Annotated in this window: 42 protein-coding genes, 2 pseudogenes and 1 other annotated feature; of the genes and pseudogenes, 39 read left to right on the top strand and 5 right to left on the bottom strand. The window is 32.2% G+C overall.

What is annotated here, in order from left to right:
• A pseudogene (locus tag E4T68_RS02395) lies at positions 1 to 776 on the bottom strand (ISNCY family transposase); the annotation flags it as partial.
• Positions 777 to 983: 207 nt separating this feature from the next.
• Between E4T68_RS02395 and E4T68_RS02390 the strand changes: the two are divergent.
• The 18 genes from E4T68_RS02390 (at position 984) to pepV (ending at position 20,451) form a co-directional block, all read left to right on the top strand.
• The gene (locus E4T68_RS02390; protein WP_167753776.1) at positions 984 to 1,379 is read left to right on the top strand and encodes a MarR family winged helix-turn-helix transcriptional regulator; all 396 of its coding nucleotides are present in this window, start codon (positions 984 to 986) and stop codon (positions 1,377 to 1,379) included.
• 20 nt (positions 1,380 to 1,399) lie between these two features.
• A complete protein-coding gene (locus E4T68_RS02385) occupies positions 1,400 to 2,968 on the top strand; it encodes an ABC transporter substrate-binding protein (protein WP_135123754.1) in 1,569 nt (522 codons plus the stop codon).
• Positions 2,969 to 3,030: 62 nt separating this feature from the next.
• Entirely contained in the window at positions 3,031 to 3,987 is a 957-nt protein-coding gene (locus E4T68_RS02380) for an ABC transporter permease (protein WP_135123752.1), read from the top strand.
• A 2-nt stretch (positions 3,988 to 3,989) separates the two neighbouring features.
• The gene (locus tag E4T68_RS02375) at positions 3,990 to 4,826 is read left to right on the top strand and encodes an ABC transporter permease (RefSeq protein WP_135123750.1); all 837 of its coding nucleotides are present in this window, start codon (positions 3,990 to 3,992) and stop codon (positions 4,824 to 4,826) included.
• Positions 4,816 to 5,688 (top strand): ABC transporter ATP-binding protein, encoded by an 873-nt coding sequence (locus E4T68_RS02370; RefSeq protein ID WP_135123748.1) that lies wholly within the window; start codon positions 4,816 to 4,818, stop codon positions 5,686 to 5,688. Before E4T68_RS02375 ends, E4T68_RS02370 begins: the two co-directional genes overlap by 11 nt.
• Positions 5,660 to 6,544, top strand: a complete 885-nt coding sequence (locus E4T68_RS02365; protein ID WP_135123746.1) for an ATP-binding cassette domain-containing protein — start codon at positions 5,660 to 5,662, stop codon at positions 6,542 to 6,544. Before E4T68_RS02370 ends, E4T68_RS02365 begins: the two co-directional genes overlap by 29 nt.
• Positions 6,545 to 6,612: 68 nt before the next feature.
• Positions 6,613 to 7,470, top strand: a complete 858-nt coding sequence (locus tag E4T68_RS02360) for an NAD(P)-dependent oxidoreductase (protein ID WP_135123744.1) — start codon at positions 6,613 to 6,615, stop codon at positions 7,468 to 7,470.
• A 90-nt stretch (positions 7,471 to 7,560) separates the two neighbouring features.
• The gene (locus E4T68_RS02355) at positions 7,561 to 7,794 is read left to right on the top strand and encodes a YkuJ family protein (protein ID WP_135123742.1); all 234 of its coding nucleotides are present in this window, start codon (positions 7,561 to 7,563) and stop codon (positions 7,792 to 7,794) included.
• A gap of 160 nt (positions 7,795 to 7,954) precedes the next feature.
• A complete protein-coding gene (dinB, locus tag E4T68_RS02350; RefSeq protein WP_135123740.1) occupies positions 7,955 to 9,070 on the top strand; it encodes a DNA polymerase IV in 1,116 nt (371 codons plus the stop codon).
• Between the two features lie 266 nt (positions 9,071 to 9,336).
• Positions 9,337 to 10,329 carry a tryptophan--tRNA ligase gene (gene trpS / locus E4T68_RS02345; protein WP_135123738.1) on the top strand — a complete coding sequence of 331 codons (993 nt, stop codon included), beginning with the start codon at positions 9,337 to 9,339 and terminating at the stop codon, positions 10,327 to 10,329.
• Positions 10,330 to 10,622: 293 nt separating this feature from the next.
• Positions 10,623 to 10,831: a binding site (T-box leader), on the top strand.
• 205 nt (positions 10,832 to 11,036) lie between these two features.
• A complete protein-coding gene (locus tag E4T68_RS02340) occupies positions 11,037 to 11,627 on the top strand; it encodes a GNAT family N-acetyltransferase (protein ID WP_135123736.1) in 591 nt (196 codons plus the stop codon).
• A 53-nt stretch (positions 11,628 to 11,680) separates the two neighbouring features.
• Positions 11,681 to 14,329 (top strand): valine--tRNA ligase, encoded by a 2,649-nt coding sequence (locus E4T68_RS02335; protein ID WP_135123734.1) that lies wholly within the window; start codon positions 11,681 to 11,683, stop codon positions 14,327 to 14,329.
• A 1,045-nt stretch (positions 14,330 to 15,374) separates the two neighbouring features.
• Complete coding sequence (locus E4T68_RS02330) at positions 15,375 to 15,809, top strand: NUDIX domain-containing protein (protein WP_135123732.1); 435 nt, start codon at positions 15,375 to 15,377, stop codon at positions 15,807 to 15,809.
• Between the two features lie 79 nt (positions 15,810 to 15,888).
• Positions 15,889 to 16,953: a Xaa-Pro peptidase family protein gene (locus E4T68_RS02325; protein WP_135123730.1), complete on the top strand. Its 1,065-nt coding sequence runs from the start codon at positions 15,889 to 15,891 to the stop codon at positions 16,951 to 16,953.
• Positions 16,954 to 16,974: 21 nt separating this feature from the next.
• A complete protein-coding gene (locus E4T68_RS02320; RefSeq protein ID WP_135123728.1) occupies positions 16,975 to 17,346 on the top strand; it encodes an Asp23/Gls24 family envelope stress response protein in 372 nt (123 codons plus the stop codon).
• Positions 17,339 to 17,779, top strand: a complete 441-nt coding sequence (nusB, locus tag E4T68_RS02315) for a transcription antitermination factor NusB (protein WP_135123726.1) — start codon at positions 17,339 to 17,341, stop codon at positions 17,777 to 17,779. The genes E4T68_RS02320 and nusB overlap by 8 nt, the downstream gene beginning before the upstream one ends.
• Before the next feature lie 52 nt (positions 17,780 to 17,831).
• Positions 17,832 to 18,986 carry an MFS transporter gene (locus E4T68_RS02310; RefSeq protein ID WP_135123725.1) on the top strand — a complete coding sequence of 385 codons (1,155 nt, stop codon included), beginning with the start codon at positions 17,832 to 17,834 and terminating at the stop codon, positions 18,984 to 18,986.
• A gap of 61 nt (positions 18,987 to 19,047) precedes the next feature.
• A complete protein-coding gene (pepV, locus tag E4T68_RS02305; protein WP_135123723.1) occupies positions 19,048 to 20,451 on the top strand; it encodes a dipeptidase PepV in 1,404 nt (467 codons plus the stop codon).
• 587 nt (positions 20,452 to 21,038) lie between these two features.
• On the opposite strand, the gene E4T68_RS02300 is transcribed toward pepV, so the two are convergent.
• Entirely contained in the window at positions 21,039 to 22,328 is a 1,290-nt protein-coding gene (locus E4T68_RS02300) for an N-acetylmuramoyl-L-alanine amidase (RefSeq protein WP_135123721.1), read from the bottom strand.
• Positions 22,329 to 22,514: 186 nt separating this feature from the next.
• Between E4T68_RS02300 and E4T68_RS02295 the strand changes: the two genes are divergently transcribed.
• The 19 genes from E4T68_RS02295 (at position 22,515) to E4T68_RS02205 (ending at position 45,968) form a co-directional block, all read left to right on the top strand.
• Entirely contained in the window at positions 22,515 to 23,510 is a 996-nt protein-coding gene (locus E4T68_RS02295; RefSeq protein WP_135123719.1) for a RodZ domain-containing protein, read from the top strand.
• 11 nt (positions 23,511 to 23,521) lie between these two features.
• Entirely contained in the window at positions 23,522 to 24,049 is a 528-nt protein-coding gene (gene pgsA / locus E4T68_RS02290) for a CDP-diacylglycerol--glycerol-3-phosphate 3-phosphatidyltransferase (protein ID WP_135123717.1), read from the top strand.
• A gap of 37 nt (positions 24,050 to 24,086) precedes the next feature.
• A complete protein-coding gene (locus tag E4T68_RS02285; RefSeq protein WP_135123715.1) occupies positions 24,087 to 25,334 on the top strand; it encodes a competence/damage-inducible protein A in 1,248 nt (415 codons plus the stop codon).
• Entirely contained in the window at positions 25,324 to 26,436 is a 1,113-nt protein-coding gene (recA, locus tag E4T68_RS02280) for a recombinase RecA (RefSeq protein ID WP_135123713.1), read from the top strand. Before E4T68_RS02285 ends, recA begins: the two co-directional genes overlap by 11 nt.
• A 706-nt stretch (positions 26,437 to 27,142) precedes the next feature.
• Complete coding sequence (gene ruvB / locus E4T68_RS02275; protein ID WP_135123711.1) at positions 27,143 to 28,159, top strand: Holliday junction branch migration DNA helicase RuvB; 1,017 nt, start codon at positions 27,143 to 27,145, stop codon at positions 28,157 to 28,159.
• Between the two features lie 2 nt (positions 28,160 to 28,161).
• Positions 28,162 to 29,190, top strand: coding sequence for a tRNA preQ1(34) S-adenosylmethionine ribosyltransferase-isomerase QueA (gene queA / locus E4T68_RS02270; RefSeq protein ID WP_135123709.1), 1,029 nt, complete (start codon positions 28,162 to 28,164; stop codon positions 29,188 to 29,190).
• 75 nt (positions 29,191 to 29,265) lie between these two features.
• Positions 29,266 to 30,699 (top strand): NADP-dependent phosphogluconate dehydrogenase, encoded by a 1,434-nt coding sequence (gene gndA, locus E4T68_RS02265; protein ID WP_135123708.1) that lies wholly within the window; start codon positions 29,266 to 29,268, stop codon positions 30,697 to 30,699.
• A gap of 488 nt (positions 30,700 to 31,187) precedes the next feature.
• Positions 31,188 to 32,555: a H2O-forming NADH oxidase gene (nox, locus tag E4T68_RS02260; protein ID WP_135123706.1), complete on the top strand. Its 1,368-nt coding sequence runs from the start codon at positions 31,188 to 31,190 to the stop codon at positions 32,553 to 32,555.
• A gap of 384 nt (positions 32,556 to 32,939) precedes the next feature.
• Positions 32,940 to 34,286, top strand: a complete 1,347-nt coding sequence (locus tag E4T68_RS02255; protein ID WP_245175680.1) for a hemolysin family protein — start codon at positions 32,940 to 32,942, stop codon at positions 34,284 to 34,286.
• A gap of 501 nt (positions 34,287 to 34,787) precedes the next feature.
• Positions 34,788 to 35,633: a DNA-processing protein DprA gene (locus E4T68_RS02250; RefSeq protein WP_135123702.1), complete on the top strand. Its 846-nt coding sequence runs from the start codon at positions 34,788 to 34,790 to the stop codon at positions 35,631 to 35,633.
• Positions 35,634 to 35,698: 65 nt separating this feature from the next.
• The gene (locus E4T68_RS02245) at positions 35,699 to 36,043 is read left to right on the top strand and encodes a YlbF family regulator (protein ID WP_135123700.1); all 345 of its coding nucleotides are present in this window, start codon (positions 35,699 to 35,701) and stop codon (positions 36,041 to 36,043) included.
• A 38-nt stretch (positions 36,044 to 36,081) separates the two neighbouring features.
• A complete protein-coding gene (locus tag E4T68_RS02240; protein ID WP_135123699.1) occupies positions 36,082 to 37,305 on the top strand; it encodes a DNA repair exonuclease in 1,224 nt (407 codons plus the stop codon).
• Entirely contained in the window at positions 37,306 to 40,056 is a 2,751-nt protein-coding gene (locus E4T68_RS02235) for an AAA family ATPase (RefSeq protein ID WP_135123697.1), read from the top strand.
• A 56-nt stretch (positions 40,057 to 40,112) separates the two neighbouring features.
• Entirely contained in the window at positions 40,113 to 41,057 is a 945-nt protein-coding gene (locus E4T68_RS02230) for a 3'-5' exoribonuclease YhaM family protein (protein WP_135123695.1), read from the top strand.
• Between the two features lie 435 nt (positions 41,058 to 41,492).
• Positions 41,493 to 42,857: a UDP-N-acetylmuramoyl-tripeptide--D-alanyl-D-alanine ligase gene (gene murF / locus E4T68_RS02225; RefSeq protein WP_228099219.1), complete on the top strand. Its 1,365-nt coding sequence runs from the start codon at positions 41,493 to 41,495 to the stop codon at positions 42,855 to 42,857.
• 64 nt (positions 42,858 to 42,921) lie between these two features.
• The gene (gene purR, locus E4T68_RS02220; RefSeq protein WP_135123691.1) at positions 42,922 to 43,746 is read left to right on the top strand and encodes a pur operon repressor; all 825 of its coding nucleotides are present in this window, start codon (positions 42,922 to 42,924) and stop codon (positions 43,744 to 43,746) included.
• An 11-nt stretch (positions 43,747 to 43,757) separates the two neighbouring features.
• Positions 43,758 to 44,510 (top strand): RNA methyltransferase, encoded by a 753-nt coding sequence (locus E4T68_RS02215; protein WP_135123689.1) that lies wholly within the window; start codon positions 43,758 to 43,760, stop codon positions 44,508 to 44,510.
• Positions 44,511 to 44,522: 12 nt separating this feature from the next.
• A complete protein-coding gene (locus E4T68_RS02210) occupies positions 44,523 to 44,834 on the top strand; it encodes a hypothetical protein (RefSeq protein ID WP_135123687.1) in 312 nt (103 codons plus the stop codon).
• 576 nt (positions 44,835 to 45,410) lie between these two features.
• Entirely contained in the window at positions 45,411 to 45,968 is a 558-nt protein-coding gene (locus E4T68_RS02205; protein ID WP_135123685.1) for a VanZ family protein, read from the top strand.
• Positions 45,969 to 46,010: 42 nt separating this feature from the next.
• On the opposite strand, the gene clpP is transcribed toward E4T68_RS02205, so the two are convergent.
• From clpP to E4T68_RS02190, 3 genes are all read right to left on the bottom strand, one after another.
• On the bottom strand, positions 46,011 to 46,607 hold the full coding sequence (clpP, locus tag E4T68_RS02200) for an ATP-dependent Clp endopeptidase proteolytic subunit ClpP (RefSeq protein WP_135123683.1): 597 nt from the start codon (positions 46,605 to 46,607) through the stop codon (positions 46,011 to 46,013).
• Positions 46,608 to 46,788: 181 nt separating this feature from the next.
• The gene (locus E4T68_RS02195) at positions 46,789 to 48,414 is read right to left on the bottom strand and encodes an ABC-F family ATP-binding cassette domain-containing protein (RefSeq protein ID WP_135123681.1); all 1,626 of its coding nucleotides are present in this window, start codon (positions 48,412 to 48,414) and stop codon (positions 46,789 to 46,791) included.
• A 58-nt stretch (positions 48,415 to 48,472) separates the two neighbouring features.
• On the bottom strand, positions 48,473 to 48,949 hold the full coding sequence (locus E4T68_RS02190; RefSeq protein ID WP_135123679.1) for a nucleoside 2-deoxyribosyltransferase: 477 nt from the start codon (positions 48,947 to 48,949) through the stop codon (positions 48,473 to 48,475).
• A gap of 191 nt (positions 48,950 to 49,140) precedes the next feature.
• Here E4T68_RS02190 and E4T68_RS09940 point away from each other — a divergent pair, with 191 nt between their 5' ends.
• Both E4T68_RS09940 and E4T68_RS02180 read left to right on the top strand, forming a co-directional pair.
• Positions 49,141 to 50,259, top strand: coding sequence for a 3D domain-containing protein (locus tag E4T68_RS09940; RefSeq protein WP_305037782.1), 1,119 nt, complete (start codon positions 49,141 to 49,143; stop codon positions 50,257 to 50,259).
• Between the two features lie 204 nt (positions 50,260 to 50,463).
• Positions 50,464 to 50,668 (top strand): annotated as a pseudogene (locus E4T68_RS02180) (hypothetical protein); the annotation flags it as partial.

Genomic DNA, 50,668 nt, shown 5'->3' with positions numbered 1-50,668 from the left:
GTATCGTCTTGAAGCTGTTGAGTCCCTTTCCTTTGATAATCAAATACCGTTCGTCTATCCGTTAAAAAAGCAGCAGGAATACCATAATTGGTTAATATCTGATGTAACACCTGATAATAGCCTTTCAGCGTTTCTTGTGGGGCAAAATAGGCACCAACAATATTACCAGAAGCATCATCAATGGCAACATGAAGATGAGAGACAGTTTGACCAAACCATCTGAATTGACTAGCGTCCATTTGTATCAGTTCGCCGCAATATTTTTTTCTCGGACGACTAGGGTGGATAGTGTCACTATCTGCTAGAAACTCACAAGAACGGGGTAAGTTTATAGACAATTCATGTCTCACCTGTTGTGCTACTTTTTTCTGTTGTTTTAGTCGTTTTACTGTTTTACGATGTGTTTTGGGAGAAATCATCCCATGGTTATAGAGAATGGTACGAACAGTTGTATCTGTTAAATTGATGCCATGTTCTTGTTTTAAAATTTCAGTAAAATGAACAACATTAGGTTTTAAATTGGTAAATGATTGGTATAATTCTACAATAAAAGTTTTAGTAGATTCAGGTAGACTATGCTTTGGAGAGCGTTTTTTATTTTTATGAGAAAAAGCTGACTTACCCAATTGAACATAATTGTGAAGTAGTCGGTTAATTTGTCTTAATGATAATGTTAATTCAACACAGGCACGTTGTTTTGTTTTTTTGCCATGATGAACGGCTTTGATGACGTTATATTTTTTTATTTCATTCACTGTTAATTCTATCCTTTTCATATCTCTAGTTTATCATTTTGGGACATTTTGTCATTCGATTACTTTAAGACATTATCACATTCGATTGATATATTATAAAAATCATAAATTTTTAATCTTGACAAAATGAGAGGATAGTAGTATTATAAATGCATGTTCATGCATGTATTTTTAGAAATATAAATGTATGTACATGCATGAAAATTAATGGGAGAGTGTGGTGGTTTTGTGAATCAAGTTGATTGTATTAATAAATGGTTATCTATCAGCTTACAACAAAAAGAAATTGAACATAATTTAGAAAAGAAACTAAAAGAGGTTTCTGAGTTAACGTTAAATGAATTTTACGTTTTGTATTTTCTAAGTCAAGAGCCACAACGCTCAATGAGAATTTTTGACTTACAAGAAAAAGTTCATTTAACACAAAGTGCTATGTCAAGACTCATTTCCAGAATGGAAAAAAAAGAGCATAGCGGAATTATCAGAGGAAATTGTCCAAAAGATAAAAGAGGAGTCTGCATTAAATTAACCCCAGAAGGGGAACAAGAATTGGCCAAACATATTCATCACGTAAAAAGTGTTTTAGCAGAATGCCAAGAATTTTTAAAACAAAATACTATATAAGTATGGAAAAGGAGACATGTATGAAAAAGAGAAATTGGTTTATTGGGGTATTATCTGTAGTGGTATTGGCATTGGCAGCTTGCTCAACACCTTCTTCTAATACTACGCAAGAAACATCATCAAAAGCACAAAGTAATTCAGTATTTACTTATGCCATTTCTGGAGAACCATCATCTACTAATCCTATTACAACAAGTGATAGATGGGGATTAACAATTACAAATATGATTTTTTCTCCGTTAATTCGTATTGAAGGCGATGGAAGTCAAAAATTTGAATTAGCTAAAAGTATTGAAACATCACAAGATGGATTAGTGTTAACTGTTCATTTACGTCAAGATGTTAAATGGTCAGATGGACAAGCATTTACAGCAGATGATGTGGTGTTTACATACGAGCAAAAAGCTAAAAAAGAAAATGGTAACGCAAAAAGTATGTGGATTGGCGATGAAGCTATTCAAGTAGTAAAAGTTGATGATTACACAGTCGAATTTCGCTTACCAACTGTCAGTGCAGCAGCTTTAGAAAATGTTGCAACAGAAATTTATATTATGCCAAAACATATTTATAAAGATGTAAAAGATTTTTCTGTATCTGATTTAGGCATTACTCCAGTTGGAACAGGTCCTTATAAATTAAAAGAGCATGTTCGTGGAGAATATTTCCAATTTGAAGCTAATGAACATTATTATGGTGGAAAAGCTGCTATTAATACAGTAGTGTTGCGTATTATTAACAGTACAGACACTGCAAAATTAGCCTTACAAAAAGGTGAAATTGATGCAGCTGTTGTTTTACCAAGTGATATTTCTGAATTAGGAAGTCAAGTAACTCCTTATGCATATAGTGAAAACCGTATTGGATACATGGGGTTAAATACAAAAACAACTGAGTTAAGTGACAAACGAGTTCGTCAAGCTATTTTATATGCATTGAATAAAGACGATATGAATAAAGCAGCATATTTAAGTACAGAATACTACACTAATCCATATTCTATTTTGCCACCAAATAATCCTTTTGTGACAAATGATGTTGAAAAATATGAAACAAATGTTGAAAAATCTAAAGCATTATTAGCTGAAGCTGGTGTAACTAACTTAACTTTACGTTTAGGTTATTCTGCAAGTGATGCTGCACAAACATTGCAGGCAACATTAATTCAACAACAATTACAGCAAGTTGGGATTACAGTTGAATTAGCTGGCGGAGATGGAACAGCTTTATTTACTGAATTACGTAAAAAAGGATCTACACAGTATCATCTATTTTTAGGTGGATATATTATGGGAAATGATCCAGACTTATATTCTGTTTTATTTGCACCAGGTCAACGTTCAAATTATTTCCAATTTGATAGCCAAGAAGTTGCTAAACTTTTCCAAGATGGTGCAACGGAATTAGATCCAGCAAAACGTAAAGAAATTTATAATACATTACAACAAACTATTGTGGATAATGCAATCATTTATCCGATTGTGGATAATCGTAGAGTGCTAGTTGTCAATAATCGTATTGGTAATGTTGAAAAAGCAGGTTTAATCCCTATATATACTCTTGAAGATATGTCTAAATTAATTATTAAGTAGGACTGTAAAAGCTGTGTGCTTGCACACAGCTTTTATGTCAATACGCTAGAAAAGGAGGAACTATGCTTAAATATATTATTAAACGCATTTTACAAGTTATTCCAATGTTGTTACTCATTTCGTTTATTGTATTTTCTTTAATTTACATTGCTCCCTTTGATGTGGTGGATTCTATGACTACACCAAATATGACACAAGAGCAAATCGACTTATTACGTGAGAAAAGTGGATTAAATCAACCATTTTTAGTGCAATATTTTGCGTGGCTGCAAAATATTGTGGCAGGAAATTTTGGAAAATCATTAGTGACTCAACAAAGTGTTTTACCTGAATTATTAACAAGAATTCCTAATACAATGATTCTTGTTATTCCGGCTTATTTAACGGCTATTTTATTAGCGATTATTTTAGGATTAGTTGCTTCTGCTTATAAAGGGACATGGATTGATAAATTAATAGATGGTATCGCTTCTTTTGGTATTGCCATTCCGACCTTTTGGTTTGCCATGATTTTGATTTATATTTTAGGGTACCAATTAAATATATTTGAAATTGTAGGCATGTACACCGTTGGACAGGAGAGAACCTTTGGAAATTTTCTATCTCATTTTGTTATGCCATATTTAACATTGACGGTTAATTTTTTTCCAAGGTTATTACGTTATGTCAGAGCTTCAGCTATGCAACAACTTACTCAAGATTATGTGAGTGTGCAAAAAGCTTATCAAGCGTCCAAATTTACAATATTTGCAAAACATATTAGTCGTCATGTAATGATTCCAGTTGTGACACAATTAGGACTAGCATTGCCTATGATGGTAACTGGTGCCATTATTACAGAAACGGTTTTTTCTTGGCCGGGTGTAGGACCTTATTTAATGACAGCAACAAGAGGATTAGATTATCCTGTTATTATGGCGGTCATGCTTTTATCCTCTACATTGGTTATTTTAGGAAATTTATTAGCAGATATTCTATATTTTATTGTTGATCCACGGATTAGAAGAGAAGGGAGATAACTATGGTCTTTTTAAAAAAATTTAAGCGAGTGATTTTTTCATCGCCATTATATACATTTTCTTTTCTATTTATTGTTTTAGTTGTTGGTTTAGCATTAATTGCTCCAATATTACCTATTGATCCGACAAAGACGAATGTATCTCAACTATCTAAAGGACCTAGTTTACAGTATTTATTTGGTACAGATGAAGTAGGAAGAGATTATTTTATTCGTGTCTTGTATGGTGGGAGAATTTCTTTATTAGTTGGTGTGTTATCTATGATAACAGCGACAACGATAGGAGTTGTTATTGGCGTTGTTTCTGGATATTTTGGAGGATTGATTGATGCTATATTAATGCGTGTATTAGATGTGTTATCTTCAATTCCTTGGCTTGTGCTTGTTATTGTTTTAAGTGTCTTTTTCAAACCGGGATTAAGCACTATTATTATTGTGATAGGTGGTTTTTCTTGGATGAATGCTGCACGTTTAATGCGAGCAGAAACGATGGCTATTAAGGAGCGTGAATATGTGTATTACGCTAAATTTATAGGGGAAAAACCGTTGTTTATTATTAAAAAACATATTTTTCCATTTATTGTTCCTACAATGTTAGTTGCCGCAACAACAAGTATGTCTGGTGCTATTATGACAGAATCAGCACTTAGTTTTTTAGGAATGGGAATACAACAACCTATGGCATCCTGGGGCAGTTTATTGCAAAATGCTCAAAGTAGTTTACAAAGAGCACCATACATGGCAATTATTCCTGGTTTATTTATTGCATTGACTATTTATGCATTCAATAATTTAGGAGATGCGTTAAAGGAAACATTGGAGGAAGCGTATGACAAATGAGATGAGTATTGTGCTAAAAAATTTAACGATTAAATCAAAAAAAACTAATCGTATACTGGTTAATGATGTGTCTTTAGCCATTCCTAAAGGATCTGTTGTTGGTATTGTTGGTGAGTCTGGGAGTGGAAAAAGTTTAACAATGAAGAGTATCATGGGCATTTTACCAAATAATTTAAGTATGTCTAAATCAGAGTTTACATGTCATGGTCGACCAGTCAATAGTAAGGAAAGTCTTCCTATTTCTATGATTTTTCAAGATCCTATGACATCGCTTAACCCATTACGAACGATAGGTTACCATTTAATAGAGATTAGTCAACGTTATCATGGAATGTCTAAAAAAGAAGCATATCAATCTGCTATACAGATGTTAGAAAAAGTAGGTATTACACAAGCAAAATTGAGAATGGAACAATTTCCATTTGAGTTGTCTGGTGGTATGCGGCAAAGAGTAATGATTGCAATGGCTTTATTATCACAACCAGAAGTACTGATTGCCGATGAGCCAACAACTGCTCTTGATGTGACTATTCAATTACAAATTTTATCTTTAATTGCACAGTTAAAACAGGAGATGGAACTAAGCGTTGTATTAGTTAGCCATGATTTTGGCGTTATTGCTAGTATGTGTGATTATGTTATTGTGATGTACCAAGGACAAGTTGTTGAAGAAGGAACAGTTTTAGATATTTTTGAACATGCTAGTCATCCATACACTCAAAAATTATTATCTTTAGCAAAATTTGATATGAGCCAGTCACAAGTGCCTATTTCATCCCAGAAAGGTGAACTTGTTCATTTAAGTGATACACACAAGCTCAGAATGGAGGGAAATGATGAAACCATTACTCACGTTAACTGATGTTAGCAAAGTCTATCATAAAAAAGATTATAAAGGTGTTAAGCATACAACACGTGCATTAAATCATATTAATCTTTCCATTTTTTCAGGGGAAACTTTAGGTTTAGTAGGTGAGTCAGGGAGTGGGAAATCGACACTTGGAAAAATTATTTTAGGATTTGAACAAATGAGCGAGGGCAAGATGCATATTTATCCTATGCATAATGATAAAAAAGAAGAAATTCCATTAAAACGTCAAATTATTTTTCAAGATCCTTATTCAGCATTAAATCCTAAAATGAGTGCTTTAGAATTAGTTATGGAACCTTTACGCCATATAGATGACAAAATGTTAGCCCAAAATAAAGCCATTGATATGTTGGCAAGAGTAGGCATTATGGGTGATGATGTCTATAAATTACCTCAACATTTTAGTGGTGGACAGCGGCAAAGAATAGGGATTGCCCGTGCAGTCGTTTCATTGCCACATTTTATTGTATGTGATGAACCAACGTCGGCTTTAGATGTGTCTATTCAAGCACAAATTATTGACTTGTTAAATCAATTAAAGAAAGAATTATCATTATCCTACTTATTTATTTCTCACAATTTGGCAGTAGTTAAACATTTATGTGATCGCATTGCGGTAATGTATCAAGGGCATTTAATTGAATTGGCACCAACACATCAATTATTTTCTAATCCTCAACATGAGTATACGAAAAAATTGCTACAAGCATCTTTAGAAATCAATCCGACTCAAGCAAGACTACAATTACAAAATCGTTTATTTACTCAAGATATCTCTATTCAATTAAGTGAAACTTTCGAATGGATTGAAGTGGAACCTAATCACTTTGTTAGAAAAGAATTATAAATATTTTGTTTAAATAGTGTTTAAGATGTATACTAATGTTTATTATAGACGTTTAAGGAGTGGAAAGTATGCAAAAAATAGGTTTTATTGGTGTTGGAGTTATGGGGAGCTCTATTGTCAAACATTTATTACAAGCAGGATATGAGGTATCAGTTTATACACGAACAAAAAATAAAGCACAAGATGTACTACAACTAGGAGCTAAGTGGGAAAATTCTCCAGCTTTATTAACTGCAACGAGTGATATTGTCATGACTATGGTAGGGTATCCTAGTGATGTTGAAGACGTTTATTTTGGTGAATATGGTATTTTTTCAGCATCTATTCAGGGTAAAATAATGATTGATTTGACAACAAGTACACCCTCTTTAGCTAAGCGTATAGCAAAGCATGCTCTGGAGCATAAGTCTTATGCTTGTGATGCACCTGTTTCTGGTGGGGATATTGGAGCAAAAAATGGAACACTAACGACAATGGTTGGGTGCCATAAAGAGATTTTTGATGCTATTTCTCCACTATTGTCAATTTTTTCAAGTAAAGTAAAATGGCAAGGCGGAGCTGGAGCAGGGCAACATACTAAAATGGCAAATCAAATTATGATTGCTGGAACAATGACAGGAATGACTGAATTATTAGTCTATGCTAAAGCTGCTGGACTAGATGTGGCTTCTGTTATAGAAACGGTTAGTGCAGGCAGTGGAGCAAATTGGTCGTTATCTAATTATGCTCCTAGAGTATTGGTAGATGATTATTCTCCAGGTTTTTATGCTAAGCATTTTTTAAAAGATTTGCGTATTGCTTTAGATGAAGCAGAAAAAATGGGACTGAATTTACCGGGAACACAAACGGCTGCAGCCTTATATAAAGAGCTTGTTGAAGCAGGTTTTGGAGATTGTGGTACACAAAGTTTAATAAAAATAATATAAAATGGTATCTATTCATTTTATTTTCTGTTAAAATATGATTAATTCGTAATCAATTGATTATGGTTTAATGGACAAGGAGTGAATGAAAAAATGAAACCATCACAATTAGTAGCGATTATTCGCCGTTTAGAAGCGATGAAAGAAGAAACAAATGAAGTAGAAGTACGCCGTTTTGAAAAAGATGGTGTTGAAAAATGTATTGTTCGCTATGATTTCCAAAGTGGAAATTTTGAATTGGAGGAGAGTGGGTCTAACCAATCTTACCAATTTGATGATATTGATTTAGTTGCAATTGAAATTTTTGAATTATTGCAAGATGCATAGTCACACACGCTTATTAGGTATCTAATAAGCGTATTGCTTTATGTGGTATAACGATATAAGTAGCTGATATTTTTATAGTTTAATAAAAAATTTTGCAAAAAAGTTGACAAAAAGTAAACAAATGATATGATAAAGGTATTAAGAGTAAAGGTTAGATGATATGGAGTTTGGCATTTTAACATTTGATTATTTACAATATCATACATCTCGTAAAATTATCCATATTGATATGGATGCTTTTTTTGCTGCAATAGAAATTAGAGATAACCCGAATTTGAAAGGAAAGCCTGTGATTATGGCACACCATCCTTTAAAAACTAAAGGGCGTGGTGTTGTGTCAACATGTAGTTATGAGGCACGAGTATTCGGTATTCATTCAGCTATGAGTGCGAAAAAAGCCTATGAATTATGTCCAAAAGGGATTTTTATTGTTCCACGTTTAGCTTATTATCGTGATATTTCAAACCAAATTCGTCATATTTTTAAGCGTTACACAGATATTATTGAGTTTATGTCATTAGATGAGGCTTATTTAGACGTGACACATAATAAAATGGGTTATAAGAGTGCAATATACGTTGCTAAATGTATTCAACGAGATATTTGGAAAGAGCTACAGTTAAGTTGTTCAGCTGGGGTATCGTATAATAAATTTTTAGCAAAAATTGCAAGTGATTTCCAAAAACCATCTGGATTAACAACTATTACACCAGATGAGGCAATAGACTTTTTAGAACATTTACCTATTGAAAAATTTTACGGTGTAGGAAAGAAATCAGTAAGTAAATTGCATGCGTATGGTATTTATAAAGGAAAAGATATTTTAAAAGTAGATTCAAGAGAATTGGTAAACCGTTTTGGAAAATTAGGATTTTTGTTATTGCAACGAGTAAGAGGAATTGACAATAGTTTAGTGAAAGCTGAAAGAAAAAGGAAATCCCTTGGACGTGAAAATACATTTTTTCCAGAATTAGCAACAAGTCAAGAAGTGCAAATTGCCATTAGATATTTAACACAAACTTTAGGAAAATCTTTACAAAAATTTGGACTTAAAGGTAATACTGTGACTCTAAAAGTTAGGTATACAGATTTTGAAACAGTAACACGTCAGCATAAAGTTCCTGAAATGATTTGTAGTGATCAAGATTTATTTGGTGTGGCAATGGGACTTTGGGAAGATTATGGTCATTTGGATAAAAATATTCGCTTAATGGGTGTGTCTATTTCTAATCTGCAAAGCCAACAAATAGAGGAAGTCAAATTGGACTTGATATAACAAGAATATATGATATACTTTTCAGTAATAAACGTTTGGTATAAATAAAATATTAGTATCTTAAATATGAGTTGTATGAGTAGTTAAGAGTGCTTGATAATGAAAATTTATATAGATTATATATTATACTTGTTTGACATAAAAATAAAATACATAAAAAAATTTATACTATATTGAAAAGACTATAAGAGTTTCAACAAGTTGAGACGTTGTTTGATTTTAGCTATGTATAAATAAAGTTTAGAAAAAAGAATGGAGCAAAAACGATGAAAAAAAGAATTTTTTCAGGTGTACAACCTAGTGGCATTCCAACTATTGGAAATTATATTGGTGCAATGAAAAATTTTGCAGAATTACAAGATGAGTATGATTGTATTTATTGTATTGTAAACCAGCATGCAATAACAGTTCAACAGGATGCTCAACAGCTAAAAGCATTGACACGCTCATTGGCAGCTTTATATATTGCTTTAGGGATTGATCCTCAAAAAGCAACTTTATTTGTTCAGTCTGAAGTTCCAGCACATGCTCAAGCGGCTTGGATTGCATTATGTAATATTAATATTGGAGAATTAGAGCGCATGACCCAATATAAAGATAAAGCGGCAAAACAAGAAAGTGTGTCCGCAGGGTTGTTGTGTTATCCACCGTTAATGGCATGTGATATTGCATTGTATAATACACATATTGTCCCTGTTGGAGAGGACCAAAAACAACATATTGAATTGACACGTGATTTTATTCTTCGTTTTAATAAACGTTATGGAAAAGGAACGGATATTTTAGTCTTGCCTGAACCTTATATTGCAAAAAGTGGAGCAAGAATTATGAGTTTACAAGAACCTACTAAAAAAATGTCTAAATCAGATAGTAATCCGAAAGCCTTTGTGTCTTTATTAGATGAGCCTAATGTTATTCGTAAAAAAATAAAAAGTGCTGTAACTGATTCTGAAGGATTAGTGTATTATGATAAAGAAAATAAACCGGGTGTGTCTAATTTACTTGTCATTTTTTCTGCTTTTTCAGGGAAAAGTATTGCCGAATTAGAGGAACTTTATAAACACTCAGGATATGGGACGTTTAAATCTGATTTAGCAGAAGCTATTGTTTCAGTATTGGAACCTATTCAAGTACGGTATCATGAATTATTGCATTCACCTGAATTAGATTGTATTTTAAATGAAGGTGCAAAACGTGCTAATGAGATAGCTAATGCTACATTGGTAAAAATGAATGAGGCTATTGGATTGGTAAGATAGTTATAAAGAGAACTTGACATATTTCACAATTTTATGACATTTATAATATATTTATTAAATCTTTCAAGTAAGGTATATTGGATAATTTGTTATGGTATAGAAAATTTTATGCTTTTGTTTGAAAAAATGTTTAAGCAAGTATAGATAAATATATTGAGTAACTATTGTAACTGGAAACCTTATGAGGATAACGATAAAAAATAGTTGTCATGCTAATAGATTTTTTTATGAAGTATAAGACTATAATGAAGACTACATTTCAATTTGAAAAATCATATCAAGCATGGTATAATGCGTTTACGGTGATTAAGAGGAGTAGTGCTTTTGAGTGTTATAGAGAGGATGAGTATGGTGAAATCATCTACATCAAAGGCATGAAGGTAGCTTATGAGATAATAGACTGAACTAAAAGTAAGTTTATTCGGAGAGTATCTTCGTTAACAACAAAGAGTATCTTAGTAGAGATAAATTTAGGTGGTAACACGGCAAAGTCGTCCTATTAGCAATAGCTGATAGGATGACTTTTTAATTAAAGATTTAATATGGAACAGTCGCTGTCTAGTGTTAGAGATTCAATATAGGATAGTTGTATGTTCATCATTACATTTAATATGAGGTATTTGCATGTTTAGTGCCTAGATTTTCCAATAATTTTTACATTGATAACTATTAAAAATTAAAAAAAGATACTTGGAAAGGAGTAAACAATGAAAATATTAGATGAATTTAAAGATAATATGTTGCCTACTGTTGAAACAAAACGTTTAATTTTAAGACAAAGAACAGTAGACGATGCTACAGACATCTTTGCTTATGCTCATTTAGAATGTGTTGCCAATCCGGCGGGATTTATTCCTGCAAAGACTGTTCAAGATAGTATTGATTTTATAAATTTTTTACATAAAAAAACAAAAGAATCAACGATTCCAAGTGGATACGGCATTACATTAAAAGAGAATAATATTGTCATTGGGTCAGTCGATTTTAATCGTCGTTATGGTAACCAAGAACATATTTTAGAGTTAGGATATGCACTCCATCCGGATTACTGGGGACAAGGTATTGTTGTTGAGGCTGCTAGAGCATTAATTGATGTGACATTTATGCTTTTAAAGGATATTCATAAAATCGGAGTATCTCATTATGCATTAAATCATCAAAGTAAGCGAGTTATCGAAAAACTTGGCTTTATTTATGAGGGGATTTGCCGAGATGTTTATGTTTTGAATGGGTGTTATTATGATGGGTATCAGTATGGTTTGTTAAGAAAAGAGTGGGAAGAGAATTCTCGTGTTTAATAAATGTGGAATAAAATATAGAATGAAAATACAAAGAATGTGAGGAAATGCTTATGACAACATTGTCAACGAAATATAATTCAAAAGAGGTAGAACAAGGAAAGTATGAAAAATGGATAGAAATGGGTGTGTTTAAGCCAAATGCTAATCCAGATGCAAAACCGTATTCAATTGTTATTCCACCACCAAATGTAACTGGAAAATTACACTTAGGTCACGCTTGGGACGTGACATTGCAAGATGCAATTATTCGTCAAAAGAGAATGCAAGGATACGATACATTATGGCTTCCAGGAATGGATCATGCTGGCATTGCTACTCAAGCAAAAGTAGAAGAAAAACTACGTGGTGAGGGCATATCACGTTATGATTTAGGTCGTGAGAAATTTCTTGAAAAAACATGGGAATGGAAAGAGGAGTATGCACAGACTATTCGTTCACAGTGGGCAAAAATGGGTATATCTGTTGATTATAGCCGTGAACGTTTTACATTAGACGAAGGCTTATCTCAAGCCGTTCGCAAAGTATTCGTGTCTTTGTATGAAAAAGGAATTATTTATCGTGGGGAATATATCATCAACTGGGATCCAGCTGCAAAAACAGCTTTATCAGATATTGAAGTGATCCATAAAGACATTCAAGGGTATGAGCATTATTTTAAATATATGTTTGATGATAACAGTGGAAACTATTTAACCATTATGACAACACGCCCAGAAACAATGTTTGGAGATGGTGCTATTGCGGTGCATCCTGAAGATGAACGTTATACGCATTTGATTGGTCAACATGTTATAGTACCACTAACAGGATATAGAATTCCAGTTATTGCTGACGAGTATGTTGATATGGAAAAAGGTTCTGGGTGCGTGAAAATTACACCTGCACATGATCCTAATGATTTTGAAGTCGGATTACGCCATCAGATTAAACAAGATATTATTATGAACCTAGATGGGACTATGGCAAGTACATACCGTGTACCAGAAAAATATCATAATTTAGATCGCTACGAAGCACGGAAGTTATTTATTCAAGATGCAAAAGAAGCTGGATTATTAGAAGATATGGTTCCTATTGTGCATAGTGTTGGCCATTCAGAGCGTACAGGTGTTGTTGTAGAACCACGTTTATCAACACAATGGTTTGTAAAAATGGAAAGTTTAGCCAAGCAAGCAATTGAAGCACAAGCAACACAAGAACGTGTTGAGTTTTATCCACCACGTTTTGAACAAACATATTTAACATGGATGGAAAATGTACATGATTGGGTAATTTCTCGTCAGTTATGGTGGGGACACCAAATCCCTGCATGGTATCACAAAGAAACAAATGATATGTATGTTGGTATGGAAGAGCCAAGTGATAGTGAAAACTGGGTACAAGATGAAGATGTACTCGATACATGGTTTAGTTCAGCGTTATGGCCATTTTCAACAATGGGTTGGCCTGATAAAGATAGTGCCGATTTCAATAGATATTTCCCAACAAGTACATTAGTTACAGGATATGATATTATTCCATTTTGGGTTAGCCGTATGATTTTCCAAAGTTTAGAATTTACTGGTCAAAAACCTTTTAGTAATGCATTAATTCATGGGCTAATTCGTGATAAAAATGGGTTGAAAATGAGTAAATCTCTTGGAAATGGAATTGACCCAATGGACGTTATTGAGCAATATGGAGTAGATGCATTGCGTTGGTTCTTGTTAAACGGTTCAGCTCCAGGTCAAGATGTCCGTTATATTGATGAAAAAGTTGAAGCTTCATGGAATTTCATTAATAAAATTTGGAATGCAAGCCGCTATGTATTTATGAACGTTGGCGATATAGATATGGGTAACATTGATTTATCAGGTCAAAAAACTTTAGCAGATCGTTGGATTTTAACACGTTTAAATCAAACGATTGAGCAAGTCAGCCAATTATTTGAAAAATTTGAATTCGGTGAAGCTGGTAGACAACTGTATAATTTTATTTGGGATGATTTTTGTGATTGGTATATTGAAATGTCTAAAGAAATTTTGAATGGACAAGATAATAGTGCCAAACAGACAACACGTAGTATTTTATTATATGTTTTAGATAATATTTTACGTCTATTGCATCCTATTATGCCATTTGTTACAGAAGAAATTTGGCAAAATATGTATCCAAACCAATCTATTGTCGTTGCAGAATATCCAAGTGTTGATGGAACATTGAGCGACGAAACAGCTTTAGAAAGTATGGATAAATTAATTGAGATTATTCGTAGTGTGCGGAATATTCGCCATGAAGTGAATACACCATTATCTAAACAAGTACCTATGTTTATTAAAACAGGAACACAGCAATTAGCTGATTTATTACTTGCTAATCAAGACTATATTGTTCGCTTTTGTAATCCGTCTGAATTAACGATTAGTACAAGTGTGCTTCCTCGAGGAGAAGTGATGAGTTCTGTTATATCAGGAGCAGAAATTATATTGCCACTTGCAGGATTAATTAATGTTGCTGATGAAATTAAACGTTTAGAGAAAGAAAAGGAAAAATTAGAAAAAGAAGTGCTACGTGTTGACGCTAAATTGGCGAATCAAGGATTTGTGGCTAAAGCACCTCAACAAGTTATTGAAGCTGAACGTCAAAAAGGAGAGGACTACAAGATACAATTAGAAACAGTTGAGCAAAGAATACTAGATTTAAAAGCTATGAATGCGTAATTTATAGGGAATATTAGAGTGTTAGTTAGTTAAAATGCTCTCTTGAAACATTATGTGTGATATAGACAAGTTGTGCTAATTTTTCGGTGCATGATAGTGGTAATTAACTAACGATTTAATCCAATTTATAAAAACATTGTGTTGATAAATGTTTTGCTTACCAACACAATGTTTTTGTATATAATGCGAAAAATCTGAATGTTTTCAAAAGTAAATATCAAATATGATAGGAAAAGAAGGGGGATTGTAAAGGAATACTAGCACAACATGATGTCTGATCCTTACTTGTTTGATATAAGAATAGTGGGCAATCTTTAAATGGAATAAAGTAAATATATATGCTTTTATCACTTATATCTTGAATGAGTTACTATTTAATGTTTTGTTTTTACTTATGGATTTAGTGTATAATAAATATGGTCAAATATAAAATGATTAAAAATGTATTAGATTGAAAATGATATGAAAATGGCGTGTATTTTAAAGTGTAATGAACAATAAATTGTTAGTAAATGAAGAAGTATTAGAATATATTGTACTGCATAGAAAAGTTGATTGATGAGTGGTTAGATAGAATATCAAGTATTCGTATTTAAGTTAAATAATCTCTTTCAGATTATGGAGAGTGGATATTTTGAGTAGACTTAGTTGATGTTTGTTTAAACTATTGTGGATAAGGAGTACAGTTATTATAGTCTGAAACTTCCTATTGTAAAATAGGTAATGTGTTCAATTAAAAGAGGATAGATGTCATAGTATACAGATATTTTATGACAAAGTGTTGCTATCATAAACTATTTTCTCAATAATTCATGTAAATATTGATACAATATAAAGGAATAAAATTAAGAAAATATGATGTGCTATGTATTCATTAAACTATATCAATCTAATTGTTTAAAAGCATTTTATTTTTTGTAGTTTTGTGCATTTAGCTAGTTAAAATGAATTAAATATTTGTTCACTAGAGATGATTATGATTGTATTGGTACAGTATAGAAAAATGTCTAGCAATAATTATCCTAAATGAAAGGAGTGTCTTATTATGCGATTTAAAACACCTTCAGCTGTTTATGGTATCATCATAAATGAAAATAACCAAATTTTGCTTCAAAAACGCTTGGGTGGTGTATTTCATGGACTATATGATGTTGCTATTAGTGGTCATGTAGAGCCTTTTGAAAAGATGACAACAGCACTAAGACGTGAAGCTAAGGAAGAAATTGGGATTCATATAGAGCATAAAGATTTAGAATTTGCTATTTTATTACATTCTTATTATGACAGTGTGATTTATTATAATGCTTATTTTAAGATTAATAATTTTATAGGAGAAGCAGTAATCAATGAGCCTAACAAAACAAGTGAACTAGCTTATTTTGATTTGGAAAATCTTCCTACTAATCTTATTCCAGATAGACGTGTTGCTATTGAGCATTACTTGAAAGGAGAGCATTTTGTAGAATATGGCTGGTTTTAAAAATTAAATAGTGTTAAAATGGTATATTTCAACTAAATTTGTTATAATTAACCTAGTTTAGAAGTGGGGAGTGAAAGAGATGTCAAGATTAGAAAACGTCCAAAAAAAATTAGTAGAGCAAGGCTTAGATGCTCTATTAGTGACAAATATGTATAATTTAAGATATGTAGCGCATTTTACTGGTACAACAGGATTAGCTGTCATTACACAAAAAAGGGCTTATTTTGTAACTGATGCCAGATATACAGAGCAGGCATCTAAACAATGTACCGGTTTTACAATTGTACAAAATATTGGTCCTATTTTACACGAAGTGAAAAAAATTGTTTCAGATGAGTCGATAAAAAGATTAGGGATTGAAGATGCGTCTATGCCTGTTGGTGAATATGATACATTGAAACATTTAGTTGATGCACAATTAGTTTTTGCAACAGGGATAATTGAAGATTTACGCATGATTAAAGATGAAGAAGAGATGAATACCATTCGCCAAGCTTGCCAAATTGCAGATAGAGCATTTGAATATATTCTGACTGAAGTTAAGCCTGGTGTGAGTGAAATCGAATTGGCAAACAAAATGGATTTTTACATGCGTTCATTAGGCGCAACTGGAGTATCGTTTGATACGATTGTAGCAAGTGGGTATCGTTCAGCTATGCCTCATGGTGTGGCTAGTCATAAATTGATTGAAAAAGGTGACTTTATCACGTTTGATTTTGGTTGCTATTATAATGGTTATGTTTCAGATATGACAAGAACTGTATCTTTAGGAAATCCAACCCATGCACAATTGAAAGAGATTCATCATATTGTTTTTGAAGCACAACGTTTAGTCAATGAGAGTGTTAAAGCAGGAATGAGAGCTTCAGATATGGATAAAATAGCTAGAGATTATATTACACAATGTGGGTATGGTGATTACTTTGTCCATTCAACTGGGCATGGTATTGGGTTAGAAATTCACGAAGCCCCTGCGATTTCAAGAGCCTCAAAAGCAATTTTAGCACCTGGATATGCCATAACTAATGAACCGGGAATTTATTTACCGGGTATTGGTGGTGTGAGAATTGAAGATGATTTATTTGTTCATCACGACAGCGTTGAAATTGTCACGAAATCAAACAAAGAACTTATTATTTTATAAACACAATAAAGGAGATCAAATATGACTAAGAAAGCAGATACAGTTTTTGGTACTGTTGAAATCGCTCCAGAAGCGATTGAGTTTATTATTAATATTGCCGCTTCTAAAGTAAAAGGCGTCCATCATGTGCAAGGAAATATGACATCCATGAGTGGAGAATGGTTTAAGCGTGCTTTATCCCCTAAAGGTGTTCATTTAAAGGTAAATGAACAAGGTCATTTTGAAGCAGACGTCTTTGTGTCTGTATATTATGGAGCTAGTGTGACAAAAGTAGCCAAAACAATTCAAAAACAAGCAAAAGAACAAGTGTTATTTATGTGTGATATTGCAATTAGCCAAATTAATGTGTATATTACAGACTTAGTAACAGAAATAGGTGAACATTTTGGCTAAACAGAAACAATTAACAAGAAGAGAAATTCGTGAAAAGGCTATTCAAACTCTTTTTCAATTAAGTATGAACCAAGAAGTAGGATATGGTAAAGCAATAGAGTCTGTGCTAAATCTTCATGATGATGAGGATGTATGTTACAGTGTAGATGATGTTCCTTATTTAAAATCAATAGTTGAAGGTGTAGAACAACATAAATTAGCCATTGATCAAAAAATTCAAGAACAATTAGAAAATTGGAGTTTTTCAAGAGTCACGAAAATAGATTTAGCTGTTTTACGTGTAGGTGTTTATGAATTGTTTTACGTTTCTGATGAAGACGTGCCAAAAAAAGTTGCAATTAATGAAGCAATTGAATTGGCAAAACATTTTAATGATGAAAAAGCAGCGAAATTTATTAATGGTATTTTATCTGGAATGGTAGTATCCGAATAAAGCGGGAGAAGTCTCTCTCGTTTTATTCATTTTATATCATTGTGAGGAGATTATGAAATTTAAGAATAGTTATTTAAGTTATGTCATGATGTATGTGTTTTATTACATGTCGCTTGCTTTATTTTCATCATTAATTGCGGTATATTTAACAAATAAACAGCTATCGAGTGTTGATATAGCAAGTGTTTTAGCAATTGGTTTGTGTGCTTTATTAAGTGTCCAGTCCATTATTGGATATTTGAATGATCGTTTTAATGGGAAGTATGTGAATATGCTATTATTAGCAAGTACAATAATAGGCTCTTTTTTGTTTATATTCATGACAAATGTTTGGACAATTACTATTGCATATAGTTTTGTATATGCTTTATTATTTGGAGTCAATCCTGCTATTGAAGCTATGGCAATGTCTAGTCCATTTAGATTTGGGAGTATACGAGTTTGGGGAACATTAGGTTATGCTTTAGGTGTACAAGTTGTTGGATTTGTTTACTATTACATTAATCCCGATTTTGTCTATATATTATATATGTTAGCAATTTTTTTGTGTTTAATTGGCTTTTGGGCGGTTCATTTAGACAATCCAATTCAAGTTAAAAAGACAGATTGTCAGTTTCATTTTTTAGATATATTTACACATAAGCAGTTTATTATTTATCTATGTAGTGTTTTGTTATTTTATGGTACGATTAGTGTATCTGGAACGTATATTCCCAATGTATTAATAAGGGATGGTATAACAATTCATGTGACATCTACGATTGTGTCTTTAGCGGTTCTAATTGAATTGCCTCTAGTGCTGTTTTCTCATTTATTTATGGATAAACTAAAAAGTAAAACTTTACTGTTTAGTATGCTCATCTTAGAAATTATTCAATTTTCAATTTATGCGTTTGTTCCTAACGTATGGATGAAAGTTATTGCAACATTATTATTTAAACACACATTAGGTATGATTTTTATTATGACCAATCTAAAAATTGTTAAACAACTAATACCAAGTCATCTTCAAGGAAGTGCTTTAGCTTTAGTGGCAACAGTGGGAAGTGTATCTGCTATTATATTGCAGAAAATGACAGGATATATTATTACAGAAAATCAGTATGAGGCAGGGTATATGTTACTTATTGCTTTTGTAGGGATTGCAATATTTTTTGTAACATATTTAAAAATATCAGATAAACAAGATATATCATTATTCAATTAGATTGAAATACATGAAAGTACAGTAGCATTTATGTTATACTTAAAATAAGGAGGAGTCTAATATGCAAATAAATTGGATAAAAGAAGTAGAAAAAAGAAAACAAGATTTACTAGAAGATTTGAATACTTTATTACGTATTGACAGTGTAAGACGTGATGATTTAGCAAGTGATGAAGCACCCGTTGGACCGGGGCCAAAAGAGGCTTTAGAAGCATTCTTAAAAATAGGTGAGCGCGATGGATTTAAGACAAAAAATGTTGGAAATTTAGCAGGCCACATTGAATTTGGTCAAGGTGAAGAATTAATGGGAGTATTTGGTCATGTTGATGTTGTTCCGGTTGGAACAGGATGGGATACAGATCCGTTTACGCCAACTATAAAAGACAATCGCTTATATGCTCGTGGTGCCAGTGATGATAAAGGACCTACTGTAGCAGCTTATTATGCAATTAAAATGATTAAAGAGTTAGGTTTACCAGTCAATAAAACATTACGATTAATTATTGGAACAGATGAAGAAAGTGGCTGGAAATGTATGGACAGATATTTAGCGACTGAACGAAAACCAGATTTTGGTTTTTCTCCAGATGCTGATTTCCCAATTATTAATGGAGAAAAAGGAATTTTAACATTAAAAGTTCATAAAAACAGTCCTGTTACACAACATGCCACTAAACTATTGTCATTTGAGGCTGGTTTACGTGAAAATATGGTACCACAAGATGCAAGAGCTATTGTATCGTTACCAGTATCTTTGGAAGAAGTTGAAGAGGCTTTGGCTGTTTTCGTACAAGAAAATCCAGTTAGTGCTACCGTGAGACAAGAAAACGAAACATTTGTGATTGATGTAGTTGGAAAAGCATCTCATGGAATGGCGCCTATGAATGGTATTAATGCCGGAACATATTTAGCTGTTTTTTTAAGCCAATATGATTTTAGAGATTCTGATAATATGTATTTATCACTTATTAAAGACACTTTACATGGTGAGTATTATGGCGAGTATTTAGGATTAAGCCATAATGATGATATTATGGGAGAGTTAACAATGAATCCTGGTGTCTTTACATATAAACATGGTGAAAAAGGATCAATTTGGTTGAATTTCCGCTATCCTAAAGGAGTTAGTGCAGAGCAATTAGAAGAAAAATTATCGCTTGCTCTAGCAGATTATCAGGTTGACATTGAAGCTGGAAAATCACAAACACCACATTATGTTCCAGCTGACGATCCAATGGTTAAAGTCCTTTTAGATGTTTATGAAAAATATACTGGTCATAAAGGTAGTGAAAGAACTATTGGTGGTGGAACGTATGGACGCTTATTAGATCGTGGAGTAGCATACGGTGCAATGTTCCCTCATAGTATTGATACTATGCATCAAGCAAATGAATTTATCGATTTAGATGATTTATTTAAAGCAACAGCCATTTATGCAGAAGCTATCTATGAATTAATTAAATAGACTTATAGGTCGCGTTGATAAACTAAAAAGTTTATCAACGCGACCGTTTTTTATAGATAAATGCCCTATTACATTAATTTATAAACAAAACTATCTATTGAATTGATAATTATTTAAAAATGAGTTAACAATTAAAAATAAATGAAGTAATATGTTTTTGTAACATATCAAATTCTAATGAAATAAAAGGGGAAGAGTGCAATAAAACATTTTTGTATCAGTCAATAAAGGATGAAAAATATGAAAAAAATTATTTTTGCTTTAACTGTAATAAGTTTTATAATTGGAGGGGTATCTATACCTATATGATGTATGAATTGGTCCATTAGAGAATAATTAAAAGTATAAAAGAATAAGACATGAGTATAGATATATGCCTAAATATCAGTGTAAGACCTTTTTATATACATATTTAAAAGGTGTTGATGGCTTCTTTTTGTAAGCTATCAACACCAAATATTATAGAACCTTTTATTTGCACATTAATGATACGTGATAATAGTAAAAAGTGGAAAGATTTTTTTCGAATTTTTCCACTTTTTTGTTATATTTAAGACTTTTTTTCAGTCCTTTTATTACTTGTACATTTAATTAGAAAAATAATGTTGTAAGGCTTTTAAAATATGTTGAGATACTTGCTCTCTATAAGCATCTGAATTAAAGATATTTACATCACTTGTATTGTTCATATATCCTAATTCTAGTAATACAGCAGGGGATTTTGATTCTCGCAATACAACAAAATTACTAACTTTTTTACCGTTTGATTTTAATGGTAGCTTACGCAATTCTGACTCAAGCAAGTCGGCTAATAAAGTGTCTTCGTAGTGTAGATAATGAACACTTGTTCCACTTGGTCCTGTTTGTTCTGAAGAATCATAATGTAAGCTAATAAACACGTCCGCATTTTCTCTATTGGCAACGTCACTACGTTTAGATAGGTCTACATCATTATCATTTTCCCTAACCATAATCACTTTAGCTCCAGCAGTTTCCAGTACTTTTTTTAATGTATCGGCTGTTTTTAACGTCACTTCTTTTTCACTTACTTGCTTAGTCGAATCTAACGCACCACCGTCAACTCCACCGTGCCCAGCATCAATAACAATTTTAGCTTGGTTGATTTGTTTAGCTTGAGTGCCGATACGTTGTGTAACATTTTCTTTATAAGTAACAGCATTAGAGTTAACAAAACCTTGTAAATCTTCAGAAGTTAATGTGCCATAATAATGATTATTAGACACCTTTGAATCAGCCACAATTAATTCATCACCAATTAATAAATTACCTAAAGTTGATCCACCGCTTGCTTGGCTTAATAGAGGTGTTTCTGTTTTGACTTTAACTAAGTTCACGCTAGGATATTGTTTTTTAACTGTTTGTTGATTTTCTTCAGAATGGGCAGAAGTTAGTAAATCTGACTCAACCCATGCAACAGACTGATTATAAACAATTTGGCTCCAATTGTTTTTTTCATAGTATTTTAAATAGGTCGTATTAGTGTCTAGTTTTCCAATTTCTTTATCGGTTGAACGATGATCTTTGTAGACAGAAATTCCGGATTTTATTGGTTTAACGAGAGAAGCAGAGTTTGAAACATTCACTATTTCGCTCTCTAAATCATCTGTTAGTACCCAACCAGTATGATTGTTTGTGAAAATTTGTGTCCAATCATTTTGTTTCTTTAAAATAGTCATTTTTTCCCCTTTTAAAACCAATTCTTGCAAAGAGGTCTGTAAATTAGGTGTAGAGCGAATGGCCAAGTAATCTGATTTTACTGTATTTTTAACAGAGAGGTAGAGGAAAAATATATTCAATATTAAGATAGTACAAATTGTTAAAGTTAAAATACGTCGTTTTTTTCTTTTGTTATACATAATGTAGTCCTTTAAAAATAGTTTACATTATCTAGTATAGCAATAATATCAGGTAAAGAGCAAATAAAATATCATTTTTTACGAAATGAATACTATAAAATTAAAATATTTCCTAAATATATGGTATAATGTTTTTGTTCGCATATCGCTAAAGCGATAATAGTTAAAAAGGAGTCATATAGATTTATGTCAACATTAGGTTCTAAATTAAAAGAAAAAAGAGAAGAATTAGGACTTACTCTAGAAGAAGTTAGTCAAAAAATTGAAATTCAACAAAGATATTTACAAGCATTGGAAGATGATCGTTTACATGTTATTCCTGGAGAATATTACATTAAAGAATTTGTCAAAAAATATGCTACAGTATTAAAATTAGATGGAAATAAATTGCTAAGTGAGTTGAGTAAGCAAAAATTAGAGGAAGAAACAACACAAGCTATACCTGTTGTGAATACACCAGAAAAGCCTATTATGGTCGAAGATGATTCAAATACTGTTTGTTTAGAAGAAATGAATGAACAAGAGGAAAGTACAGACAAGGCGAGTGCACCGTTAAATAAAAAAAGAGTGAGTTTAGCTATTCTTTTAGGATGTCTTATTTTGGGAGGGGTTGGTTATGCCATTTGGCAATCTATTCAATCTACTACAAATATTTTGCATGTTCAAAGTGAAACATCTACACAAGAAACAAGCAGTATTTCTTTGCAATCTGAACAAACAACCACTTCAATTGAAACGACAACGACTACATCTACAGCAACTACAGTAGAAACTACGCAGGAAACGACAACACAAGAAACGACGCATGCTGTTATAGAAACAACACAAGCTAGTCGTGTACCAAGTTCTGACGGTTTCGCTGATTTATATAATAAACACACTGGTGTTGGTCAAAAGACTTATGGCTTAGGATATTCGTATGCAGGATATAATGGAGAATACAATTTTGTGCTTCAAGTTAGTGAACCAACATGGATTAGAGCATCTGTTAGTGGACGAACAATTTATGAAAATACTTTACAACCGGGTGTTCCAATTACAATTACTGCTAGTCAAGCTGCATCAGATGTCAATTTTTTAATTGGGATTTCATCAGCAGTTTCATTAACAATGAATGATGAACGTGTGGTTATCCCAACTAATTCAAGAGTTTTAAATCTAAATTTTGATTTAACAAAATAGGAGCTGGTATCATGAATATTGCCAATAAACTAACTCTAGCACGTTTATGTTGTGTGCCGTTGTTTATGTTATCTGTATATGGATTTAGTAGTTATGAACTAGCTACATTATTATTTATCTTAGCTAGTGTTACAGATTGGTTGGACGGATACATAGCAAGAAAATATCACTTAGTCACAACTTTTGGAAAATTTGCTGATCCTTTGGCGGATAAATTATTAGTTATGACAGCACTGATTATTCTTGTTGAAAAATTATCTGTTCCAGCATGGATTGTTGCCATTATTGTGTGTAGAGAGTTAGCTGTGACAGGGTTAAGATTGTTGCTTGTTCAAGATAGTGGAGTTGTTTTAGCTGCAGACTGGTCTGGAAAAGTTAAAACATTTACACAAATGATTGCAATTGTATTGATATTGATGTCAAACTTTAATATATCTTTTCCAATTGGAGAGATTTTTCTCTACTTAAGTGGAATATTGGCTATTTATTCAGGAATTGAATATTTTATAAAAAATAAACATGTATTTAAAAATTTATAAAAAAAACGTATATTATTGATGAGAGGGGGGAAACATTATGCAAAAAGCTGAAATTATTGCTGTTGGAACAGAATTATTAATGGGTCAAGTTGTAAATACGAATGCCACAGAGATTGCGCGTGTTATGTCGGAATTAAGCATTCCACTTTTTTATCAAAGTGTTGTTGGGGATAATCAAGAACGATTGATAGAGCAACTACGCCTAGCAAGTCAACGGAGTAATTTAATTATTTTATGTGGAGGGATTGGTCCAACCGAAGATGATTTAACTAAACAGGCTTTAGCGAAATTTTTGCATTTACCCCTTGATTATCATCAGCAAACAAAAGAAAAGATAATACATCATTTTGAACAAATTGGTAAGAAAATGCCAGAGAATAATTTGCGACAAGCACTTTATTTTGAACAAGGGATAGGTTTGTTTAATCACAATGGATTTGCTGTAGGGTTAGCCATTACAGTAGAACAGGTAAGCTATATTGTTTTGCCTGGGCCGCCAAATGAGTTAATGATGATGCTTGAAAAAGAAGTTAAACCTTACTTATCGAAGCAAGAAAAAACAGTTTTTTTCTCTAAAACATTGCATTTTATTGGGATAGGTGAATCCAAATTAGCAACTATTATTGAGGAATTTATTATTCATCAAACAAATCCAACACTGGCGATTTATGCCACTCCTGTAGATGTTAGTGTACGTATTACAGCAAATGGCAATTCAAAAGAAGAATGCTTAAATTTTATTCTCCCTATCCAACAAGCTATTGAACAACGCTTATCACAGTATTTGTATGGTTATGATGACGATACGCTAGCTAAATTACTTGTAGATAAGTTAACTAAACATCAGTTAACGCTGAGTGTAGCTGAAAGTTTAACAGGAGGTTGGGCTCAAAAAGAGTTGGTAGACGTTTCAGGTGTTTCTCGTTGCTTTAAAGGTGGAGTGGTTACGTATCAAAAAAATTCTAAGCAAGACGTTTTACATATTCCTTACCAAATATTAGAACAATATGGTACAATTAGTCAGCAATGTGCAAAAGAGATGGCTTTTCAAGTGAAAAAACTGTTTGACAGTGATATTGGGTTATCTTTTACAGGAATTGCGGATAGTCAAAGTGTAGAAAATAAACAATCGGGAACAGTATTTATCGGAATAGCTTATAAAGACAATCCAGTAGAGTGCTATGAACTAACTTTGCATCGTTTGCGTAATGAGAATAGACAACTTGCACTTAGACATGGATTAAATTATTTAAGAAAATTATTGGAGGACATTTATGGCAATTAGTGATGAAAGAATGAAAGCATTAGAAAAAGCCTTAAAAGAAATTGAAAAAGAATTTGGAAAAGGTTCTGTTATGCGTTTAGGAGATAGAGCAGATACTAAAATTGACGCTGTATCTTCTGGATCAATTTTAATTGATTCTGCACTCGGCATAGGTGGATTTCCTAGAGGTCGTATTATTGAAATTTATGGACCAGAGTCATCAGGTAAAACAACAACAGCATTACATTTAGTTGCTGAAGTGCAAAAAAATGGTGGAGTAGCAGCTTATATTGATGCAGAGCATGCTATGGATCCAGTATATGCGAAAAATTTAGGCATTGCTATTGATGATTTATTTTTATCTCAGCCAGATAGTGGTGAGGAAGCCTTAGAAATTGCTGAATCGTTAATTAGTTCTGGAGCTATTGATGTTATCGTTATTGACTCTGTAGCTGCGCTAGTACCTAAGGCAGAAATCAATGGTTTAATGGGAGAAGCACATGTTGGGTTGCAAGCACGTTTAATGTCACAAGCGTTAAGAAAATTATCTAGTGTGATTAGTAAGACAAAAACAATTGCTGTATTTATTAATCAATTACGTGAAAAAGTAGGTGTGAGTTATGGAAGTCCAGAAGTTACACCAGGTGGACGTGCATTGAAATTTTATTCAACTATTCGTATGGACGTACGTAAAGGAGAAGCTATTAAAACATCAAAAGATTCTGAAGTAATTGGAAATTCTACAAAAATTAAAATTGTCAAAAATAAAGTTGCTCCTCCATTCAAAGTAGTTAATGTTGATATTATGTATGGAGAAGGAATTTCTAAAACGGGTGAAGTGATTGACTTAGGTGTAGAGCATGGTTTTATTAAGAAGAGTGGATCATGGTATTCCTATGGTGAAACACGTATTGGTCAAGGTCGGGAAACTGCTAAAAAATATTTATTAGATCATCCAGAGGTTTTCAGCGAGCTAGATAGAAAAATCCGAATTGCTTTAGGTATTGTTGAACCTACAGAGGAAGAGGCAAAAAATTTAGCAGACGCTAATAATACCGAAGAAGTGACTTTAGATACTATTGATGATACGATTATTGCGGATTTATTAAATGAAGAAGATTAAATATTAAATCAAATCATTTACAATCCGAAGGTGAAATTGTTGGCAATACAACAATTTCAGCATACCATTTACATTATGGGTGGTGATTATACACGCAGCATCTGTCTGACTGGAGAACAAATATAAAAGGTCAAATTGTATGTGAAAATGGAGTGGTGTTGCTTTCATACTAGATGATCACATTAATATCAATACAGCTGGACAGCGGGATAGCATCAGAAATTTCAATTATTACCGATGTAGACTATAGATGAAGTATCTCGTGACTCTTGTATAAATTGATATGTATATTCTAGGGCTGAGAAAAAGCTAAACATTGTCTGAATTGATATGTTTAAAACTTTGAGAAATCAACGTTTATATGCGAAGATTTCTTAAAGTTTTTGTTATTTGTAGATCCTAGCATGAATGTTGAAAATCTAATGTTTGAAGCAATATATTTTTAAATAATATATTGTATATATAGCTCATGAAAAAGTGGAGAGTATTTTTATGTCAGCTTGGATTTTCATTATTATTAAAAATGATCTGAGGAATATATGAAAGTATATGGAATATAAGAGTGTGATTTGACTGTAGAATTTTGACCTATGAGTTAGTTTAATGTTACAATAGAATGCAGCAAATAAATAGATAGAAGATGTCTTTATTGTTCCGTTAAGATGTGGTAGTTTACAAGATATTTTATTGATAAAGAAAGGAGCGTATTATGGATACAGAAAGACTGTTGACAGGATATAGTGTAAGTGAGAGTGAAGAATTTTCAGAATTATCTTTGCGTCCTCAAAGATTAGGGCAATATATTGGACAAAGTCGTGTGAAAGATGAATTGTCTATTTATATTCAAGCGACTAAGGAACGGCAAGAATCACTTGATCATGTATTACTATATGGACCACCTGGATTAGGAAAAACTACTCTGGCGATGGTTATTGCTAATGAATTAGGTGTTAATATTAGAACAACAAGTGGACCTGCTATTGAAAGAACAGGGGATTTAGTGGCTTTATTAAATGATTTAAATGCAGGCGATGTTCTGTTTATTGATGAAATTCATCGTCTGCCTAGACAAGTAGAAGAGATGCTCTATTCGGCTATGGAAGACTTTTATATTGATATTGTGACTGGACAGGGACAAATGGCACAAGCTATTCATTTTCCATTACCACCATTTACTTTAATAGGTGCTACAACTAAAGCGGGTTCTCTTTCTGCGCCATTACGTGATCGTTTTGGAATTGTTTTACACATGGAATATTATGATGTAGATGATTTAACGGAAATCGTAAAACGCTCCGCAAAGATTTTGAATACCTCTATTGCAGCAGACGGAGCACGTGAAATAGGTCTACGTTCACGTGGGACACCTCGTATTGCCAATCGTTTATTAAAACGTGTCAGAGATTATACACAAGTTTATGGACGTGGAGAAATTACAAAAGATTTAGCAGATAAGGCACTGTCCTTGTTACGTGTAGATCATAAAGGGCTTGATCATGTAGATAGACAATTATTAGAAGCTATGATTACCCTATATCAAGGTGGACCTGTAGGATTGTCAACAATTGCGGCTAATATTAGTGAGGAAACAGAAACTATTGAAGATATGTATGAACCTTATTTACTTCAAACTGGATTTTTACAACGTACGCCAAGAGGGCGTATTGTCACGAAACAAGCGTACGAACATCTAGGATTTCCATATTCTAGTAAGGAGAATTGATTATGTTAACAACTAAAGATTTTGATTTTGATTTACCTGAACAGCTTATTGCTCAAACTCCTTTAAAAGAGAGGAGTCAGTCTAAACTTCTTGTGCTAAATAAAAAAAATGGGCATTATAAAGATGAAATATTTGTTGATGTCATTCATCATCTACATAAAGGAGATGTTTTAGTCCTAAATGATACAAAAGTATTACCGGCACGTTTAATGGGAACTAAGGTGGAAACAGGAGCTAATATTGAATGTTTATTATTAACTAATAATAAAGATGATGAGTGGGAAGTACTGATTAAACCTGCAAAGCGTGCTAAAGTTGGTACAGAGATTACTTTTGGAGATGGGCGCTTAAAAGCTACTGTAATTGGAGAAAAAGAGCATGGTGGACGTATTGTTCAATTTACTTATCAAGGTATTTTTTTAGAAGTACTAGATTCTTTAGGAGAGATGCCTTTACCACCTTATATTAAAGAAAAACTTGAAGATAAAGAGCGTTATCAGACTGTTTATGCTAAACAAGTTGGTTCAGCGGCTGCTCCAACAGCTGGGCTACACTTTACTCCTGAATTATTGCAGAATATTCAAGAAAAAGGTGTGCATATTGCTTATGTAACTTTACATGTTGGGCTAGGGACATTTAGACCGGTATCCAGTGAAGTATTAGATGAGCATCAAATGCACGCTGAATTTTATCAATTAACTGAAGAAAACGCTCAAATTATTCAGCAAGCTAAACAAAGTGGTGGGCGTATTATTGCAGTAGGAACAACCTCAATTCGTACACTTGAAACAATTATGAATACACATCATAACATTATTGCTTCTAGTGGTTGGACAGATATTTTTATTTTTCCAGGATACACATTTAAAGCAGTAGACGCATTTATTACAAATTTTCATTTGCCAAAATCCACTTTGGTTATGTTGGTGTCTGCTTTTGCTGGAAGAGAGCATGTCCTACAAGCATACGAGCACGCTATAAAAAATCATTATAGATTTTTCAGCTTTGGAGATGCCATGATTGTAGAGTAGGCAAGGCAAATTAATTTCATACTATAATAAATTTTGATACAATAAAAAAGATAACATACAAAGTGAGGTAAAAATATGACAAAGCAACAAATTGGCGTCGTTGGTATGGCGGTTATGGGAAAAAATTTAGCGTTAAATATTGAAAGTAGAGGATATACTGTATCAATATTTAACCGTACAGCATCTAAGACAGACGATGTTATTGCTGAACATCCGGATAAACATTTAGTGCCAACGTATTCAATTGAGGAATTTGTAAATTCTTTGGAAAAACCACGTCGCATTTTATTAATGGTGCAAGCAGGCAAACCAACTGATTTAACAATCCAATCGCTATTGCCTTATTTAGAAAAAGGTGACATATTAATTGATGGTGGGAACACATTTTTCCAAGATACTATTCGCCGTAATGCAGAATTGGCAGATTCAGGAATTAATTTTATTGGTACTGGAGTTTCAGGTGGCGAAGAAGGGGCGTTAAAAGGACCAGCCATTATGCCAGGTGGACAAGAAGAAGCGTATCGTTTGGTAGAACCTATTTTCAAAGAAATTGCTGCAAAAGCTAAAGATGGGCAACCTTGTGTGACATATATTGGTGAAAACGGAGCAGGTCATTATGTTAAAATGGTACATAATGGAATTGAATACGGTGATATGCAACTCATTGCTGAATCGTATGATTTGTTGCGTCATGTATTAGATTTATCTATTGAAGATATTGCTCAGATTTTCAAAGAATGGAATGAGGGTGAATTAGACAGTTATTTAATGGAGATTACTGCGGATATTTTAACAAAATATGATGCTCAAACAGGTAAGCCTATGGTTGATGTTATTTTGGATAGTGCAGGGAATAAAGGTACTGGTAAATGGACATCTCAAAACGCATTGGATTTAGGTGTGCCATTATCATTAATTACGGAATCAGTCTTTGCACGTTTCATTTCTACATTTAAAGAGGAACGTCGTTTTGCAAGTAATATTTTACCAAGAGTAGAAAAAGAATCTATTGCTTTAGAAGATAAAGCACAAATTATTGAACATATTAGACGAGCATTATATTTCAGTAAAATTATGAGCTATGCTCAAGGCTTTGCTCAAATGCGTATTGCAAGTAAAGAGTACAACTGGGCATTAAATTATGGAGAAATTGCTAAAATTTTTAGAGCAGGATGTATTATTAGAGCACAATTTTTACAAAAAATTACAGATGCATACGAAAAAAATAGTGAGCTAATGAATTTATTATTAGATGACTACTTCTTGAATATTACTAAAGAATATCATCATTCTGTACGTGAAGTGGTGACTTTAGCGGTGAAAAATGGTATTCCTGTTCCAACTTTTTCAGCTGCAATTACATACTTTGATGCTTATCGTTCAGAAACATTACCAGCTAATTTAATTCAAGCACAACGGGATTATTTTGGAGCACATACATATAAACGTGTTGATAAAGAAGGTACGTTCCATTATGAATGGTTAAAAGATAATGAGGTAACACTATAATAGTAAAGTGTATAGATAAGTAGACATAACATAGATAATAATTGAAATGGGGTTGATGATATTGTCAACCCTATTTAGTATAGGAGGCAATCAAAAGATAATCTATTGTGCGTTAAAAAAATTTTACATACTAAGAGAAATAATATGATTTATAAAAAATAGTGAAAGTATATGTAGCCATGAAAAAAGTAATATCATGATAGTATATGCTCTAAAAATAGAGTGATTAAGTAAATGTAACAGGATAATGTTTTTACACTAACAATAGTAATAACATATAGTATAATTGGAAAAAAGGTTTATTTTTAAAGGTGTTTCAATAGTAGCATGAGCATCAATAGTTAAATAAAGTTATTAAACTAACAAAAATAACAAAAATAAAGTAAAAATGCATATGATTTTATTTTCATTGCTCTTAAAGTATGATACAATAGGGTTGTAGAGAACTTTTTCTATATGATTAATCAGTAAGAAAGGCTGGAAAAGAAATGAGTAAAATTGTTGTAGTTGGTGCGAACCACGCAGGAACGTCTTGTATTAATGCTATTTTAAATAATTACGGGACAGAAAATGAAGTTGTTGTTTTTGATCAAAACTCAAATATTTCATTTTTAGGATGTGGAATGGCTTTATGGATTGGAAAACAAATTGCAGGTCCAGAAGGTTTATTCTATTCTAATAAAGAAAAATTAGAGGCAGCTGGAGCAAAAGTTTATATGAACTCTCCAGTAGAGCATATTGATTATACAGAAAAAACAGTAACAGCTATTGTAGATGGACAAAAACATGTTGAATCATTCGATAAATTAATTTTAGCAACTGGTTCTCAACCAATTATTCCACCAATCAAAGGTGTTGAATTAGTTGAAGGTACAAGAGAATTTGAAGCAACATTAGAAAACTTACAATTCGTTAAATTGTATCAAAACTCTGAACAAGTTATTGAAAAATTAAAAAATAAAGATATTCATCGTGTTGCTGTTGTTGGAGCAGGATACATTGGTGTTGAATTAGCAGAAGCTTTTGAACGTTTAGGTAAAGAAGTGACTTTAGTAGATGTTGCTGAAACATGTTTAGGTGGTTATTACGATAAAGACTTTACAGACTTGATGAGTAAAAACTTAGCAGATCATGGTATTCGTTTAGCATTTGGACAAACAGTTCAAGCTGTTGAAGGAAATGGTAAAGTAGAGCGTTTAGTAACTGATAAAGAAACATTTGATGTAGATATGGTTATTTTAGCTGTTGGTTTCCGTCCAAACACAGCTTTAGGTAATGGAGAGTTAGAATTATTTAGAAACGGTGCCTTCTTAGTTAACAAACGTCAACAAACAAGCAATCCAGATGTTTATGCTATTGGAGATTGTGCAACTGTTTATGATAACTCAATCAATGATACAAATTATATTGCTTTGGCAACAAATGCTGTACGTTCAGGTTTAGTTGCTGCACATAATGTTTGTGGTAAAGACTTAGAATCTATTGGGGTACAAGGATCAAATGGTATTTCAATCTATGATTTAAAAATGGTATCAACTGGTTTGACTTTAGAAAAAGCTAAACGTTTTGGTTATGATGCTGTTGTAACAGAATATGCAGATTTACAAAAACCAGCATTTATTGAACATGACAACTATGAAGTAAAAATCAAAATTGTATATGACAGACAAACACGTGTTGTATTAGGTTGCCAAATGGCATCTAAAGAAGATATGTCAATGGGTATTCACATGTTCTCATTAGCTATCCAAGAAAAAGTGACTATTGAAAGATTAGCTTTATTAGATATTTTCTTCTTACCACATTTCAATCAACCATATAACTATATTACAATGGCTGGTTTATTAGCTAAATAACATAACTATATAAAATTATAATTATTTTCTAAATGATACTAGTCAGCGTCGTTAGACGCTGGCTTTTTCATTATTTAAGCAATACGAATTTGTCTAATGTAATATGATATTTTTGGTATATAAACCAATCGTATTTATGACCCAAAAATTCACTGACTATATATAACTAAGTGAATTAAATTTTTTGCTATCAACAGAAATTGCTGAAGTTCCTATAGTATACTTTTTCTTTTCAAAAATTATCTATATAACTTATATGCATGATAATTTTTTCATGGTTCATTTTTCAGTATATGAGACTATGGATAGTATTCTTTTGATTAACTACTTGATTTTTATGTTTTATTTTTGTTACAATATAGTGTAACAAGTAATTGTTAATTATTGAAAACGAAAGAAGGAAATAGAATGAGCGACGGTTTACCCGCCCAGATTTTATTGATTATTATTTTAACAGCAATTAATGCTTTATTTTCGGCAACAGAATTGGCGTATGTGTCGTTAAATGTGATGAAAATTAAGCAATTAGAAGCACAAGGAAACAAGCAAGCCGTTAAAGTGTTGAAACTATTAGATAATTCTGATGATTTTTTAGCTACTATTCAAGTGTTAATTACTTTGGCTGGATTTCTATCCAGTGGTTCAGCATCATTAAGTTTTACTAAACTAATTGAACCATTTTTGATTAGTGTTTTAGGAGATTTTGGTCCAACTCTCTCCGTTTTAGTTGTGACATTAGTGTTATCTTATTTAACATTAGTTTTAGGAGAGTTATACCCTAAACAAGTTGCTTTACAAATGCCAGAAAAAATTGCATTATCTACGGCTAGTTTAGTTATGATTACACAAAAATTTTTCAAGCCCTTTGTCAGATTATTGTCGTTTTCAACCGGAATTTTAAAGAAATTAACGCCGATTGAATTTAAAAATCAAGAAGAAAAACTGACTCGTAGTGAAATGAAGGCACTGCTAGACAATAGTCGTAATGATGGTGCTATTGATTTAGAAGAATTTACAATGATGCAAGGCGTGTTATCTTTAGATTCAAAACTGGCAAGAGAAGTTATGGTGCCTCGAACAGATACATTTATGATTGATGTTGAAGATGATTTAGATGAAATTTGGACAGAAATTGTGGAAAGTGCTTATTCACGTATTCCTATTTACGAAGATGATAAAGATAGTGTGATTGGTATATTACACGTAAAAGATGTATTAAAACAGGCGCGTTTGAAAGGATTTGACTCTATCAATATACGTGAATTGATGAATGATGCATTGTTTGTTCCATCAACAATTTACATTGATGACCTATTAGTATCTTTTAGAAAAGAACATCAACACATGGCAATTTTAAAAGATGAGTATGGTGGTGTTGAAGGAATTGTCACAATGGAAGATTTAATTGAAGAAATTGTTGGAGAAATCGAAGATGAGTACGATGAAATTTCAAGAGATTATCGTAAAATGTCTAATCGTGCATACAATATCAATGGTATTATGCCAATAGAAAAATTTAACGATCTATTTCAAACAAGTATTGTTTCAGAAGAAATTGATACAATGGCTGGCTTTGTATTAGAGCAGTTAGGGTATTTACCTGAAGATAATGAAAAAGGTGTTCGTGTTGAATTAGACGATTTCTTTTTACAGCCTGTTGTGATTGAAAATGGACGAATTAGAAGTATCAATGTTATTTTTAAGGAAGATCGTATTTTAGAAGAAAAATAAATATAGTCGTGTTGGTGTACAAATCCACCAACACGATTTTTTTGTACAAAAGGTAAAGTCTTTAGAAATAGTAGAGTTATGGAAAATATCATATAAGAAAAAGTGTTATAAAATAATAAGCACTATATTGTTCATAAAATTTGGTAAATTGTTGAATATAAAATGAATAAAAAGAGAGCATTAAGTACTATTTACAAACATAAGTATATAGTATGTTAAAAAATAGATAGTTAATAGAGGGAAGTATGTAATAATGATATTGATGTGGTGTTACATAGGTATCGTAGTATGATGAAAAAATTGGAAAAATTTTAAGTGATAGACTTTAATAATTTTAACTAATCGTGGGACAGAAAAATTATGTTAAAAAATTAAGAAAATAATAAGGTATATTGATTAAAAGCAGTTGGGATAATGTCGCATTATGTATTGATAACATAAAAATTTGTTTATTGTGTAAAAAAACTAATCTTTTACGTATAGTATATGTGAGGTGATAATATGATAAAAGATATATTAGTAGCTTATGTACATGGACAGCACGGAACACTTCAAACTGGGCATAAATTGTTGCAAATGTTACAAGAAGGAGTATCATTACATCAGATTATAGTAGAACAACATTTAGAGATTAAACATACTAGTCAATTTTTAGAGTTATTTCAATCTATACATCACATATACCAACTTTATAAAGAAAATGATATTCACATATTGAGTATTGTAGATGAACAGTATCCTAACTGTTTATTGAATTGCTCTCATCCACCATTAGTGTTATTTTATAAGGGAGATATTTCGCTATTAAAAATGAAAAAACTAGGGGTAATTGCACATGATAATTTATCCTTATATGGAGAACGCATTTTATCTGAAATGATTGTGTCGTTGCCTCCGAGTGTTTTTACAGGGAGTTTATTGTTTAAAACAAGTGCAACCTTATTTGATTCATTGATATCAACCCAACATAAATGTGTAATAATGTTATCTACTAGCTTTGAACACTACAACCCTTTAAAGCATATTTTCCTTCAAAAAAAACTAGAAAAAACAGGGTTGGTCCTAACTGAATTACCCTTGGAATGCTCTAAAGTGCAAACTTTGCAGCGTATTGGTGAATTAGTTGCAGGGATTTCGTCTTGTTTGTGTATGATTGAAAGTGCTAAATATACTTTAGCTATGTATACAGCTTACTGTGGAATTGAGCAAAATAAAGATATTATTGTGGCACCTACACCTTTATTTCAAGAACAAGTGCAAGGTAATCATCAATTACTTCAACAAGGTGCTTATTACCTATTAAATCAACAAGATATTATTGATTGTTTAAATCAAAGTAGGATATAGGAATATGGTTATTTTAAGAAAAATATGTTATAATTTAAGCATTAATACGTAATAAGGAGAAAGTTATGGCACAACAATTATACGATATTGCAAATAATATGGAAAGAGAACTAAGAAAATCTAAAGAATACCAAGCGTTAAAAGAGGCGTTTGAACAAGTTCATAATAATGCAGAAGCTAAAAAAGAATTTGAAGCTTTTAAAGCTATTACAATGAAGTTTCAAGAAATGCAAATGTCTGGTAAACAACCAAGTGAAAAAGATATTGAGGAAGCACAACAAGGTGCTTTAAAAGCACAAGAAAATGAACTCATTGTATCATTAATGAAGGCAGAGCAAGCAATGAGCGTGTTAATGGAAGACTTAAATAAAATTATAACACAACCATTAGCAGATATTTATAACAATTAAGAGAGAACTAAGGTTCTCTTTTTTTCTAAGGAGGTTGTATGGGTATAAAATGCTTGCATATTTCTGATATGCATTTGGATAGTCCTTTTAAAAATATAACAACACACTATCCTGATTTAATGGAACAAATGAAAAGTGCTACTGAAAAATCTGTACAATCACTTGTTCAAAAAGCAATTGATGAACAGGTCGACATTGTATTGATTGTAGGCGATAGTTTTAATTCAACGAAACCTAATGTGAGAACTCAATTTTTTTTGAAAGAGCAACTTGAAAAATTACTGGCACACCATATTCATGTTGTATTATGTTATGGAAATCATGATTATATGGGACATCAGCCCTTAGTTAATTTACCTAAAGATGTTTATGTATTGTCATCAGAAGTTACACAAATTACTTTACATACCCACTCAGGAGAAATAGTTGATATTTACGGCTTTAGTTATGATACCAACCATGTGACAGAACGAAAAATTACACGTTATCCTATTCACCAAAATATGACACATTATGCTATAGGCATGTTGCATGGATATTTGGAGGGAAGTCAAAGTAAGGAAGGAGTCTATGCTCCGTTTTCTATCCAAGAATTAAATGATAAACACTATGATTATTGGGCTTTAGGGCATATTCATAAACGTATGCTCCTTCAAGAGCAGCCCCCCATTATTTATTCGGGAAATGTTCAAGGATTGAATAGGCATGAAACAGGCGAAAAAGGAGCCGTTTTAGTTAGCTTAAATAAAGGAAAACCTACACAGATTGAATGGGTAAATACGTCTAAAATACAGTGGAATAAAATAGATTATACTATTTCTAAAACCCATCATTTTGAACAAATTATTACAGATATAAGCTGCATATTTGAAACATGGGAATCTGATAAAACGTATCTAGTATCAATTACGTGGCATGTTCATGCAGATGTCTCTCCAGAGATATTAGAACTTTTAAATACACGGGAGATGAAAGAGAGTTTAAATAAAAAACATGTGTATGTGATTAAAGAAGAAAATGTGTTACAAGATAATTCGCAAAAAATTATGTTAAATGATGACGTGCTTAATGTTTGGGAAGATATTCGAGAACGTGGAGTTGATGAAAGCATATATGATGAAGCTATGCAAAGTGTTTTTTCACAAACTAAAATGAGAACACTATTGCCTTCTTTAAGATCTGATGAAGGATTAGCTGAAACGATTATTAAACGAGCGATTAATAGATTAGCTTTAGCACTTTATAAAGGTGGTGAAGAATAGGTGAGAATTAAACGTCTAACAATTTATGGATATGGGAAATGGGCTAATCAAACATTTGATTTTACAGAATCAATGGTTGTATTTCTTGGACAAAATGAGGCTGGAAAATCAACTATTCAATCGTTTATTCGACATATTTTATTTGGTTTTCCAAAAATAAGAAAACATGCAGAGTATGTTCCTAAAACAGTTAGTAAATATGGTGGAAAAATAAACATTGAGGACGAAACCTATGGTCATTTAATTATCGAACGTATACGTACAGAAAAAGGTGCATCAACGGGTGAACTCACTATTTTCAATGAACATGGAGATACATTACCAAATAGTATTTTAGAAGATGTGTTAAAAAATATTTCTTTAGAAGTCTATCATAGATTTTTTTCTTTACAACTGGAGCATTTGCATAGTTTAGAAAATGTGAACAAAGAAGACTTAAATAAATATTTTTTAACTATTGGATCAAGTGGAAGTGATCAGTTATTCCATTTAAGAGATAGTTGGTTAAATGAAAGCAAAAAAATATACAAACCTACAGGTACAGTGCCGTTATTAAATCAAAAACTAGAAGATCTATCACTTTTGTCCAAAAAATTAATGCAAGCTGAACAATATCAAGAGCATTATGTTGAATGTGTTGAAACATTAGAGCAGTTAACACAAGAACAAAATATTTTGATACAGAAAGAACAGAGCTTAAAAAAACAAATTTATCAACTAGAAAAAGATTTAGCCTTATATGATATTCAATTAGAGCATAAACGATTGCTAGCACAATACAATGAACAGACAATTTCTTTACCTAAAGATTTATCTTCTCATATTGAGCGTTTACGGATACAAATCGAAGAGCAGGAAAAACGTTTGATTGTCTTTAAAGAAAGACTCCAACAAGAACGATTGGCACCCACAGAACGTATAAAATGGTATATTGAGCATAAAGACGAATTGAAGTATATTATGCAACGAATGCCTCAAATTGATAGAGTACTGCAACAGTTATTACAAATCGAGTTTAATTATAGTGCAAAACAGGAATTGTTAGACAAAGAACGAGCAAAACTTGGCGTGCTAGATGACGAGAGTATTCCATCGGCTGAATTGTTACAAGACGAGGAATACAAGCAATTAATGTATGTATATAATCAGTTAATGACTCGAAAACATGATCTTGAACACGAAAAAACGCAAGAGTATGCAAAAATAAGTGTTCAAAAAGAAAAGATAGCACAATTAGCTCAAATTAATACAGAGAATACTAAAGAAAAAATATCTTTTCCTTGGATAAGTGCTATATGCATGGGGCTAGGAAGCATTGGGATTATACTAAGCATATTTTTTAAAATATTTTCAGGTCTGTTAGTAAGTGTTGGAGCATGTATAGTTGGATTTGTTTGGTATGTATACAATAGAGGACAAACTCAAAAACGCTTGAGAGGAGAAAAAGAATATCGTCAACAAATCATTCATCAATTACGTCATGAACAAGATTATTTATCGGAATACGAAAAAAATTATGCTCAACTTACACAACTAGAAAATGAATGGACGATACAAATGGAACGTTATCAAGAACGTGAAAATTTGTGGAAACATGCCCATAAAGTGCCTTTATCATTATCTTTATCTCAGTTAAATGACAGTAGTCTATACGATATACAGCAAATAGAAAGTGAGCATGAACGTTTAAGCATGGAATTAAAACAAATTGAAGAAACTTGTGCAGAGTACTATCAATGGTTTGATGTTTATAGTCAGGCGTTTATGGGAAAAGATGAAACATTACCATATACACAATTATTAAGACAAGTAGTCACATCATTTAAACCGTTTATGGATACTTTAAAGATTGAAGAGATTAGGTTGCAAGAAAATATGGCACGCTATCAACAATTAAATAGAGATGTGCGTGAGGTGGAAAACAAATTAAATAGGTTAAGACAAAGTGAGCAATCTCTATTCCAACAGTATCATGTACAAACAAGAGAGCAGTTGTATATGTTGTTAGAACAGGACAAGCAACATGATACTATTGCACAAAAAATATGTGTGTTAAAAGAGCAACTAGATGAGGATACTGTAGCTCGTTTAGGCGAATATGAGGATAAAGAGAGTATGCAAGCAATGTATCATCATTTATGTGATGAGGAGAGAGAAATCCAAAATAAGTTGCAAAACTGCTTAGAACGCTTGGCAATAACTAGACAGAATAAACAACAGTATGAACAAGACGGAACATATGCTCAACTACAACAAGAATACACTATCATTGAGCAGGATACTATAGAATTAGTTGAACAAGTCGGAGAATTATTAGTATCTTCAAGATTGATAGAAATTCTATTACAAAGCGGAAAACAAACTCATATCGAGCAAGTTCTTAGTGATGCACAAATCTATTTCAGTCGTTTGACCAATTATCGCTATAGTATGCTTCACTTTAATCAAAATTCAATAAGAGTTGCCAGTCAAGATAAACATCTTAGTTTTGAATTAAAAGAGTTGTCTCAAGGTACATTAGAACAATTATATGTGGCTATTCGCTTGGCGTTTATTAAAAACATATCAGAAATGTTAGTTTTACCTATTTTAATTGATGATTGCTTTGTCAATTTTGATGATACTAGAAGACGAGCTATATATGCTATTTTAGAGGAGTTAAGTGAAACACATCAAATTTTCTATTTTACATTTAATTCTGAAATAACGAATACGATTTCCAATGTTCAAACAATTTCTTTACATGTTTAAGTTAGGTTGATTGTATGTTTATATGACCACTATTTTTAAGACAAGGGAGGTTAAACATGAGTAAAAAAATTTATGACTACGCAATAGGAGAGGATATGTCATTGCCTGTTCTTATAAAAACGGCAGATGTGCGTATTACTAAGACAGAAAAGAGATATATTGCCTTTACATTCCAAGATAAAAGTGGGCAGATTGATGCTAAATTTTGGGGAGCATCACAAGATGATGTTCAAGAATTTCAAGTGGGAAAAGTAGTGTGGCTAAATGGAAAGCGTGAGGTGTACAACAATGCCCCTCAAATTAAAATACAAGGGTTAAAAGTTGTAGAAGATGTTCCAGTAGACTCTTTAATTGAACGTGTACCAATTAGTATGAATGATATCAAAAATGAAGTTAATGTAGCATTATGTTGGATTGAAGATGCCATTATGGCTAGAATTGTTCGGCATATTCATAAACGATATGAACAAGAATTTTATGATTTTCCAGCTGCAAAACGTCATCATCATGCCGTAACTGGAGGATTAAGTTTTCATACATTATCCATGCTCCGTTTAGCTGATGCTATTATGAACCAATATCCAGGTATTAATCGCTCATTGTTGACCTCTGGTGTTTTATTGCACGATATTGGAAAAGTTATAGAATTATCTGGAAGTGTTGGAACAGAGTATACAATACAAGGTAATTTGATTGGGCATATTGTACTGATGTCTGATGAAATTACGAAAACTTGTATCGAATTGAATATTGATCCAACACATGAAAGTGTTTTACTGCTTAAGCATGTGGTACTATCGCACCATGGACGTTTGGAATATGGTTCTCCAGTTTTGCCTAGAGTAATGGAAGCAGAGATTTTACATCATATTGATATGCTTGATGCAAGTATTAATATGATTAGTACAGCTTTAGAAAAAGTAGGCTATAACGAATATACTGATAAAATTTATGGATTAGATAGCCGTCAATTTTATAAACCAAAACGAAATATAAATTAATTATTTTGAAGTGTGTTGTATGAGAGCGTATGCTTTATATGGAAAAGTATATTGTTGTTACATAGTAGAGTGATGGAACAAACTTAAATGGCTTTAAATCTTTTTGGATAACGTTTAGATTTAAAGCCGTTTTTTTAGAGTATACAATAAATTGTATTGGTAACTTACAAAGTTTGCCAATACGATTGTTTTTACATAAAGAAGAGTAATTCTATTTTTTACCAATGTTATGTCATAAAAGTTTTCTTATACTAAACCTATACATATATAGTGTATGCATGTCAATTGGTGTAAAAAAGAGGGATAATCATTATAATATATAAAAATTTGGAAGTAAGATACGAATAACTAAGCGAAGTATAGCTTTATTGAAAAGTTCCTTATTGACTGATATACTTAATAGAAATAATGTAAGTAGGTGTATATATGCGAAAAATGACTATAGTAGAAATTGTAAAGGCAGTTAAGGCGATTGATTACACGTCAGCAAATCGTTTTGCTGAAGTTGAGTCTGTGTCTTTTAATTCACAGTTATGCCAGAAAAATAGTTTGTTTGTCCCTTTAAAAGGTACAACTGACGGGCACAATTATGTGCAGCATGCCTGTGAACAAGGTGCAACTGTAACGTTTTGGGATAGACCTCAAGATGAAGCACCAGATAATATTGCCTGCATTTTTGTTGATGATACTTTACAAGCTCTACAAGATTTAGCAACATATTATTTGAAAACAACTAATCCAAAAGTCGTTGCAATTACAGGAAGTAATGGTAAAACAACAACTAAAGATATGGTTGAATCTGTCTTGGCTAAACAGTATAGAACGTATAAAACGCAAGGGAATTATAATAATGATATCGGTGTTCCGATGACAATTTTAGGGATGCCAGAAACGACTGAAATATTAGTGTTAGAAATGGGCATGGATGATTTTGGACAAATTGAGAAGTTATCATGTTTAGCTAATCCTGATGTAGCAGTAATTACATTAATTGGAGATAGTCATTTAGAAGCATTGGGAAGTCGTGAGGGAATTGCCAAAGCAAAATTAGAGATTGTGTCTGGTTTAGTTGAAAACGGAGTGTTAATTGTGCCGAATGAAGAACCATTATTAGCAAAAGATGTTCCACACATACATAAACAAACATTTGGTAAGGACGTTTCTGCAACAATGCAGTTGATTGATGTGGAAACTAACGCACATAAAACAATATTTAAAGTTGCACAAAGTGAGCATGTATTTACTCTGCCAATTATTGGAGCTTATAATGCTTATAATGCCATGATTGCTTTATTAGTGGGGCGACATTTTAACGTGAGTGATAAGGATATGCAAGAGGCTTTAGCATATTTTACATTAACAGCTAATCGTTTAGAGTGGGTAAAAGGGATAAATAATAGCCGTTTGTTAAATGATGCGTACAATGCCAGTCCAACATCTATGAAAGCAATTATTAAAGATTTTCAAGAAATTGAAACGAAACATCGTAAATATTTAGTTTTGGGAGATATGAAAGAATTAGGAAAAGATTCTCAAGCACTACATGAGTCTATTGTAGATAGTATAGACTGTACACGTTTAGCAGGAATTTATTTATACGGGGAAAATATGTTGTCTTTATATCATGTTTTATTAAAACAACATGACTGTCCAGTTTGGCATGAATTAGATGATAAATCACGTCTTAGCGATATGTTAAGACACGTTCTACAACAAGATGACCTAGTCCTTATAAAGTCAAGTTATGGAACCAGATTACTTGATTTAGTCAACGATTTAAGAGAAAAACACGAACAATAAAGTTGAAAAAAATAGGATTTTGTGTATAATATAAGCATTATTATATTTATTTAAGAGGTTAATCATGAAGATAAAACGTACTGAACGCTTAATTGATATGACACAGTATTTAGTATCTAATCCAGTTCGATTGATTCCATTATCATATTTTGCAAATAAGTATGAATCTGCTAAATCATCTATTAGTGAGGATTTGGTTTTAGTCAAGGAAACATTTGAAACACGAGGGACAGGAACGATTGAAACTGTTCCAGGGTCTGCTGGTGGGGTTCGCTTTTTACCGCTCATGCAAAAATATGAAGCGAAACAAGTGATGAATTTTTTAAAAACACAATTAGAAGATCCAGAGCGTATTTTACCAGGAGAATATGTGTACTTGTCTGATTTATTAGGAAGTCCAAATATTTTAGCAAGAGTAGGAAAATTAATTGCTACACCATATATGATGAAACATATTGATGTTGTGATGACAGTTGCAACAAAAGGTGTCCCATTAGCTCAAGCTGTTGCTAGAGAATTGGGTGTACCGTTTGTTATTGTTAGACGTGATTCTAAAATTACCGAAGGATCAACAGTAAGTGTAAATTACGCATCCGCCTCATCAAAACGTGTCGAAAAAATGGAGCTATCTAAGAGAAGTTTAAATGAAGGTGATCGAGTATTAATTGTTGATGACTTTTTAAAGGGCGGCGGAACAATTAATGGGATGTGTAGTTTAGTTGAAGAATTTGGTGCTAAAGTTGTTGGAATTTCTGTATTTGTTGAGTCAAAATTTCATGGTAAAAATGAAGCACCATCGTATACGTCACTATTATGTGTAGATGAATTAGACTATAAACGCAAATACATTGTTGCTAGTTTAGGAAATTATATTGAAAAAAGAAAATAATTAGAGGGATTATGCAGAAAATAACGTCAGTACATAATGATTATGTCAAGCAATGGAAAAAATTATTAACAACTAAAGGAAGAAAGCAAGCAAAGGCATACTTAATTGAGAGTTGGCATCTTGTTGAGGAAGCCTTAAAAAGTCCGTATGTTCAGTATTGCATGATGAATCAAGCCATGTATGAACAGTATGGAGCGGTTATTCAGGTGCCCATCTATATGATTAGTGAAGATATTGTGAAGCTACTGGCGCAAACACAAACGCCACAAGCTATTTTTGCAGTCGTTTCTATGAATGAGCCGACACTTGATTTATCACATGGTAAATACATGTTGATTGATGCTGTTCAAGATCCTGGAAACTTAGGAACGATTATTAGAACAGCTGATGCAGCAGGCTTTTCAGCCGTTTTGGTAGGCAGTGGCTCAGTGGATATTTATAATGACAAAACTATTCGTGCGATGCAAGGCAGTCAATTTCATATTGTGGTTTGTAAAGTGGATTTATTAGATACTATTCAACACTTTAAAGCCAATCGTATTAAAGTCTATGGAACATCTTTACATGAAAGATCGCAATCTTTATTTGATATTGAGCCAATCCAAAATTGTGCTGTGATAGTAGGAAATGAAGGCAGTGGAGTACAGCAAGCACTGTTAGAAGCTAGTGATCAACCGATTTTTATTCCTATGCAAGGAAAAGCAGAGTCACTAAATGTTGCTGTTGCTGCTAGCTTAATAATGTACCATTTTATGAAAAAGTAGAGGAGTGTTACGATGATTATTGAAGTATTTACAATTATATATATGATTTGCATTATAGTTGGATTAATTAAACATTGGAAAAAATTACCAAAATCAGCCTTTACAGGTTTTTTATCAGGAGTTATTCTTTTAGGATATACGATTGTTTTACATACGTTAAAAACATTATCGCAAAATGCCTTTATTGTTGTTTTGGCTGTAACACTTATCCAATTATCTGCTTTTGAAGCGGGGAAAACACATGACAAAATAAACTGGGGAAAGCATGCTATTCGCCTCGTTATTCATATTATTATTGTCTATTTTATGCTAAAAAGTAAATAACATACATTCATTATGATAGAAATAACCACATGAAATCAGATAAAATTCTGAAAGATCATGTGGTTATTTATGATTGTGGAAACGTTTAAATGATAATGATTAATCTGTTATAGTACCTGAAATGTTAAATGTTCTTGCTCTTTCTGTACTACTAAAATATAAAGAGAAATTTCCTGTTGGTAACTGAGAAGAAAAAGATCCTGAAGTTGTCCCATAAAAAGTACGACTAGCAATAGTTGTATAGCCCCACCAATCGTTTTTATTTAATTTAACGGTAAGCCCAGTACTATCAGTAGTAGAAGAAAAACGATCTTTTTCTTGATAATGATTAACACGATAAACTTTATTATGATGATTGTTATAAAACGAACTATTAGATTTTTTATCCCAAATGCCTTGTCCATTATAAGATAAAAAAGTTGCAGCATGGACAGAGATTAAAGGGATGATGAAAGATAGTATAAATACACTAACACATATTTTTTTTAAAATTTCATAAAAATCGTCCTTTTTTTGATTTTAAAACGTTTCCTTGTTATAATTGTAACATCAATTATTAAGAAAGGCAGCGTTATCATGAAAAAAATAGGTTACTTATTAGTGTATGTTTTTTATTTCTTTTTGTTCCGATGGATTTATATGGATTTTTTGTATCTCCCGTTAAGTATATTTCCATTTGCAGGAGAAGATTTTTTATTAGTTTTTTCGATTAATATTATTGCAGCATTTTTTTTAACGTACATCAGTATAGCCTTATGGACCAAAAAGCTTCATAAGCCTGTGATTTATATATTTGCCAGCATTTACATGTTATTTTTAATCTATTTATTATTTTTTAAATCAATTGGCGTAAGAGGGTATGATTTGAACCCGTTGTCGTTTCTTATTGATATTTATAACGGAGATAGTTTTATTCCGTTTATGAATATTTTATTTTTAATCCCTTTGGGCTGTTTATGTTCTACTAAGAAAAAAATGCGATTAGCTATGGTCTGCTTGTTCAGTGCAGAAGTGATACAATATATATTTTATTTAGGTTTTTTTGATTTAGGAGATTTATTAGCAAACTATATTGGTTTAATGATTGGAAAAATGTTAGCGGATAAAGCTATTCATTATTTTGACATACACTAGAAAAAGTCTACTTCGTTATTGAAGTAGACTTTTTTGTGACAGTTATTTTTTCATGTCCTTTGAACTGACCATAATGTCATCAATTAAACCGTACGTTTTGGCTTCCTCAGCAGTTAACCAATTGTCACGGTCAGTGTCTTTGGCAATTTTAGTGATTTTTTGTCCAGTATTTTTAGCTAAAATTTTATTTAAGCGTTCACGCGTGAATAAAATATGTTTAGCTGCAATTTCAATTTCTGTTGCTTGACCTTGCGCACCACCTAAAGGTTGATGAATCATGATTTCTGCATTAGGTAAAGCATAACGTTTTCCTTTTGATCCAGATGAGGCTAAAAAACTTCCCATTGAGGCAGCTAATCCAATAACAATTGTTTGTACATCAGCTCTAATAAAATTCATTGTATCGTAGATAGCTAAACCTGCAGAAACGCTTCCGCCAGGAGAGTTGATGTATAAATAAATATCTTTTTCAGGGTCTTGTGCCTCTAAAAATAAGAGTTGAGCGATGACTGAATTTGCAACATCATCATCAATCGGTCCACTTAACATAATAATACGATCTTTTAAAAGTCTTGAGTAAATATCATAAGCACGCTCACCACGAGATGATTGCTCAATAACTGTTGGAATTAAATTCATAAATGTTCCTCCATTTTTTCTAACCATTATTAGTATAAAATGATACGTGTATCTAGTAAAGTAAATTGCTTTGTGTTGAAATGTACTTGATTAATGAACAAACAAAATAAAATGATTGAAATAAAACGGCATGAACTCAACATGATTTCATGCCATTTTATATGACCAATTTTATGACTATTTATACATTATACAGAGCATTTACACGCTCTTGTACAGCATTGTCATTTAAGTATTCTTCATACGTTGTAGATAAGCGATCTACAACACCATTTGGTGTAACTTCAATGATACGATTGGCAATAGTGTTAATAAATTCGTAGTCATGTGATGTAAATAATAGAGAACCTTTAAAAGCAATCATACCGTCATTTAAGGCTGTAATAGACTCTAAATCAAGATGGTTTGTTGGATCATCTAATAGTAAAACATTAGATTTTGCTAGCATCATTTTAGACAGCATGCAACGTACTTTTTCTCCTCCAGATAGGACGTTTACTTTTTTCATGACATCTTCACCAGAGAAAAGCATACGACCTAGGAAACTACGCAAAAATGTGTTGTCACTTTCTTCTTGAGCAGCGTATTGACGTAACCATTCTAAAATAGATAAGTCTGAATTGAATTCTTCAGTTGTATCTTTTGGTAAGTAAGAACGACTTGTTGTTACACCCCATTTATAAGAGCCGCTATCTGGTTCCATTTCGCCACTTAAAATTTTAAATAGAGTAGTGGTTGCAATATCTTTACGACTTAAAAAGGCGACTTTATCATCTTTATTAATGGTAAATGAAATATTGTCTAACACTTTTTCACCGTCAATGGTTTTAGATAAATTTTCAACCAATAGTAAGTCATTTCCAATTTCACGTTCAATAGTAAAGCCAACAAATGGGTATTTACGTGAGGACGGTTGAATGTCGTCTAATGTAATTTTATCTAACATTTTTTTACGTGATGTTGCTTGTTTAGATTTTGAAGCATTGGCACTAAAACGTGCAATAAATTCTTGTAATTCTTTAATTTTTTCTTCTTTTTTAGCATTGGCATCAGCAGCTAGTTTTGCTGCCAACTGGCTAGATTTTAACCAGAAATCGTAATTTCCGACATAAAGTTGAATTTTTCCAAAATCAACATCTGCCATGTGTGTACATACTGTATTTAAGAAATGACGGTCATGCGATACAACGATAACAGTGTTTGGAAAATCTAATAAGAAGTCAGATAACCAGTCAATAGAGGCTTTATCCAAACCATTGGTAGGCTCGTCTAATAATAAAACATCTGGTTGTCCAAATAATGCTTGAGCTAGCAATACTTTAACTTTTTGAGGTTCTATGAGTTCAGACATGCGTTTACCATGTAAATCTTCAGTAATGCCTAATCCTTGTAATAATATAGAGGCATCACTTTCTGCTTCCCAACCATTTAATTCGGCAAATTCACCTTCAAGTTCTCCAGCACGTACACCGTCTTCTTCTGAAAAATCTTCTTTAGCATATAGTGCGTCTTTTTCTTTCATAATGTCATACAGACGTTTATTTCCCATGATAACTGTTTCTAAAATTGTATATTGTTCAAATCCGTAGTGATTTTGGCTTAATACAGATAGTCTTTCATGTGGGTCTAAAATAACATCTCCAGTAGTTGGTTGGATTTCTCCGGATAAGATTTTTAAGAATGTTGATTTTCCAGCACCGTTTGCTCCGATAACACCGTAACAGTTCCCAGGTGTAAATGAAATATTCACATTGTCAAAAAGTTTGCGATCAGAAAATAATAAACTGATATTTGATACTGTAAGCAATATGTTCCCTCCAATATATTTATAGTCTTTACCATTCTAACATAATAATAAGAAAAAGTTAAATATAGTTCTTTATATGTTCTATTAAAGTGCTTGAAGACGTTACGATTTCTCCATTTAGTTTAATAAGCCCCACTGTATACAAGTTAATGTATGCAAATTGAGATTCTGCAACTTCTTGCAAAGCAGCTATTTTTTGAGCATTAGTTGCTCCTTGTTGTCTAACGTCAGAATATAGTGCCAAAATAGGTATTCCTGCTTGGTAGGCAACACCAATCTCACTAGCTACGCCTACATCAATACTTGATCCGTCTAAAATTGCAATTAATAACTGACTGGAAAGAAGATGCTCCGTATCAATTTTAGCAATTAATGTTGAATTAGCATAAGCGTTTTTATCATTAATATCCGCTTGCTCTTGTGGCAAATAAACTTCTATATGAGGATATGCTTCTCTAATACGTTGAACAAGCGCTGCATTAAATTGTTGCTCCATTTCAGAAAATAAAGGACTTGCAAAATATAGTTTTGTCATAATAATCACCTCAGTTTGTTTTATTCTTATTGTAATATAAAATTCACCCTTTAAATATTACATTTAGATTACGAATGTAACTTATTTAGATGAAATATTACATAAAAATAACATTTAGGATTAAAATGAAATATAAATGTTATATTTTTGTATTATTTAATTGTTACAATGGATTTATAAAGGAGCGATGTATGCAAAAGAAGTGTATTTATAAATTCCTATTCGGACTTTGTGTGGGAACATCTCTTTTGGTATCTAAACCAGTGTATGCAAATATCACACAAGAACAAGTCCAAAATGATATTAGTACGTTAGAAACGCAAATCGACCAGTTTGTTACTGAGATTTCTACTAAAGAGCAAGATTTAGTGACATTTCAAGAAAATATTACTACATTAACTAATCAAATTAATCAATCAACCGATAAAGTAGCTGAATTGGAAGGCATTGTTAAAATAAGAAAAGATCAAGCTAGAAAACGATTAGTTGCACTACAAACAGATGATACAGTAACAAATTTTATCCATGCATTACTAAGTTCTGAAAGTTTGGTTGACTTTTTTGAACGTGTCACAATTATTTCAGAGTTGCAACGTGCCACAAACGAAAAATTGGAAAATGCACAAAAATCTGTACACGAATTAAAACAACTAAAAGAAACACAAGCTAGTCAGTTAAACGAGTTGACACGTATAAAAACAGTTTTACATCAAGAAACAGAAGCATTAAAAAAACAGAAACAAGAATTATTTCACGTGTTAGATAACAATCGTGATCGTTTAGCACAATTGGCTCAAAAAAAACTAGAAGAGCAAATGGCTTTAGCACAACGTTTACATTTGACAAGACAAGAAAGTAGTTCTGTTGCACAAGTGCAAAGACAAGATGAGCAATCGCAATCGTCACATACGCAGTTGCAAAACACTACTCAATTAGCAACAACAAAGGCGATGTCTTATGCTGTTTCTAGTCAGATTAGACCACAGGAAACAACTCAACAACAAATTGCTACCCAAGGGAATGAAACAGAATTTGAAGTAGAAGCAACAGCATATTCTTATACAGAACCTGGACTAACACCTTATACAGCAACAGGAATTGATTTACGTATTAATCCAAAAGTCATTGCTGTTGATCCAAGTGTAATTAAATTAGGATCATTAGTACATGTTCATGGGTACGGTGTATATTTAGCTGCTGATACAGGTGGGGCAATTAAAGGAAAACGAATTGATGTCCATGTAGGTACAGTTGCTGAAGCTAATCATTTTGGTAGACGAAAAGTTAAAATAACAATTTTGAAACCATAGTTATATAATTTATGCTGATTATATTAAACAGTAAAACGTGTTGGAAAACTTTTGTTTGCCAACACGTTTTTTCTGAAAAATGGGTGTACAATAAATCGTGTTGGTGAACAAAAAAGTTCGCCAACACGATTATTTTTTTATAGAAAAAAGTGAAGCAAACCAGTAAACTATAAGTTGAGAGAAAATAGTAAAGAGGTGCTTCACATGGATAAGAATACCAGAAAATTATTGAAATTGGAAGAAGAATTTGAATTTCCAGAAAATTGGCTAACTCAAGACGTGCAACATCATATTAAATATCATATTATTCATGCCAGCTGGGAAAGAAAAATAGAAAAATGTCATCATTGTGGGCATAATCAACTGATTCGTTATGGGAGTTATTTAAGAAAAATAAAATTATTACCTA

The organism is Granulicatella sp. WM01 (assembly GCF_004570605.1).
Taxonomy (GTDB): Bacteria; Bacillota; Bacilli; order Lactobacillales; family Aerococcaceae; genus WM01.
The sequence above is the reverse complement of the archived record's forward strand: the minus strand, read 5'-3'. Positions and strand labels throughout refer to the sequence as shown.

Excerpts from the sequence above, each read along its gene's own strand:
- E4T68_RS02215 (WP_135123689.1), top strand. The coding sequence starts at position 43,758 with ATGCAGAAAATAACGTCAGTACATAATGATTATGTCAAGCAATGGAAA.
- pgsA (WP_135123717.1), top strand. The coding sequence starts at position 23,522 with ATGAATATTGCCAATAAACTAACTCTAGCACGTTTATGTTGTGTGCCG.
- trpS (WP_135123738.1), top strand. The coding sequence starts at position 9,337 with ATGAAAAAAAGAATTTTTTCAGGTGTACAACCTAGTGGCATTCCAACT.
- E4T68_RS02230 (WP_135123695.1), top strand. The coding sequence starts at position 40,113 with ATGAGTAAAAAAATTTATGACTACGCAATAGGAGAGGATATGTCATTG.
- E4T68_RS02370 (WP_135123748.1), top strand. The coding sequence starts at position 4,816 with ATGACAAATGAGATGAGTATTGTGCTAAAAAATTTAACGATTAAATCA.
- E4T68_RS02380 (WP_135123752.1), top strand. The coding sequence starts at position 3,031 with ATGCTTAAATATATTATTAAACGCATTTTACAAGTTATTCCAATGTTG.
- E4T68_RS02340 (WP_135123736.1), top strand. The coding sequence starts at position 11,037 with ATGAAAATATTAGATGAATTTAAAGATAATATGTTGCCTACTGTTGAA.
- E4T68_RS02310 (WP_135123725.1), top strand. The coding sequence starts at position 17,832 with ATGAAATTTAAGAATAGTTATTTAAGTTATGTCATGATGTATGTGTTT.
- E4T68_RS02240 (WP_135123699.1), top strand. The coding sequence starts at position 36,082 with ATGGGTATAAAATGCTTGCATATTTCTGATATGCATTTGGATAGTCCT.
- E4T68_RS09940 (WP_305037782.1), top strand. The coding sequence starts at position 49,141 with ATGCAAAAGAAGTGTATTTATAAATTCCTATTCGGACTTTGTGTGGGA.
- E4T68_RS02320 (WP_135123728.1), top strand. The coding sequence starts at position 16,975 with ATGACTAAGAAAGCAGATACAGTTTTTGGTACTGTTGAAATCGCTCCA.
- E4T68_RS02300 (WP_135123721.1), bottom strand. The coding sequence starts at position 22,328 with ATGTATAACAAAAGAAAAAAACGACGTATTTTAACTTTAACAATTTGT.
- murF (WP_228099219.1), top strand. The coding sequence starts at position 41,493 with ATGACTATAGTAGAAATTGTAAAGGCAGTTAAGGCGATTGATTACACG.
- E4T68_RS02385 (WP_135123754.1), top strand. The coding sequence starts at position 1,400 with ATGAAAAAGAGAAATTGGTTTATTGGGGTATTATCTGTAGTGGTATTG.
- nox (WP_135123706.1), top strand. The coding sequence starts at position 31,188 with ATGAGTAAAATTGTTGTAGTTGGTGCGAACCACGCAGGAACGTCTTGT.
- E4T68_RS02190 (WP_135123679.1), bottom strand. The coding sequence starts at position 48,949 with ATGACAAAACTATATTTTGCAAGTCCTTTATTTTCTGAAATGGAGCAA.
- E4T68_RS02335 (WP_135123734.1), top strand. The coding sequence starts at position 11,681 with ATGACAACATTGTCAACGAAATATAATTCAAAAGAGGTAGAACAAGGA.
- queA (WP_135123709.1), top strand. The coding sequence starts at position 28,162 with ATGTTAACAACTAAAGATTTTGATTTTGATTTACCTGAACAGCTTATT.
- E4T68_RS02295 (WP_135123719.1), top strand. The coding sequence starts at position 22,515 with ATGTCAACATTAGGTTCTAAATTAAAAGAAAAAAGAGAAGAATTAGGA.
- E4T68_RS02360 (WP_135123744.1), top strand. The coding sequence starts at position 6,613 with ATGCAAAAAATAGGTTTTATTGGTGTTGGAGTTATGGGGAGCTCTATT.
- E4T68_RS02250 (WP_135123702.1), top strand. The coding sequence starts at position 34,788 with ATGATAAAAGATATATTAGTAGCTTATGTACATGGACAGCACGGAACA.
- E4T68_RS02375 (WP_135123750.1), top strand. The coding sequence starts at position 3,990 with ATGGTCTTTTTAAAAAAATTTAAGCGAGTGATTTTTTCATCGCCATTA.
- E4T68_RS02330 (WP_135123732.1), top strand. The coding sequence starts at position 15,375 with ATGCGATTTAAAACACCTTCAGCTGTTTATGGTATCATCATAAATGAA.
- clpP (WP_135123683.1), bottom strand. The coding sequence starts at position 46,607 with ATGAATTTAATTCCAACAGTTATTGAGCAATCATCTCGTGGTGAGCGT.
- E4T68_RS02245 (WP_135123700.1), top strand. The coding sequence starts at position 35,699 with ATGGCACAACAATTATACGATATTGCAAATAATATGGAAAGAGAACTA.
- dinB (WP_135123740.1), top strand. The coding sequence starts at position 7,955 with ATGGAGTTTGGCATTTTAACATTTGATTATTTACAATATCATACATCT.
- gndA (WP_135123708.1), top strand. The coding sequence starts at position 29,266 with ATGACAAAGCAACAAATTGGCGTCGTTGGTATGGCGGTTATGGGAAAA.
- E4T68_RS02210 (WP_135123687.1), top strand. The coding sequence starts at position 44,523 with ATGATTATTGAAGTATTTACAATTATATATATGATTTGCATTATAGTT.
- E4T68_RS02325 (WP_135123730.1), top strand. The coding sequence starts at position 15,889 with ATGTCAAGATTAGAAAACGTCCAAAAAAAATTAGTAGAGCAAGGCTTA.
- purR (WP_135123691.1), top strand. The coding sequence starts at position 42,922 with ATGAAGATAAAACGTACTGAACGCTTAATTGATATGACACAGTATTTA.
- E4T68_RS02205 (WP_135123685.1), top strand. The coding sequence starts at position 45,411 with ATGAAAAAAATAGGTTACTTATTAGTGTATGTTTTTTATTTCTTTTTG.
- recA (WP_135123713.1), top strand. The coding sequence starts at position 25,324 with ATGGCAATTAGTGATGAAAGAATGAAAGCATTAGAAAAAGCCTTAAAA.
- E4T68_RS02285 (WP_135123715.1), top strand. The coding sequence starts at position 24,087 with ATGCAAAAAGCTGAAATTATTGCTGTTGGAACAGAATTATTAATGGGT.
- pepV (WP_135123723.1), top strand. The coding sequence starts at position 19,048 with ATGCAAATAAATTGGATAAAAGAAGTAGAAAAAAGAAAACAAGATTTA.
- E4T68_RS02365 (WP_135123746.1), top strand. The coding sequence starts at position 5,660 with ATGATGAAACCATTACTCACGTTAACTGATGTTAGCAAAGTCTATCAT.
- E4T68_RS02355 (WP_135123742.1), top strand. The coding sequence starts at position 7,561 with ATGAAACCATCACAATTAGTAGCGATTATTCGCCGTTTAGAAGCGATG.